52 protein-coding genes and 1 other RNA gene (1 of these 53 running past the window's edge) are annotated in these 57,671 nt (G+C 40.1%); 10 read left to right on the top strand and 43 right to left on the bottom strand.

Translation table 11 applies throughout. The features are described from left to right. Window positions 1–92, bottom strand: partial view of a DMT family transporter gene (locus CSV79_RS09610; protein WP_099688837.1) — the start only. It extends 844 nt beyond the left edge of the window; the window shows 92 of its 936 coding nt (coding positions 1–92); the start codon lies at window positions 90–92; its stop codon lies beyond the left edge, outside the window. Between the two features lie 404 nt (window positions 93–496). Here CSV79_RS09610 and CSV79_RS09605 point away from each other — a divergent pair, with 404 nt between their 5' ends. Continuing rightward, window positions 497–3,061 carry a CBS domain-containing protein gene (locus CSV79_RS09605; RefSeq protein ID WP_099688836.1) on the top strand — a complete coding sequence of 855 codons (2,565 nt, stop codon included), beginning with the start codon at window positions 497–499 and terminating at the stop codon, window positions 3,059–3,061. 120 nt (window positions 3,062–3,181) lie between these two features. Here the strand turns inward: CSV79_RS09605 and CSV79_RS09600 are convergent, their stop codons facing one another. Both CSV79_RS09600 and CSV79_RS09595 read right to left on the bottom strand, forming a co-directional pair. Then, window positions 3,182–3,793, bottom strand: a complete 612-nt coding sequence (locus CSV79_RS09600; protein WP_099688835.1) for a HutD/Ves family protein — start codon at window positions 3,791–3,793, stop codon at window positions 3,182–3,184. Window positions 3,794–3,840: 47 nt separating this feature from the next. Beyond that, on the bottom strand, window positions 3,841–4,092 hold the full coding sequence (locus CSV79_RS09595) for a hypothetical protein (RefSeq protein WP_099688834.1): 252 nt from the start codon (window positions 4,090–4,092) through the stop codon (window positions 3,841–3,843). Window positions 4,093–4,490: 398 nt separating this feature from the next. Here CSV79_RS09595 and CSV79_RS09590 point away from each other — a divergent pair, with 398 nt between their 5' ends. Then, on the top strand, window positions 4,491–5,012 hold the full coding sequence (locus CSV79_RS09590) for a hypothetical protein (protein ID WP_099688833.1): 522 nt from the start codon (window positions 4,491–4,493) through the stop codon (window positions 5,010–5,012). A 268-nt stretch (window positions 5,013–5,280) separates the two neighbouring features. Here the strand turns inward: CSV79_RS09590 and CSV79_RS09585 are convergent, their stop codons facing one another. The 3 genes from CSV79_RS09585 to CSV79_RS09575 all read right to left on the bottom strand — a co-directional run bounded on the left by CSV79_RS09585 (window position 5,281) and on the right by CSV79_RS09575 (window position 7,040). Further along, window positions 5,281–5,496, bottom strand: a complete 216-nt coding sequence (locus CSV79_RS09585; protein WP_099688832.1) for an Ltp family lipoprotein — start codon at window positions 5,494–5,496, stop codon at window positions 5,281–5,283. 137 nt (window positions 5,497–5,633) lie between these two features. After that, entirely contained in the window at window positions 5,634–5,783 is a 150-nt protein-coding gene (locus CSV79_RS17000; protein ID WP_099688831.1) for a hypothetical protein, read from the bottom strand. Between the two features lie 333 nt (window positions 5,784–6,116). Further along, window positions 6,117–7,040: a S66 peptidase family protein gene (locus CSV79_RS09575; RefSeq protein WP_099688830.1), complete on the bottom strand. Its 924-nt coding sequence runs from the start codon at window positions 7,038–7,040 to the stop codon at window positions 6,117–6,119. 500 nt (window positions 7,041–7,540) lie between these two features. Between CSV79_RS09575 and CSV79_RS09570 the strand changes: the two genes are divergently transcribed. Then, entirely contained in the window at window positions 7,541–7,999 is a 459-nt protein-coding gene (locus CSV79_RS09570; protein WP_158232506.1) for a YhcN/YlaJ family sporulation lipoprotein, read from the top strand. Window positions 8,000–8,287: 288 nt separating this feature from the next. Here CSV79_RS09570 and CSV79_RS09565 read toward each other — a convergent pair whose 3' ends face one another. After that, complete coding sequence (locus CSV79_RS09565) at window positions 8,288–8,551, bottom strand: hypothetical protein (protein WP_099688828.1); 264 nt, start codon at window positions 8,549–8,551, stop codon at window positions 8,288–8,290. Window positions 8,552–8,968: 417 nt separating this feature from the next. Here CSV79_RS09565 and CSV79_RS09560 point away from each other — a divergent pair, with 417 nt between their 5' ends. Next, window positions 8,969–9,820, top strand: coding sequence for a DegV family protein (locus tag CSV79_RS09560; RefSeq protein WP_099688827.1), 852 nt, complete (start codon window positions 8,969–8,971; stop codon window positions 9,818–9,820). 277 nt (window positions 9,821–10,097) lie between these two features. On the opposite strand, the gene CSV79_RS09555 is transcribed toward CSV79_RS09560, so the two are convergent. The 5 genes from CSV79_RS09555 to CSV79_RS09535 form a co-directional block, all read right to left on the bottom strand. After that, on the bottom strand, window positions 10,098–10,814 hold the full coding sequence (locus CSV79_RS09555; protein WP_099688826.1) for an FG-GAP repeat domain-containing protein: 717 nt from the start codon (window positions 10,812–10,814) through the stop codon (window positions 10,098–10,100). Between the two features lie 88 nt (window positions 10,815–10,902). After that, window positions 10,903–12,063, bottom strand: a complete 1,161-nt coding sequence (locus tag CSV79_RS09550; protein ID WP_158232505.1) for an S-layer homology domain-containing protein — start codon at window positions 12,061–12,063, stop codon at window positions 10,903–10,905. A 489-nt stretch (window positions 12,064–12,552) separates the two neighbouring features. After that, window positions 12,553–14,604 carry a transglycosylase domain-containing protein gene (locus tag CSV79_RS09545; protein WP_099688824.1) on the bottom strand — a complete coding sequence of 684 codons (2,052 nt, stop codon included), beginning with the start codon at window positions 14,602–14,604 and terminating at the stop codon, window positions 12,553–12,555. Between the two features lie 253 nt (window positions 14,605–14,857). Continuing rightward, entirely contained in the window at window positions 14,858–15,481 is a 624-nt protein-coding gene (locus CSV79_RS09540; RefSeq protein WP_233201410.1) for an AIM24 family protein, read from the bottom strand. A 483-nt stretch (window positions 15,482–15,964) separates the two neighbouring features. After that, on the bottom strand, window positions 15,965–17,122 hold the full coding sequence (locus CSV79_RS09535; protein ID WP_099688822.1) for a DUF3221 domain-containing protein: 1,158 nt from the start codon (window positions 17,120–17,122) through the stop codon (window positions 15,965–15,967). 144 nt (window positions 17,123–17,266) lie between these two features. Here CSV79_RS09535 and CSV79_RS09530 point away from each other — a divergent pair, with 144 nt between their 5' ends. Further along, window positions 17,267–17,731, top strand: coding sequence for a hypothetical protein (locus tag CSV79_RS09530; protein ID WP_099688821.1), 465 nt, complete (start codon window positions 17,267–17,269; stop codon window positions 17,729–17,731). Between the two features lie 111 nt (window positions 17,732–17,842). On the opposite strand, the gene ssrA is transcribed toward CSV79_RS09530, so the two are convergent. The 14 genes from ssrA to CSV79_RS09460 all read right to left on the bottom strand — a co-directional run bounded on the left by ssrA (window position 17,843) and on the right by CSV79_RS09460 (window position 31,569). Further along, window positions 17,843–18,203: a transfer-messenger RNA gene (gene ssrA, locus CSV79_RS09525) on the bottom strand. Window positions 18,204–18,293: 90 nt separating this feature from the next. Continuing rightward, window positions 18,294–18,761 carry an SsrA-binding protein SmpB gene (gene smpB, locus CSV79_RS09520; protein ID WP_099688820.1) on the bottom strand — a complete coding sequence of 156 codons (468 nt, stop codon included), beginning with the start codon at window positions 18,759–18,761 and terminating at the stop codon, window positions 18,294–18,296. A gap of 110 nt (window positions 18,762–18,871) precedes the next feature. After that, window positions 18,872–21,172 (bottom strand): ribonuclease R, encoded by a 2,301-nt coding sequence (gene rnr, locus CSV79_RS09515; RefSeq protein WP_233201411.1) that lies wholly within the window; start codon window positions 21,170–21,172, stop codon window positions 18,872–18,874. Between the two features lie 93 nt (window positions 21,173–21,265). Beyond that, window positions 21,266–22,012, bottom strand: a complete 747-nt coding sequence (locus tag CSV79_RS09510; protein ID WP_099688818.1) for an alpha/beta hydrolase — start codon at window positions 22,010–22,012, stop codon at window positions 21,266–21,268. A 62-nt stretch (window positions 22,013–22,074) separates the two neighbouring features. Next, window positions 22,075–22,302, bottom strand: a complete 228-nt coding sequence (gene secG / locus CSV79_RS09505) for a preprotein translocase subunit SecG (protein WP_099688817.1) — start codon at window positions 22,300–22,302, stop codon at window positions 22,075–22,077. 108 nt (window positions 22,303–22,410) lie between these two features. Continuing rightward, entirely contained in the window at window positions 22,411–23,706 is a 1,296-nt protein-coding gene (gene eno, locus CSV79_RS09500; protein WP_099688816.1) for a phosphopyruvate hydratase, read from the bottom strand. 12 nt (window positions 23,707–23,718) lie between these two features. Then, complete coding sequence (gpmI, locus tag CSV79_RS09495) at window positions 23,719–25,245, bottom strand: 2,3-bisphosphoglycerate-independent phosphoglycerate mutase (RefSeq protein ID WP_099688815.1); 1,527 nt, start codon at window positions 25,243–25,245, stop codon at window positions 23,719–23,721. Then, window positions 25,235–25,999 carry a triose-phosphate isomerase gene (tpiA, locus tag CSV79_RS09490; RefSeq protein WP_099688814.1) on the bottom strand — a complete coding sequence of 255 codons (765 nt, stop codon included), beginning with the start codon at window positions 25,997–25,999 and terminating at the stop codon, window positions 25,235–25,237. Before tpiA ends, gpmI begins: the two co-directional genes overlap by 11 nt. An 11-nt stretch (window positions 26,000–26,010) precedes the next feature. Next, window positions 26,011–27,198 (bottom strand): phosphoglycerate kinase, encoded by a 1,188-nt coding sequence (locus CSV79_RS09485; RefSeq protein WP_099688813.1) that lies wholly within the window; start codon window positions 27,196–27,198, stop codon window positions 26,011–26,013. 132 nt (window positions 27,199–27,330) lie between these two features. Continuing rightward, window positions 27,331–28,338: a type I glyceraldehyde-3-phosphate dehydrogenase gene (gene gap / locus CSV79_RS09480; RefSeq protein ID WP_099688812.1), complete on the bottom strand. Its 1,008-nt coding sequence runs from the start codon at window positions 28,336–28,338 to the stop codon at window positions 27,331–27,333. 64 nt (window positions 28,339–28,402) lie between these two features. Then, entirely contained in the window at window positions 28,403–29,428 is a 1,026-nt protein-coding gene (locus CSV79_RS09475) for a sugar-binding transcriptional regulator (RefSeq protein WP_099688811.1), read from the bottom strand. A 130-nt stretch (window positions 29,429–29,558) separates the two neighbouring features. Further along, window positions 29,559–29,789, bottom strand: coding sequence for a glutaredoxin family protein (locus CSV79_RS09470; protein WP_099688810.1), 231 nt, complete (start codon window positions 29,787–29,789; stop codon window positions 29,559–29,561). A 428-nt stretch (window positions 29,790–30,217) separates the two neighbouring features. Next, window positions 30,218–30,976, bottom strand: coding sequence for a TPM domain-containing protein (locus CSV79_RS09465; RefSeq protein ID WP_099688809.1), 759 nt, complete (start codon window positions 30,974–30,976; stop codon window positions 30,218–30,220). 14 nt (window positions 30,977–30,990) lie between these two features. Further along, on the bottom strand, window positions 30,991–31,569 hold the full coding sequence (locus CSV79_RS09460; protein WP_099688808.1) for a LemA family protein: 579 nt from the start codon (window positions 31,567–31,569) through the stop codon (window positions 30,991–30,993). A gap of 418 nt (window positions 31,570–31,987) precedes the next feature. Here CSV79_RS09460 and CSV79_RS09455 point away from each other — a divergent pair, with 418 nt between their 5' ends. From CSV79_RS09455 to CSV79_RS09445, 3 genes are all read left to right on the top strand, one after another. Beyond that, the gene (locus CSV79_RS09455) at window positions 31,988–32,728 is read left to right on the top strand and encodes a metal ABC transporter ATP-binding protein (protein WP_099688807.1); all 741 of its coding nucleotides are present in this window, start codon (window positions 31,988–31,990) and stop codon (window positions 32,726–32,728) included. Continuing rightward, window positions 32,728–33,588, top strand: a complete 861-nt coding sequence (locus tag CSV79_RS09450; RefSeq protein WP_099688806.1) for a metal ABC transporter permease — start codon at window positions 32,728–32,730, stop codon at window positions 33,586–33,588. The genes CSV79_RS09455 and CSV79_RS09450 overlap by 1 nt, the downstream gene beginning before the upstream one ends. 66 nt (window positions 33,589–33,654) lie before the next feature. Beyond that, on the top strand, window positions 33,655–34,617 hold the full coding sequence (locus CSV79_RS09445; protein ID WP_199171899.1) for a metal ABC transporter solute-binding protein, Zn/Mn family: 963 nt from the start codon (window positions 33,655–33,657) through the stop codon (window positions 34,615–34,617). Between the two features lie 213 nt (window positions 34,618–34,830). On the opposite strand, the gene CSV79_RS09440 is transcribed toward CSV79_RS09445, so the two are convergent. The 14 genes from CSV79_RS09440 to CSV79_RS09375 all read right to left on the bottom strand — a co-directional run bounded on the left by CSV79_RS09440 (window position 34,831) and on the right by CSV79_RS09375 (window position 51,704). Then, window positions 34,831–35,223 (bottom strand): hypothetical protein, encoded by a 393-nt coding sequence (locus CSV79_RS09440; protein WP_099688804.1) that lies wholly within the window; start codon window positions 35,221–35,223, stop codon window positions 34,831–34,833. Between the two features lie 133 nt (window positions 35,224–35,356). Further along, entirely contained in the window at window positions 35,357–36,775 is a 1,419-nt protein-coding gene (locus CSV79_RS09435; RefSeq protein ID WP_099688803.1) for an amidase, read from the bottom strand. Continuing rightward, a complete protein-coding gene (locus CSV79_RS09430; RefSeq protein ID WP_099688802.1) occupies window positions 36,768–36,950 on the bottom strand; it encodes a hypothetical protein in 183 nt (60 codons plus the stop codon). Before CSV79_RS09430 ends, CSV79_RS09435 begins: the two co-directional genes overlap by 8 nt. Window positions 36,951–37,190: 240 nt before the next feature. Continuing rightward, window positions 37,191–38,756, bottom strand: a complete 1,566-nt coding sequence (locus CSV79_RS09425) for an ABC transporter substrate-binding protein (protein ID WP_099688801.1) — start codon at window positions 38,754–38,756, stop codon at window positions 37,191–37,193. A gap of 177 nt (window positions 38,757–38,933) precedes the next feature. Further along, window positions 38,934–40,160: a cytochrome P450 gene (locus CSV79_RS09420; RefSeq protein ID WP_099688800.1), complete on the bottom strand. Its 1,227-nt coding sequence runs from the start codon at window positions 40,158–40,160 to the stop codon at window positions 38,934–38,936. A 193-nt stretch (window positions 40,161–40,353) separates the two neighbouring features. Further along, entirely contained in the window at window positions 40,354–41,841 is a 1,488-nt protein-coding gene (locus CSV79_RS09415; RefSeq protein ID WP_099688799.1) for a carotenoid oxygenase family protein, read from the bottom strand. Window positions 41,842–42,058: 217 nt separating this feature from the next. Continuing rightward, window positions 42,059–43,024: an ABC transporter ATP-binding protein gene (locus tag CSV79_RS09410; protein ID WP_099688798.1), complete on the bottom strand. Its 966-nt coding sequence runs from the start codon at window positions 43,022–43,024 to the stop codon at window positions 42,059–42,061. Further along, window positions 42,999–44,039, bottom strand: a complete 1,041-nt coding sequence (locus CSV79_RS09405; RefSeq protein ID WP_099688797.1) for an ABC transporter ATP-binding protein — start codon at window positions 44,037–44,039, stop codon at window positions 42,999–43,001. Before CSV79_RS09405 ends, CSV79_RS09410 begins: the two co-directional genes overlap by 26 nt. Window positions 44,040–44,092: 53 nt before the next feature. Next, window positions 44,093–44,995 carry an ABC transporter permease gene (locus CSV79_RS09400; RefSeq protein ID WP_099688796.1) on the bottom strand — a complete coding sequence of 301 codons (903 nt, stop codon included), beginning with the start codon at window positions 44,993–44,995 and terminating at the stop codon, window positions 44,093–44,095. A gap of 16 nt (window positions 44,996–45,011) precedes the next feature. Beyond that, window positions 45,012–45,926: an ABC transporter permease gene (locus tag CSV79_RS09395; RefSeq protein WP_099688795.1), complete on the bottom strand. Its 915-nt coding sequence runs from the start codon at window positions 45,924–45,926 to the stop codon at window positions 45,012–45,014. A gap of 140 nt (window positions 45,927–46,066) precedes the next feature. Beyond that, window positions 46,067–47,506 (bottom strand): aldehyde dehydrogenase family protein, encoded by a 1,440-nt coding sequence (locus CSV79_RS09390; protein ID WP_099688794.1) that lies wholly within the window; start codon window positions 47,504–47,506, stop codon window positions 46,067–46,069. 674 nt (window positions 47,507–48,180) lie between these two features. Further along, the gene (locus CSV79_RS09385) at window positions 48,181–49,734 is read right to left on the bottom strand and encodes an ABC transporter substrate-binding protein (protein ID WP_099688793.1); all 1,554 of its coding nucleotides are present in this window, start codon (window positions 49,732–49,734) and stop codon (window positions 48,181–48,183) included. 30 nt (window positions 49,735–49,764) lie between these two features. Next, window positions 49,765–50,517, bottom strand: a complete 753-nt coding sequence (locus CSV79_RS09380) for an SDR family NAD(P)-dependent oxidoreductase (protein ID WP_099688792.1) — start codon at window positions 50,515–50,517, stop codon at window positions 49,765–49,767. Between the two features lie 404 nt (window positions 50,518–50,921). Further along, on the bottom strand, window positions 50,922–51,704 hold the full coding sequence (locus CSV79_RS09375; protein WP_158232504.1) for an IclR family transcriptional regulator: 783 nt from the start codon (window positions 51,702–51,704) through the stop codon (window positions 50,922–50,924). Window positions 51,705–52,294: 590 nt separating this feature from the next. Here CSV79_RS09375 and CSV79_RS09370 point away from each other — a divergent pair. Continuing rightward, entirely contained in the window at window positions 52,295–53,479 is a 1,185-nt protein-coding gene (locus tag CSV79_RS09370; RefSeq protein WP_099688790.1) for an acetyl-CoA C-acetyltransferase, read from the top strand. A 326-nt stretch (window positions 53,480–53,805) separates the two neighbouring features. Here CSV79_RS09370 and CSV79_RS09365 read toward each other — a convergent pair whose 3' ends face one another. Further along, window positions 53,806–54,438: an HD domain-containing protein gene (locus CSV79_RS09365; RefSeq protein ID WP_099688789.1), complete on the bottom strand. Its 633-nt coding sequence runs from the start codon at window positions 54,436–54,438 to the stop codon at window positions 53,806–53,808. A 213-nt stretch (window positions 54,439–54,651) separates the two neighbouring features. On the opposite strand from CSV79_RS09365, the gene sspO reads away from it, so the two are divergent. After that, complete coding sequence (sspO, locus tag CSV79_RS09360) at window positions 54,652–54,807, top strand: small acid-soluble spore protein O (protein WP_099688788.1); 156 nt, start codon at window positions 54,652–54,654, stop codon at window positions 54,805–54,807. 651 nt (window positions 54,808–55,458) lie between these two features. Here sspO and CSV79_RS09355 read toward each other — a convergent pair. Together CSV79_RS09355 and CSV79_RS09350 are read right to left on the bottom strand one after the other, a co-directional pair. Beyond that, window positions 55,459–56,667 (bottom strand): DUF6575 domain-containing protein, encoded by a 1,209-nt coding sequence (locus tag CSV79_RS09355; RefSeq protein ID WP_099688787.1) that lies wholly within the window; start codon window positions 56,665–56,667, stop codon window positions 55,459–55,461. Then, entirely contained in the window at window positions 56,654–57,040 is a 387-nt protein-coding gene (locus CSV79_RS09350) for a hypothetical protein (protein WP_099688786.1), read from the bottom strand. Before CSV79_RS09350 ends, CSV79_RS09355 begins: the two co-directional genes overlap by 14 nt. Window positions 57,041–57,671: the final 631 nt, after the last annotated feature.

Here is a 57,671-nt window from a genome sequence, read left to right as displayed (position 1 = left end):
AACTGATTGACGAGCACTTTAATCGCCGATACATTGACGCCCCAAAGGAACATAATTCCAATTAACACGACATAAATTTGATTATTCTTCAAAGACAACAGCCTTCCCTAGCCGAAAATTTTACATTTCACTGTCTATTGTACTCTTACTTTGTAGATAGCGGCTATTTTTCTGTTCATATTTTGCACCCTTATCTTAGCCCATACCATTCATCTATCAAAAGACGCATTCGCTCTGTTCCATATACAATCTTATCGAATGTATTATATAACCATATAAGTTGTTATCACTAGTTAATTTGAAAATCAGTTATTACGCACGATCTTCTATACCTATTTATAGGAAACCAAGCTGTTAGTACTTCTCATCACGAATTGAAAAAAATGTATGCCGGTGATACACTAGACCTATAAAAATAAGCGTTTTTACACTTTACTTATACAAACATAGTAAAATTTCTTTAGTACAAGCACCTATCAAACAGGAGGTACCATACGTGCAAATTATTATATCTCACGTCAACACAGATTTTGACGCGCTTGCTTCTATGATCGCAGCAAAAAAACTCTATCCAGACGCACAGCTAGTCATTTCGGATAAGCAAGAAAGCCGTGTACAGCGCTTTTTAAATATTTACCGCGACCTGTTCGACTTCATCCCAACTGCTCGCGTGGACTGGGAACAAGTGACAGAAATGATCATCGTAGACGTCGCTTCCTTATCGAGAATTGGCACGCTACCAAAAGAGTTCGATGCATCCAAGCGACATATAATCGTCTATGATCACCATCAAAAAAGCGAAAAAGACGTGCAGTATAATGAAGGTATAGTTGAATTAACGGGTGCCGCAGTGACGTTGCTTTTGGAGGAAATTCAACGACGGAATCTACCTCTCACAACATTCGAAGCTTCGTTATTCGGACTTGGCCTTTATACAGATACAGGGAATTTTACATATGCCAATACGACAGTGCGCGACTTGCAGATGGCAGGCTATTTGCTTGAGCAAGGAATGAGTCTTGAAATGGTTCAGCGTTACTCCGAGCAAACACTTACTACGGAGCAACAAGAATTATTGAACGAGCTTCTTGCACATACAGAGATTTATGAAGTAGACGGACTTGATATTGCCGTGAGCACGCATGAACTGGATAGTTTTATAAATGGCCTTGCCCTCGTAACTACTAAAGTGCTAGGAGTCAAAGGAACGGATGCAGCCATCACTATCGTCAAAATGAAAAACACCGTATGTGTCGTGGGTCGTGCCAATTCAGAACGGTTTACACTGTTGCCACTCTTGAAAAAACTAGGTGGTGGCGGTCATAAACATGCAGGTTCAGCTACAGTAAAAAAGGGTGACAAAGAATCCATTCTTGAGGATATCGTCAAGAATCTCGACACATTGTTACGTCCTGCTCTTATCGCTAGGGAACTGATGACAAGCCCAGTCAAAACGCTTACACCAGACACAACGATTGAAGAAGCAGGCCGTCGCATGTATCGCTACGGACATTCTGGTTATCCCATTGTTGAAAATGGAAAACTAGTTGGACTCATTACACGACGTGATCTTGATAAAGCGAACCATCACGGACTCGGCCATGCGCCTGTCAAAGCGTATATGACTACGAACGTCGTGACGATTGATCCGTCTACTTCATTGGAAGTAATCCAAGAACTCGTCATCAAGCATAATATCGGACGATTGCCTGTCATTGCGGACGATGAAATCATTGGAATCGTCACGCGATCAAATATTATTGAAGTATTGTATAGCGACGTTGCGAAAGAGAAAAAATCACAAGAACACCTGACCCCAAATAAACTAGCGGAAAAAATGGAGGAGCAACTACCTGAAGACATTTGCAAACTGCTAAAAGTAATTGGAAAAACTGCTAGCGAGATGAAGACTCCTGTTTATTTAATCGGTGGTATTGTCCGGGATATTTTACTTGGCAAGCCGAATCATGACATCGACATCGTAGCAGAAGGTAATGGCATTCAGCTGGCCAAACGTATGCAGGAACTATATGGCGGAGACGTACACGAACATGAGAGCTTCGGCACAGCGACATGGACTCTTCCGTCTGGCCTATCGATCGACATGACGTCATCAAGACTTGAATACTATGAGCAACCCGCTACCTTACCACAAGTCGAAACATCCAAATTAAGCGACGATTTACTACGACGTGATTTTACAATCAACGCAATGGCTATCCGATTGAACGAAGAAGCATTCGGGGAATTAATCGACCCATTTGGCGGACAACAAGATCTAGAAGAACGGAAGATCAAAATCCTCCACAATATTAGTTTCATCGAAGACCCTACCCGCATTTTCCGTGCGGTTCGTTTTGAAGAACGTTTCGGATTTACAATGGACGAACAAACAGAAAAGCTTGCTTTGGAGTCTATCGATAAAATGATTCATTTAACACCGCATCGCATCAACGAAGAAATGAAGCGCCTATTCAATGAAGGAACTCCACAAAAAGTACTGCGCCGCCTATTCAAACTGCGTGTCTGGCAACAGTTCGGTATCCATGAAATACAGTTAGAGGCGACAGTTGAAGCTGCGGATCGTTTGCAAACGCTCCATAACGAACAAGCACATGATAAGCCCGACTGGTTTACGTACTTTTTATTGCCGTTCTACTATAACCGTAGCCTATACGCAGCAGAGAAGTTTACACTGACGAAAAGCAGACGCAAACTGCTAGAAGAAATACTGGAGTTAGATCAGCATGAACAATGGGAAGAAGCTAAAACTCTTGAGGACTTCCATAGATTCTTAAGCGATTATTCCGATCAAGCCATTTTATTTATGGTAGCAGTCGATTCAGATTCTTCTACTTCATCCGTTCTTAATTACTTGCAACAGCGCCGCCACATACAACCCTTGTTAACAGGTGCTGATTTAGTAAGATCCGGATTGAAGCCCGGCCCTGCTTTTTCAGATATTTTACTTCAACTGGAATATGAGCAGTTGGACGGAAAGATTATATCTAAAGAAGATGCAGATCTATGGCTTCAAGCGTATTTGTATAACCAGTCTTAAATAGATAATAAATAAAACCCGTCAGCGATTTTAAACTGTACCCTATAATATGGACACTTTGAAAAAGTCCGTCTTATAGGGTACAGTTTATTTTTCTGCTGGCGGGTTTATTTTCTTATCTTAAACGTCAAAAATCACACTAACTCGTATTACGTTCACTACGATTTCTGCTGGATTGACAAGTGAAATAGAAAGGCTCGTTTCTACCCCTTCCCTATGGATAAGCAACAAATCACCCTGCGCTAAATCGACTGCTTCAGTAGTATTTATTTTTATAGAAACCGGACCGTCTATGCAGTAAAATCCCTCAACGTTTCGGATTTCTTTACCGTCTATTTCATAAGGATGGTCTTTCCCAACCGTAATCGCCTCAAGTGCCCCGCTACAGCCATCTGCCAACATTAGATTAAAATCTCTAACCTTGCCATAACTTCGCGTCGTCCATCCCCCACTGAATCGATCTTGTTCATATGGAGTCAAATGAATCTGATGATGTCCCTCATGTTTCAACGTCATTTCCCCGTCAATCACCATAATGATTCGGTCAATAGTTGGGAGGGTGGTAAAAATAGACTCTTCTGCTTCAACAACAGCTGAACTAATTCTCCATTGGAAATTTCGCTTCGCATAGTCTGCTTCTCCAGGATAAATGGCTAGCTCCGTCGTGTCACCGCCAGACCACTTTTTTGTTATTTGCTCATGTTTTCGGATTAACTTTGTGGAATAGGACATCGTTACAAGTCTCCTTATTAATTAATGAAAGTGCATATAAATAGCACTCAAGGCTTTTCAGCCGCCTTTTTCTCATGTTCCAACATGTAATGCACAGCGACAGCTATAATAACTGCAACGAGTGCAATCCTCACCGAGTACAGCGCTAACATAAAGAAAAATTCAGAATAAGGAATGATTTCATATGAAGACATCCCATCAAAGTCAGTTATCACTTTCTCTCTAGGCATCACTGCAAACAGCACTAAAAAAGAACCGACTACCGTATAAATCGCCGTCTTCACTAATTTTTTCTCCATTAAATTCCTCCTGCCACATATAATAAAATGGTACCAGCGCAATACCCTATTCTAAGTATCACACAGCTAATCTAGTAATCACACTTCTTCTTTCCATTCATTCAACTTTTCCATCACCAGTTCGTACGTTTTTTCGTAATTTCCGGCAATGTTCCACCTAGCGCACCCTTCCTAAACCAATCATGCCTTGTGTCACGGACATATAAACGGCCACATTCTCTCGTTAATAATTTTAAGTACTAGATTCCTATACAATTAACATTCATGTTTGTTTCTCGGTCTGGCACTTTTCACTAGAATACCAAAATCCACATTTCCATTATGTTCATTGCTTATACGACTAGTATTTTTCGGCATAGGATGTATAAACTTCTCGTATAAAAGGAGGTGAAAAATGTATGCAAAAAAAGCCATGTAAACCACAAAATCCGGGTGATCCACCATTAGTCGCACATCAAGGAGAACCAAATACGCCCGCTAACGCTTGGCCAGTAAAAGTAACAGATGGTTCCTCAAATGTTTTAGGTGGTTCAGATCAACCATTCCCCGTGTCTGTTGGTAATCGAGTGAGCACCAGTTCATCTTTACAGGTTCAACCTGTAATTGGGACTCCCTTGAACGAAATTAATCCAGGCGATACTGCCGTTTTAGAGTTTGATACCTCTGACTTCCATGAAGCCTATGTTTGGGTTCAACTTCTTTCCGCAGGTACAGTAGATGTTGAAATATACAGCCAGATCCCCCCGCAACCAAATCTTGATTTTGTTATGAACAATACAGAGGAATCCTTCACTTTAACCAATAGCAAAGTATCTGTAAAGGTTGTCAATGCAAGTGGGACAATCACAGGTGTGTTATTAACAAACCCTTCTTCAACGAGCAAAGTAAATGTGCTTGTCGCACTAAAAGGAATCGGTTAAATATAACTAGATTTAGCAAAAGTCTCCCACCTTTATTGGTGGGAAGATGAATACAAGTCTTAGTTTCAATTCAGTTGTGTTTAAACACCGATTGAACTGCGGAACATTTATTAAGTAACAGGTCCTTTACTTTAGACAAATTCAACATTTTGCGTACTAAAAAACCCACCAACAATTATTACATGCTAGCGGGTTATCTACGTACAGAAATATAAATGTTACTTTAATACGCACTTCAAAATAGGTTAAGGAAGTGGCTAGTGCTCGATTAATCTAAATTTTTACTTACATAATCGACTTCTGCTTGTGTAAATCTCTTACCATGTGTAGAAGTCAGTTGTTCTCTTATCGCTTCTGGTGACATACTCGTAGTTTCCTGATAACTTTTTGCTTTCACTAAGGCATTTTTGTTTAAATCGGCTTTCAAATTGGCGATTGCATACTGTGCTTCATCGGTAGTAAACTTTTCACCATGTTCAGAAATATTGACACTTACACTTCTACGCTATCAACTGTTGATATATCTAGATTTTACTGGCTAGGAAGAATTATATAGTCACTGATTCTGAAATAACCATTTGCCACTGAACTATTTTGATATTTTGAAGATATAACTTCATTTTATTGATCTGTTTGTTTTTGCTTTTTTTCCAAATATGCTGTACGTATTTTTTCAAGTTGCTGCTTTTTATCAAATTGGGCAGGCTTGTTTTTTTCATGATATTTTGCCACAGCCGCCTTACCTTTGCTATCCAATTGATACTTCCCCATTTTATTCACCCACTATTCTTGTCGTCTAAAGATAATCGATTCAACAAATTTACTATACCTTATATTATTGAAGTAGATATTCTTACCTTATAAGTATACTCCCAAACCTTGCATATATCAGTAAAAATTAATTATTGCATAGGAAGGAGTTGTATGTGGACTTGGTGCCTGTTATTACAGAAAGAATTTAGAATCGATTCCAAGTCGTTCAGTGTAACGGCATAGATCATTTATCATGGTAAGTAAATAACCGATTACGTACTTATACGTAGTCGGCTAGTTCTGTTCTTTTAATTTGTATGCCTAGCTGGTTCGAATCCCCTTTGAGCCCGACTATATCCTAACCACCGGCTCCATCACCGTCAACGTTCGATTCACCGTATCCATATGAACACTGGCTCCAATAGGTATTGTGGCTTTATAGTGGCCATGTGCGGTCGCTAGGTTGGTCAATAAAGGTTTTCCAAGTGGAACTAGAAATTCATTGATCAAATCCACGTAGCTCTTCCCGTACGCTGGTTCACAGTTCGTACATTGTCCCATAATAATTCCTACGCAATCTTCAAATTTCCCTGCCATCGCTAAGTGGTTTAAGTATCGAAACACCGTATTAATCGGTTCATGTGTTTCTTCCAAAAGAAGAATTCTGCCTTCCGTATTGATTTCATAGGATGTGCCTAAAGTGCCCACGAATGACGTGAGATTTCCACCTACAACTGGTCCTGTGACATTTCCAGGAACCACTCCAAGAAGTGGAACTCCAGGTGGGTTGATAATTTGCCAAGGCGCAGTGACTGTCGATGTCGCCGCAAAGAATTGATTGAAATTATATTGAGGAGTTGCTGGATTAAAGTCTAACAATAATAAACTTTGAAAACTGATGAGGTCCCCATATTCAAACAACACATTTAATAAAATCGTAATGTCGCTATATCCCGAAACAATTTTAGGATTTTTTTTAATAATGTTGAAATCAAGAAATGGTAAAATACTCGCCACCCCGACTCCACCTCGAGCAGGTAAAATCCATTTCACTTCCGGATTTTTAAACATCTTCATTAAATCCGAAGCCATTTGCCGAGGAGTTGCTGCAAGAAAGCCATTAGAGGAATACACATAGTCCCCCACAACAACTTTAAACCCCATCCTTTGCAACATCCGAATTCCTTCAGTGATGCGATTGGCTGCCAACGGACTTCCAAGCGTTACAATCCCTACCGTGTCGCCTCTTTTTAATTGCTGCGGTTTCGTAGCCATTAATCAATAGCTCCCTTCCCCTTGTAAATTACACAAACAATTTACTCTCATGTATTAGCATATGTTTGCGAATCTTTTTTGGGGACTAAGGGGATTCCAGTTCACCTAATTAAACGTTGTGAGAGGACTTGGTACCCGAGTTTGGCGCGGTTTGATCTGGCTTTCGCGAGGTGCTGGGAGGGATTGGCGCGGGTCAACTTGACTTTCGCGCGGTACGCCAGGTTTTTGGCGCGGTTTGATCCGGCTTTCGCGCGGTGCTGGGAGGGATTGGCGCGGGTCAACTTGACTTTCGCGCGGTACGCCAGGTTTTTGGCGCGGATTTATTAGAAGGTATCAGGTACTCACACAATGAATGGGATGAAGAATCCATTCAAGCATCCGTTCGGTGATTTCCTGCCTATAATTGCATGGTCATGTTTTTTATTTCGTTAGAATTGGACACATGAAAATTCCTCTTTATGGACACACTAGATGTGAATACGCCAAAAGGAGGAAGGCAAATGAAAAAAACAAGTTTTTTAATGATTGTTCTTTTGGTTACATTGGTTGTGATGGGTTGCGGAACAAAAAAGGATAACACAACTCCCGTTGACGAAAATACTCCCACTCCTAGTACTAATGAGACCAAGGTAGAGACTGCTGATGAAGCTGCAGACAAAATCACTGAACTGACAGAGGTGGATAGTGCCACGGTACTGGTTACTGATCATAATGCTTATGTTGCTGTTGTCTTAAAGGATACGGCAGTGAAAGAAGCGACGAAAGAGCTGGAGAATAAAGTTGCAGAAAAAGTCCGATCCTCTAATTCCGCTATTGAAAATGTCTACGTATCCCTTAATCCAGATTTCGTAGAAAGAATGACCGGTTATAGGGAAAAAGTCAGCGCAGGAGAGCCAGTAGAAGGATTCTTTGATGAGTTTTCGGAAGCCATGAAGCGTGTATTCCCTGATGCACGTTAACATCTCACAAAAGATACTAGGTCCCCACACAAATCTAGATCAATTTTGAATTGTTTCTGATTTGTGTGGGGACCTGGTTACTTTATCTAAACAATAAAAAACATTAAAACCTAAATGCATCTAGGTTTTAACGTTCAATGAAAATGTATGAGAAACCATTTTTCACACAGGTACTTTCAACTCACCCTATTAATAATGCAAAAACTCCGCAAGTTTGCGTAATAAACCTGCGGAGTCTTTTATTTTAAGTATATGAATGAGTGGTTTTTCACATAAGTATCTGTAAAATCAGTTACCCGCAATATTTAGACACCATGTGAAGTTTTCCCAGGCCGTATACCAGCCGGTGAAAAGCTCATGTGAATCATCCCAACGAACCTCAAACTTCTTATGACCGTCCACCTCTACCAAATACAGCGCCAGCGTAGCGTCTTCCTTTGCTATCGCTAACATCATACCGTTTTGAAGTTCTTCTTCAGTAAACGGCACATCTGAAACCGAACGCAGCTGTGCTTGTTCGAATACTTGCTTGTTACTGATTCTATAATTCATAAAGACCCTCCAATAAAACATTTATTCTTTATGTTCATTCGTACTTCTTCAGTAATTTATATAAGTACAGAAGATATTCTATACGTATTTACCTGCGAAATCAACGAAGAAGTATATTGGCTTAATTCAATTAACTTTATATATTCGTCTGTATGCCTTAATCTAGCTAAATTGATCGCGGAACATGGTAGCTGATATTTTCCTCTATGTAGATAGAATATGCAACAGATCCTTCTGTCACGATCTTCTCCAGTACCGCATGATGTTCCCAACCGAATTGTCAGTCCTTAAGACTTGTAAAACTGCTCCTTTACATATTTCAAAAACTTAAACATCTATCGCCTGTTTATCATGTATAGTTAAAGTGAATTTAATAACCTACAGACCTAATAAAATGTAAGTTGGAGGCGTTGTAAAGTGAAAAGAATCATTTTATCGACTGAGAGCGGTGCCGATTTACCGGACTTCTTGGTGAAAAGACATGATGTACAAGTAGTACCCATGCACGTAGTCATGGATGGTCAGGACTATTTAGATGGTCATCTGCCCGTAGAAGAAATATTTGATTTTTATGATCGTACAAAAAAGATACCTTCTACCGCCGCAACGAATACCTACGAGTACCAAGCGTTTTTCAAAAGAATTAGAACGGAATTTCCTAATAGTGTCATTTTTCATATAGGGTATACATCAAAGGCTTCTGTTTCCTTTCAAAATGCGTTAACAGCAGCGGAAGATGTAGAGAATATTTATTTAATCGATGCATTAAACGTTACAGGCGGATTAACTGCGGTTATTATGTATGCGGTTACTCTACTAGAGGAAGAACCTGAAATGGATCCTATCCGCTTGCTAGAAAAAATTGAAGCAATGGTTCCAAAAGTAAGACTCGCCTTCCTTCCTGGCAGCTTAGATTTTTTAAGGGCTGGCGGACGAGTCAGCAATATGGCTTATCTTGGCGGGGCTTTGTTAAAAATCAAACCATGTATTGAATTAGTGGAAGGTAAGCTTGTTTCGACTAAAAAGTATCGTGGAAAAATGAGCAAAGCCGCTGAAAGTTTACTGCTTGACTATTTACAGCAATACGACATTGATAGACAACAAATTTATTTTATATACTCTATCGGACTTAGTGAAACTATCAAAGAACGAATCACAGAAATTGCATTAGAAAAAGGATTTGAAAATAGTATGTGGATTGAAGCTGGCGCTATGATCTCAACACATTCTGGTCCTGGAGGATTTGGGATTGCGGGGATTGAAGTATAATGTGAAAAGGTACCTGTCTAACGCAAATACCTTTAATTAGATAAAGTTATCTGGTCGCAGTAAACTTGTAGGCAGTTTCAGAGTAGTGCTGCGACCCTTGTTTGTTCTTTAGTAATCGGTTGCTGTAGATCAAGGTTCCGCTTCATCGATAAGGGTCTATCCATTTTTTTATTCATAATCAAAGGTACCTACGCAAGAAACTTTCATGATTATTAAAACATTCACGTTTGTTTTTCACAGAGGTACCTTATTTTATTTCAAAATACGTTTTCTTCTGTCATTTACTTTCCACACCAAATACAGACACAGTCAGCTGGTTTGAAATAAATTCGATGTCCTGCCACGACAATAGATTTTCAACATATCCTAATGTATCTGAATTGGTTGGTCCAATAATACGCTGCATAGCTAATAAATCAAAATAATTGTTTCTGTTTGTTGTATTAATTGGAAATAGTGCTCCGATACCAAGAACCCCTCCTTGTACCGGATTTTTCAATACCCCGCTACTGTTATAAAACTGCGATAAATAATCAAAGCCTCTGTTGCCAATGTCTATGATGAATACCATGTTAAGCTGAGAACTTTCTACACGCACTTTATAGAAATTTTCATAATGTGCTTCAAATTCATACTTTTCATCGTAGTGATCACTGTTGAACAATTCGTGTAACCTGTTATGTCTAAAGGAATAAATATAAAAAATTCGATATCCCCCACTACCGCCCGTATCCATACTCACCATAATATCCGGGACACCATCTTTGTTAAAATCGCCAAGAAACAAGCGCGGATTATAGCCCGCGTTATTTTTCAGATGAACGGTTGTACTTTTAGATGACCGTCCATCATGAATCACAAGCGTAATGTTCTCGGCATAGATACCTGGCGGCCCATCGAATTGACCATACAAATAAACGGTGTCCAATATACCATCCCCGTTTACATCCCCCATATTCATATCCAACAATGTACGTTTCCCGTTAACCTCCATCCCTCCTGTTCAAATGTAATCGTTGTTCATTGTATGCTATGCCGATAGCGTCTAGTTGATTTTCTTCAAAAAAGGGCACCTCATAGACCTAGTTGAAATTATCAGCTGGTCCTATTTCCGTAGCATATCCACCATATAAAAAGCTATCTTCACTTTCAAAAACTATTACACTGTACCGCGTTTCTTCTCCATTTTCAAAGCGCACGTTCGCGATATAGTCACCGGGCTTTTCGACTTTAATATTCGTAAAATTGTATACGATCCTATCAATCTTTACGTTGTCAGAGATAATCTTTCCGTCCGTCGTTGCGAGAGATATATGTTCCACAAATTTATACTTTGTATTAAGCGAGACCTCTGCCGGCAACGTATCAATCGTCTTCTCTAACGTCAAACCGAGTTCTCCGCCCACTTTTTTCACATGAAGATAATACTTTTGATATTTCATAGTAAGGTCCGCGTCTCTTCCCCAAATGACGACGCCACCTGTCCCTTCCTTGACTGGCAGTAATTGCACCTGACTTAGCGTATCTTTTTTCCCTGCCACTTTGACTGCACGGAATACGCTCGGATTCACTTGATCATCGATAACCGCTGTAATCGCATCCCAGCCTAAATCGCCTGCTTTCAACGTCACACCATTTTCCACCCGTGCTTTCTCCGTCGCCACTAACATTTTCGCAGCTTGCCCTCTTGTAATCGGTGCGTTTGGACTAAATGTGGTAGGAGTTGTACCTGAAGTAATACCAAGCTTATAAATGATCAGTACATCCTGTGTAATACCAACTTCTCCTTTGAACGGATTGTTCACTTTCCCATCACGTGGTAAATCAAATGCTTTCACAAGAATCGAAGCCATATTTTTACGCTTGATCGGCTCATCCGGTTTGAAGCTACCGTCCGGATACCCGCCAATAATGCCTTCCTCCGCCATTTTCGCAATCGCCTTATAAAAACCATACGATGTCGGTACATCCTTAAATTTCTGGCCTTTGACATTCGAAGTATCTAGACCAATCATCTTCGCAATAATTGCGGCAGCTTGTCCTCGCGTAATCGAATTCCCCGGTTTGAACGTACCGTCCGGATAGCCTCCTATAATAGTACGTACTGCCAGATCATTCACCGCTTCCGCAAAGTGCTTTGACGGCGGCACATCAGAGAACACTTGTTTCCCAGCCGCAATCCCTGACAACGGTAAACTACATGCCAGTAAGAATGCACCCACTACTGCAAATAACTTCTTCATTTCTTTCATCCTTTCTAAACAATCCTATTTTCTAAGCAGCGTATAGACGGGGAATTACTAAAATAGTTTCAACATAAGAGGGTATATTTTAGTAAATGAAAAATACCTGTGTGAGAAACTTTTATGAATGTTTTAACATTCATGATTGTTTCTCACACAGGTATCTTATTTAAAATGCAGACGGATCCTCCAGTGGAATCGTCTACGGAAACTTCTCACAAGCTAGCAAATAATTTAAACAGTACTCGCAGTCACAATCTTGCGAGAGGTGATGATGGTTGTCGTAAAATTTTTTTGTCCGCTGGGAATCTACATGAATTGTCCATAGCCCAACTATTTCTGTAGTCATCTGATCATTTCCGTGAACTACGCCTGTAAACACGGACAGTAAACCTGCGCGTGAACTTTCACGAGTGTTTACACATTCACATTTGTTTCTAGCATAGATATCTTACTTCTAGCTGACAGTTTCCGCTGCCTTTGGTCCTCTTACTCTTCAAACAAGCTCCGTCCCCACTTTTCAATGCCTTCCCAAAACTCTTTCACCTTCTTGTCTTTCTCTTTTTTCTTCTCTTTCTTTTCTCTTTCTTCCTTTGTCTTTTTCTTCTGCTTCTTCAGCTCTTTTATTTCTTCATCAATTAACGATAAATCAAATTCCTTTGTAGTTAATTCGCTGGCTGATTTTGAAACGACTTGCGCGAAAATGGGCGGTGCAGTAAAGCTGCTGGTAGATGTTAAATAATGGTCGGCGTCTGTTTGATCATATCCGAGCCAGACCGCACCCGCAATATCCGGTGTATAGCCAACGAACCAATGATCTTTTGAACCGTTCACGCCTTCAAACGGTAGCTGTGTAGTGCCCGTCTTCCCCGCCACATCCATACCGGAAACTTGTGCTTTTTTCGCAGTGCCTTCTTTTACAGCCCCTTGCAACATATACGTCATTTGCTGGGCAACTTCCGCATCTGTCACGCGCACAGACTCTCCCCGCCACTTCCCGAGCACTTTTCCTTCCGAATCTTTAATTTCTGTGATCGCATGGGCTTCTTCCATCACTCCATCATTCGCAAACGCAGAAAACGCTTGAGCCATCCGTAACGGAGAGGTTCCTTTATCCAGTCCTCCAAGCGCCAATCCAAGCGCACGGTCATTCTTTTCCAATGAAATTCCAAACCGTTCAACAGCATGCACTCCATTTTTGATACTGATCTGATCCAACAGCCAAACAGGAGGAATATTATACGATTGTGTGAGCGCATCGTACATCGTCACTTCCCCTCTATATTGCTGATCAAAGTTTTTCGGAGAGTACCCGTCCATATCGATCGGTTCATCCACAAGTAAATCTGACATATGATACCCTTCCTCAAGTGCCGGAGTATAGACGGCAAGCGGCTTTAACGCAGATCCAGGCTGTCGGATAAGGTCCGTCGCATTATTGAAGCGTCCATGCGTATATTCTCCTCTCCCACCGACTAACGCCAGAATCCCGCCCGTTTTAGGATTTAGGAAAACAGACGCACTCTGCAGAAGCTGGTCTGGAGCGCTCTTCGGAAAATAGCGATCATCCGCATACACTTTTTCGAGCGCCTCTTGGACCACCGGATTGATTTCTGTCGTAATATGCAACCCGCCGGACAGCACTTCATTTCTCGTCAAATGGTACGTATTGACCGCCTCGTCCACTACACGGTCGATATAATACGGATAGTTCCCTTTGTAATCTGGCACTGTCGATTTTGCCAATGCCAGTTTCTGTCCAATCGCTTCATCGTATTCTTGCTGGCTGCTATACTGTTCACGCAGCATCAACGCCAACACCAGATTGCGCCGTTCCACCGACTTTTCCATATTTTTCGTAGGCGATAAATGCGACGGTGCTTTAATGATGCCTGCAATTGTCGCTGATTCGCTTAACGTCAATTCACTGACATCCTTACCAAAATAGGTCTGCGCCGCACGTTGAATACCCCACGCCCCATCACCAAAATAAATTTGGTTAAGGTAACGTTCCATGATCTCATCTTTCGAATACACCCGTTCAATCTTTTTTGCGAGAATCAGTTCTTTAAATTTACGAGAGTACGTACGCTCCTGCGTCAAAAACGCATTTTTCGCAAGTTGCTGCGTAATCGTACTGCCCCCTGCCACGATTTTGCCTTTGAATGCGTTCTGAAGTAAGGCACGTCCCATTGTTATATAATTGACGCCATGATGTGTGTAAAACCGTTGATCTTCCACGGAAATGACTGCTTCGATCAGCGTCTTCGGAATCTGGTCGATCGTTACCCCTTCAATATTCGAATTCGACACCTTACTGATGACTTCACCGCTCGGATCGTAAATAACCGTCGACCGTGGTGCAGGTTCTTCGAGTGCACTTACATCGCTGAATGTGATGAAGATATTCAGTACGAGTAGTGCGCAAAAGACGACAAGTAGACTACTGATGAATACGAAACGAGTAATCTTTTTCCTCAGGCTTCTTTGCTTTTTCGGTCTTTTTTTATGTTGTTGTTCTTTATATTCTGACCTTTTCATATAAGTTTCACCTGCTTTATTGCTGTGGATTTGTTGGTTGAGTACAGCATAGTATTGACGATTGGGGTGTTTGAAGGTTGCGGATTTTGTCTTTTGGGGGATTTTGGTACGAATATATGTAAAAAAGATATTACCTGGAAGTTGGGCTTCTTGGTAATATCTTAATAAAAGTACCTGTACTTGAAATCTTCATGATCGTTTACACATTCACGCTTTTTCGAATACAGATAGGTAATTTACAGTAGATACCCAATTATTGAAGGAACGGCGCCATTAATACTTTTCCTGTTCCGCGGTAGACATTTACCAATCCTTCGCCTGAAGCCGCCGAACCCATAAGTGTTTTTCCAGAGCGTTCGACAGTAAATTCTAAACCGCCTGACCAGGCAATCGCCATATTCCCATCGATTTTCAACTCATCATTTTCTAACTCGATTTCTATAAGTTCCTCTCTCGACACGGAAGATTCCAGTGCAATCACTCCTTGCCCGGTAAGTCCCAGGTTGAAAAGACCTTCCCCGCCAAGTGCAGCAGAAGAAAGATTTGAGCGCATCACGGCCTTATGTTTTAATCCTGAATCACAAGCTAAAAAGAGTCCGTCTTCAATGACGAGTGACTGATCCCACTCGTCTACATCCAGTAGCAAAATATGCTTATACGTCGGTTCTAAAACAAGTGTACCGGTGCCCGTGTACTCCGGTTTGATGCTCGATTCTTTGGTCATTTTGCCCCTAATCGTTTTTCCGATGAAGTCTCCTACTCCCTTAAGCCCAGTCGTCGCTTTCACATCTCCGACCATCCATTGCATGGCCCCTGCCTGGATCGTAATGTTTGACTGACCGACATCGCAAACTAGCTGTCTTCTTCTTACATTCATTTCAGAAGCATAATATGCCGATTGGGCTGTAGCATGATCGACACTTAACTCTCTTTGAAACTCCGCTACTTTAAAAGGGCCAAGCTCCTCCCTGACTTTTACATTTTCATTATCTACAAAATTTTTAATCGTAAACAGAATAATCGCCCGCTTTCTGATTTTTTATTTTGGTTGCAAGGTTATGGTAATTATAACATGAGATTTTACTTACCTGATTTTTATAAAGAAAAAACCTGTACAGCATATAACATCAACACGAAAAGTCGCATGGAAGTTCTATCTGTACAGGCTAGCCTTTCACTTATTGAATCGTAATCACAATTTTACCTTTTGAATGATTAAAGGTACCTGTGCATGAAACTTTCATGATTGTTTAAACATTCACGTTTGTTTCTCACACAGGTACCTTATTTTAACTGACTGATTGCTTGAAAAACCACCCGATATACCAACGATTCTTGTACGTTTCTATTTCACTTTCGTTTACTCTTCCACTTTCACTTCACTACCGTCGCTCACCTTGACTATCCATGCTTTTCGTTTTTTGTCATAACGTACTTCTTTGATTTCATTAAAATTAAAGTATTCCTTCCCCTTCCCTTTGACCGCCTTCGCCACAGCTTGCGATTCAGAAAGTACTGCTTCTCCTGGTTTATAATCAGGCAAGATTTCCACAAACTTAGCCTCCCCCTGCGCCGGATACGATTCCAAAATAGCGCCCGAAGCTTCCACCTTCACGCGTTGGCCAACTGTAAGTAAATGCGCTTCATCAAATGAATAGTAAGTAGCTCCTTCCGTTCCCCCAGAGACGAAAATGCTACCGTCCGACACGTCCATAATAAACCCACCATCTGTAACAGGTGTATCGGTCATATCCTTCTCGGGATGAATAATAGCGGACATCCCTGGCTCAGCAACCATATTGCCTTCTTGCTCGAAGTGGAACGTATAGTTAGGAAACTTCTTTTCTAGCTCTTTTTGCTGTGACGCCTTCAGGAAATCATGTCCTATTTCCACGCGGCCTGTAATCGTATCGACTGCTAATGAAAATGAACCGCGCTCTTGGTTCATGCCCTTTAATACGTTCGTCACTTCATCTTGGATCGTATTCAGTTCCTGATGTGTATGGGGACTGCGGAAAATATAAATTGGCTCCGCCAGAATGTCCCCCTCATCCACTTTTGGCTGCAACCAGTCAATCACTTCCTGCACTTTTTCGTCAGGATTCTTCACACCAATCCATACTCCCGATTGCGTAGCCCCAAGCATCTGGTTTTCTAAGAAAAGAACCCCTTCCTTTTCAAACGCTTCATTGCCACCATACACTTCTTCAACTGCTTGGATAGCAATCGGACCTTCTATCGCCTGTACCGCCATATCCTCTTCCAATGCCAGTGACGGCTCGCCGTAGAAACCTCCAATATAATCTGGACTTTCTAATTGCTCTTGAGCTACCTGATCACGTCCTGGTGACCCTTCAACAGTCTGCTTCAGTTCAGCAATAATTTCACGACCATCCACTTTTTTTATCGTCTGCCAGGCATCTTGCTTAACTGATCCGTTTTGCGTCTCATTCCCCATTCCACATCCGCCTAACAATAATGTAACGCAAAGTACAAATGCATACGTAGTCTTTCTCACATTTCCGCCCCCTATCTACTGCAGTAGACGGAGGAGATGTTGAAATGTTACTAAAATGAGAAAACAGTTATAATATTAATTGGGTTGGTGTACATTGGCGCGGTTTGCACAAGGCATTGCGCGGTGATGGAAGGGGTTGGCTCGGTGCAACTTGACTTTCGCGCGGTTTGCACAAGTCATTGCGCGGTACTGGAAGGGGTTGGCTCGGTGCAACTTGACTTTCGCGCGGTCTGCCATGTTATTGGCGCGGTTTGCACAAGTCATCGCGCGGTACTGGAAGGGGTTGGCTCGGTGCAACTTGACTTTCGCGCGGTCTGTCATGTTATTGGCGCGGTTTGCACAAGTCATCGCGCGGTACTGGAAGGGGTTGGCTCGGTGCAACTTGGCTTTCGCGCGGTCTGTCATGTTATTGGCGCGGTTTGCACAAGTCATCGCGCGGTACTGGAAGGGGTTGGCTCGGTGCAACTTGACTTTCGCGCGGTCTGCCATGTTATTGGCGCGGTTTGCTCCGGCTTTTGCGCGGTACACCAAACTTTTGGCGCGGTTTCTAACCTGGTTCGCGCGGTAAGCCTAAATTTTGGCGCGGTCCAGACCTCTTTCGCGCGATAACCATACGAACTGTTTCCCCCGCTTCATTCTGAACCACCACCAATACATCACAATCCACAACAAAAAAACCCACCAGCACGTTCATGCTGGTGGGTTCATCCATATACATCAATATGGAGACGGTGGGAGTCGAACCCACGTCCAAAGGCTCTGCTACTTCAGCGTCTACGCGTGTAGATTGATAACTTGGTTTCGCGCAAGCATTATGCCATCAATCAGGGCGTCCTGTGCGCTATTCCGGGAATCTCTTCTGACATCCTCGGAATGCAGATGTCAGCGTAGCTCACTTATAAGTGAACCTTACGCCTCCACATGAGCGATGGAAACGAAAGGTAGATTCAACAGCTTACGCTGCGAATGCTAGGTTGTTGTTTGTTTTGCCAGTTATTATTAACTGTCGTTTCTGACGGAGACGATCCCTCCGACGCGCAGCTCAAGCCCAGACCACCCCTGTCGAATCCGTAACGTCCCCGAAGGAAAGTTCGGAACCCAAGTCCGTTTCACTTAGAACGGCGGGTCGTACTTGAAACTTCTTATAGTATATAATAAATCGGGCTGTTAATCAATCTTGTTGTTTCGCTTTGAACGCTCGCTGCATATCCCGCTTATGTTCTTTCTCTTTCAAGTCTTGTCGCTTATCGTAAAGCTTCTTCCCTTTACCGACGCCAATCAGCACTTTTGCGAAGCCATCTTTAATATACATTTTCAACGGAATAATCGAATAGCCTTGTTGTTTCGTCTCACCTATTAATGAACTGATTTGTTTCTTGTGCAGTAATAGTTTGCGAGAACGAATCGGGTCATGGTTGTGGATGTTCCCTTGTTCGTATGGACTAATATGCATATTGGAAATCCATGCTTCATTGTTACGGATCAAGATAAATGCGTCACGTAACTGGACTTTCCCTTTACGAATCGATTTTATTTCAGTACCTTTTAAGACGATTCCCGCTTCAATAGTTTCTTCGATCGCGTAATCGTGATTTGCTTTTTTGTTGACGGCTAGTACTTTACCGGATCCTTTGGCCATGCTTCATTCCTCCCCCTATTTATCAATCTCGCCTAGGCGTGATTGCATCTACACTCAGCATGTAACTTCTGCTAAATGTAGATGAAGACTGGAGCAGTTGATCTCCAGCCTTATTTTTTCTTTGATCTTCTTTTAGAGTTCTTTGCTACACTTTCGTAAAACTTACGCTTAGGTTTTTCATACTTCTTATTGCGTTTGTCGCTTTGTTGACCTCCGCCTTGCTTCTTACCTTGTCCACGACTTCCTGAACCATTGTCTTTACTTCTCCCCGCCTGAATCACTTTAGGCGATTCTTTACGGGAGCCTCTGAAGTTTTGAACCATGCCAACGATTTCGAAATCGACTGCTTGTTCTTCTGGCTTAACCGAAATGACGCGCACCTTCACTTCGTCTCCGATACGGAATTGCTTGCCAGAACGTTCGCCAATCATCATCATTTGACGGTCATCAAAACGGTAGTAGTCATCATTCATGTTTTGTACATGGACGAGTCCTTCAATTGTATTCTCTAGCTCAACAAATATACCGAAGTTTGTGACAGAGGATACCACACCTTCAAATTCTTCCCCAATTTTATCCACCATAAACTGTGCTTTCTTAAGTGCATTTGTATCACGTTCTGCATCGACGGCACGGCGTTCACGTTCAGACGTGTGTTGAGCGATTTCTGGTAAACGTGCAGACCAGTGAGCGATGGTTTGTGTTGTTAGATCTTTTTCGAATAAATACGTCCGAATCAAACGGTGAACGATTAAGTCTGGATATCTACGGATCGGTGCGGTGAAATGCGTGTAAAATTCCGTCGATAGTCCGAAGTGTCCGATACTTTCCTGGAAGTATTTCGCTTGTTGCATCGAGCGTAATAACATCGTAGAAATAACAGATTCCTCTGGAAGTCCTTCGATCGATTCAACGATTTCTTGCAGCGCCCGCGGATGGACTTGATTGCCCGTTCCTTTAACGACGATTCCGAAGTTTGTTAGGAATTCGAAGAAGCGTTGGAGTTTCTCTTCTTTCGGATCTTCGTGAATACGGTATAAGAATGGAACTTGTAGCCAGTGGAAGTGCTCCGCCACAGTTTCGTTCGCTACCAACATGAATTCCTCGATTAATTTCTCTGAAACGGTACGTTCTATGATGATGACATCTGTTGGATTTCCTTCTTCATCGACAAGAATTTTAGATTCTTTAAAATCGAAGTCGATTGCACCGCGGTCTTGTCGTTTTTGACGGAAGATCGCTGCAAGTTTCGCCATATCATTCAACATCGGTACGATTTCTTCATATGTCTTCGATAGTTCTTCATCTTTATTCTCAATGATTTCATAGACATCGCTATACGTCATACGATAATTCGAATTGATGACACTTGGGTAAATCTCATGCTCCACGACTTTACCGTTAAGATCCACTTTCATTTCACATGTCAGTGTTAAGCGATCTTCTCCAGGGTTCAATGAACAGATCCCGTTCGATAAACGGTGTGGCAACATCGGAATGACACGATCCGTCAAGTATACACTCGTTCCGCGGTCCGCTGCTTCTACGTCCATTGGAGAGTTTTCTGTCACATAATAGCTGACGTCAGAAATATGGACGAATAAACGATACGTTCCATCGTTTTCTTTAAAGACAGAAATTGCATCATCCAAGTCTTTTGCATCCGCGCCATCAATTGTCATCGTCAAATCGTTTCGAAGATCTTTACGATTTAATAAATCATTTTCTTGGACGGTTGTCGGTACGCTATTCGCATGGTCCATTACTTCTTGCGGGAACTCGATTGCAATGCCGTGTTTATGGATGATCGACAAAATATCTACGCCAGGGTCATTTTTATGGCCAAGAATCTGCGTGATCATACCTGTTGCGGACTTTTCGTCATCCGGCCAACTCTTAATTTCAACAATGACTTTTTGTCCGTCGACTGCGTCAAGAGAATGCCCTTTTTCAATATAAATGTCCATTGGTAGTTTTTTATCGTCGGCTAATACGAAACCATAGCTACTGTGATCTTGATACGTACCGACTATTTTTGTCGTCTTACGCTCGACAATTTTCGTAATGGCACCTTCACGACGGTCTCCAAATGAACTTTCTGATACGCGTACAAATACGATATCACCGTTCATTGCCCCGTTTAATTCATGTGGCGGAATGAATACGTCATCGCCTTCCACGTTTTCCGGTACGACAAAACCAAAGCCTTTTGCATGACCGATAAATTTTCCGCGGAGTAAATTCATCATCTCAGGTAAGCCGTAACGGTTTGCGCGTGAGCGGACTATTTTGCCGGTCTGCTCTAGCTGTACGAGCATTTTGACGAGTTCTTTAAATTCTGCCGCCTGTTCCATACCGAGTATTTCTTGAATCTCGTGAACAGTTTTTGGTTGATAGGATGCTTCTTCCATTAAAGAAAGAATCTGTTCTTGTAATTCTTTTTCAAATGCGTCCAAACAATCATCTCCTCCTTATATAGTTTCTAATAGTACCTTCCCCTTTTTTCACTCTTGCCAATCAAGGGTTTCAAGAAATTCCAGCACATTTTCGTGAAGTTGTGCTTTTTCCGGCCCCAATGTAATGACATGTCCGGATTGTTCATACCATTGTAGTTCTTTTTCTGTGGATTCGGCTTCGTCATAAATGATTTGTGCGGAATTCGCATCAATCACTTCATCGTGTCTTGATTGAATAACGAGTAATGGTGTATAAATGCAGTTAACTTTCTCTCGCACACCTTCGACCAACGACCGTAAATCGTTTAATCCAGGCATCGACTTTGTTTTCAGCTCTGTCATTTCTTGTTGGATCAGCTCGTCAGGGTCACCTGCGAACTTTTTGTAGTCACGTGCATATTTCAACACGCCTTGCCACATAAGATCGGTCGTTTTCATCGTCATTGGTGCACACATCGTGACGACACCTTTTAACGGAAAATCCGCTGCGAGCTTCAATGAAAATACGCCACCAAGGGATAATCCCACCACAGCAATCTCTTCATAGCCTGTGTCTTTCAACTGATTATATGCAGCCAATACATCTTCCCACCACTGCGCAGGATTCGTTTCAATCAATTCCTCTGGTGGTACACCATGTCCTCGATAATGTGGTGCCATAGAAGTATAATTATGTTTTTCCAGAAACCGGCCGAGCATCCGAACGTCTGCGGATGTACCAGTGAAACCGTGTAATAGTAATACCGCACGTTTGCCATGTTCAAAGAAAAATGGTTTGGGCTGAGCGATTCGCATGTCTTTCGATCCTTTCTAAGAAAAGCGCCTGACCGTTCAATCTTGGTCAGGCGCTTACATGTTTATATTTTCATAATCGCAATTGTTAAGACAAAAAATAAGACGGATAGAACGATCGTAGCTCTTTGAAGTACTAGGTCTAATCCACGGGCTTTTTGTTTTCCGAAAAGTTGTTCAGCACCTCCGGAGATGGCTCCTGACAGTCCTGCACTTTTACCGGATTGCAATAATACGACAACGATTAATGCTATAGCTACAACTACAAGCGATGCTGTTAAAACGGCATGCATGTTTTCCACCTCCAAAATAGCAAATCATAACATTTCTATTTTAACAAAGCTATGTCATTGGCACAACCTTTAGTTGCAAATTGTGCCAACTAACAAGCGGAGGATGTCTTATTTATTTAGATTATAAAATGTATCTTTGCCCAAGTATTGAGCTGTTTCAAACAATTGATCTTCGATACGAAGCAATTGGTTGTATTTCGCTACGCGGTCCGTACGTGACGGTGCACCTGTTTTGATCTGACCTGCGTTTGTAGCGACTGCGATATCCGCAATTGTTACGTCTTCTGACTCACCCGAACGGTGAGAGATGACTGCTGTGTAACCAGCGCGTTTCGCCATTTCGATCGCGTCAAATGTTTCTGTCAACGTTCCGATTTGGTTCACTTTGATGAGGATCGAGTTGCCGATTCCTTCTTCAATTCCGCGTGCTAATTTTTCCGTGTTTGTTACGAATAGATCGTCCCCTACTAATTGCACTTTGTTACCAATGCGCTCCGTCAATAGTTTGTGGCCCACCCAGTCGTTTTCATCCAAACCGTCTTCGATTGAAACAATTGGGTACTTTTCGCAAAGTTCTTCATACCAAGCAACCATTTCTTCAGATGTTTTACGAACATCTTCTCCTGCTAAGTAATAGTTGTTTTGCTCTTTATCGTAGAATTCAGAAGAAGCAACGTCCATTGCAAGCAAGATATCTTCGCCTGCTTTATAGCCTGCTTTTTCAATTGCTTCGATGATTGTAGTGATTGCTTCTTCGTTCGAGCTAAGGTTTGGAGCGAATCCACCTTCGTCACCAACAGCTGTATTCAAGCCTTTGTCGTGTAGTACAGACTTTAGGCTGTGGAAGATTTCAGCACCCATACGTAATGCGTGGCGGAATGATTCCGCGCCTACAGGCATTACCATGAATTCTTGAATATCTACGTTGTTGTCTGCGTGCTCGCCACCGTTTAGGATATTCATCATCGGCACTGGCAATTGCTTCGCGTTGAAGCCGCCCAGATGCTGATACAAAGGAATGTCTAAATAATCAGCTGCCGCATGTGCAACCGCCATAGATACGCCTAGGATTGCGTTTGCACCTAGTTTACCTTTGTTAGAAGTGCCGTCTAGTTCGATTAACGCTTTATCGATTACAACTTGATCAAGAACTGAATAATTTTCTTCTAGTTCTTCAGCAATCACTTCATTGACGTGATCTACAGCCTTTAACACACCTTTACCGTTGTAGCGATTGCTGTCGCCGTCGCGTAGTTCTACCGCTTCATATTCTCCAGTAGATGCACCGGAAGGCACGATTGCGCGTCCAAACGCACCGCTATCTGTGAATACTTCTACTTCTACTGTTGGATTGCCTCGTGAATCCAGTACTTCTCTTGCTTGAATATGTGTAATGATTGGCATGAAGATCTCTCCTTAGAATAATGGTTTTCCGGTCATTTCAACCGGTTGTGGAATTCCTAACATTTTCAACATCGTTGGTGCTAAATCGGCAAGTATGCCATCTGTTCGCATCGTAATATCTGGTTGTGTAATGATCACAGGCACAGGATTCGTCGTATGTGCCGTCATTGGTTGTCCTCCAATGGTAATTACTTCATCGGCATTGCCGTGATCCGCTGTTACGATAGCTGAACCGCCTTTAGCGAATATTGCATCGATAATTCTTCCTAGACACTCGTCTACCGTTTCAATCGCTTTGACAGTTGGCTCTAGCATACCGCTATGTCCGACCATGTCTGGGTTGGCAAAGTTCAAAATGATCGCATCTTGACGTTCTGCTTCGATTTCCGCGATTAACGCATCCGTCACTTCATACGCACTCATTTCAGGTTGTAAATCATAGGTCGCGACTTTCGGCGAATTAATCAAAATCCGAGTTTCCCCTTCAAATGTCTCTTCGCGTCCACCACTCATGAAAAACGTGACATGCGGATACTTTTCCGTCTCCGCAATACGCAATTGACGTTTCCCATGATCTTCCAACACTTCACCAACAGTTTTCGTCAAATTGACATTGTGGAAGACAATATCTGCTACTACATCATCATTATAATGCGTAAAGCCGACAAAATGTAAGTCTGTAAATTTCTTGACTCCTCTATCGAAACCATCAAAATCAGGTTGTGTGAACGCGCGAGACAATTGAATCGCACGATCGGGACGGAAATTAAAGAAAATGACCGCATCCCCGTTTTCGACAGACGCTACTGGCTTACCGTCTTGTTGTACCACAAACGGCTCAATAAATTCATCATGTATCTCTTCGGTATAAGAAGCCCGAACTCCTTCTTCTGCTGATTTATATTGTGTACCGATGCCATAAACCATTGCGTCATAGGTCTTCTGCACACGATCCCAACGCTTATCACGGTCCATCGCAAAATACCGTCCAGACACGCTCGCAATTTGTCCCACGCCTACTTCGTTCATGGCATCTTCTGTACGCTTAATATAAGGCAAAGCAGTCGTCGGTCCGACATCACGTCCGTCAAGGAACGCATGTAAATAGACTTTCTCCACACCTGTTTCTTTCGCTAGTTTCAATAAAGCGAATAAATGCTCATAGTGACTGTGAACACCACCGTCAGACAACAAGCCCATCACATGCAGTGCAGACTGTTTCGTTTTCACATGTTCCATCGTCTCTAAAAGAGTCTCATTTTCAAAAAATTCACCTTCACGAATGGACTTATTGATACGTGTCAGACTTTGATACACGATGCGCCCGGCACCGATATTCAAATGTCCCACTTCAGAATTCCCCATTTGTCCTTCAGGTAAACCGACATCTTCACCACATGCGCTTAACGTGGCATGAGGAAAGTTTTTCATCAATAAATCAATGTTCGGAATCTTTGCGTGCGCTACAGCATTTCCGTAAGTTTCCTCTCGCAAACCGAAACCGTCGAGAATAATGAGCGCGACTGGTTTATTCGCCATGAGTCCCAGCCTCCACCAATTGAACAAACGCTTCAGGATCCAAACTTGCTCCACCAACTAGTGCACCATCAATATGTTCTTTACTCAGTAATTCTGCAATATTTTCAGGTTTCACACTGCCTCCGTATTGAATGCGAATCGCGTCTGCCACTTCTTTTGAGTAAATCGTTTCTACTTTATGACGAATTGCCGCACACACTTCATTGGCATCGTCTGCCGTTGCTGTTTTTCCAGTACCGATTGCCCAAATAGGTTCGTAAGCAATGACAGATTGCTTCGCTTGTTCAGCCGTTACGTTAGCAAAAGCTGCCTCTACTTGCGCAGAAACGATCGAAACCGTTTCATGCGTTTCACGTTGCTCCAATGTTTCGCCTACGCAGACGATTGGTGTCAAGTGGTGATTGAATGCAGCATGTACTTTCTTGTTGACTGTTTCGTCTGTTTCATTGAAGTACTGACGACGTTCCGAGTGTCCAAGAATAACGTAGTGTACGCCTAAGCTTTCAAGCATTGCCGGGCTAACTTCTCCCGTAAAAGCGCCTTCTATTGTGTCATGCATCGTTTGTGCACCAACTTTTACAGCACTTGTTTCAAACCGTTGCAGTAAGTCCCCTATATAAAGTGCAGGTGGACAGATGACTGCCTCCACTTGATCTGATGCTGTGAGTCGTTCTTTGATTTGTTCCGCAAAATCCGCAGCTTCATTGGGTAGTTTGTACATTTTCCAATTGCCCGCAATAATTCGTTTTCGCAAAAGAATCTCTCCTATTCTCGATCTTGTAATACAGCTACTCCTGGTAGTTCCTTGCCTTCCATGAACTCAAGTGAAGCACCGCCACCAGTCGATACGTGGTCCATGTTTTCTGCAACTGCAAACTTCTCAACTGCTGCTGCGGAGTCTCCCCCACCAATTACAGTATAAGCATTTGTTTCTGCCATCGCATCTGCTACAGTTTTTGTACCATTCGCAAAAGGTTCCATTTCGAAGACACCCATCGGCCCGTTCCAAATAACGAACTTTGAGTCTTTGATCACTTGCTTATAACGTTCGGCTGTTTCAGGTCCGATATCAAGACCCATCCAACCTTCTGTAATTGCATCTACTGCCACCGTTTTCGTCTCTGCATCTACTGAAAACGCATTCGCAACGACTGCATCTGTCGGCAAGTACAGATTCACTGCTTTTTGTTTTGCTTTTTCAATGAACGACTTCGCCAATTCTACTTTATCTTCTTCTACTAAAGAATCGCCTGTTTGATGACCTTGAGCACGCGTGAATGTATAAGACAGTCCGCCGCCGATCAATAGGTTGTCTACTTTATCTAACAAGTTATCAATTACACCGATTTTATCTTTTACTTTAGCTCCACCGATAATCGCAGTGAAAGGTCGTTCAGGATCTGACAATGCTTTACCAAGAACGTCTAGTTCCTTTTCAAGCAAGAACCCAAGAACACCAGGTATGTATTGTGCAATACCGGCAGTTGACGCGTGTGCACGGTGCGCAGTTCCGAATGCATCATTGACGAATACATCTGCAAGATCCGCAAATTTCTTCGATAGTTCTGCATCATTTTTTTCTTCTCCTGGATTAAAGCGAACATTTTCAAGCAAAATTACTTCGCCGTCTTTCATCCGAGCAATCGCTTGTTGTACATCTTCCCCAATCGAAGCGTCTAATTTACGTACTGGTTTACCAAGAAGTTCGGACAATTTATCCCCAGCCGGTGTCAAACGCATATCTTCTTTGACTTCGCCTTTTGGACGACCTAAGTGACTAGCTAAAATAACTTTTGCCCCTTCACCTGTCATATACTCAATTGTCGGCAATGCTGCACGGATCCGTGTGTCATCCGTTACTTTACCGTCTTCCATTGGTACGTTAAAATCCACACGACAAAATACGCGCTTACCGTTTAATTCGATATCTCTAATCGTTTTTTTCAACTTCATGGATAAATCCTCCTCCGAGATAATATAAAAAGAGGAACGGGTTTCTCCGTTCCTCTCACCCATATTTATTCATTATAATGGGTTACCAGTAGATTGGCTATGATTAATGATAGATTCGTATGAATTGTCGATTTAAAGACCTTGTTTATGCATGTAACGAGCTAAATCGATACAACGTGCAGAGTAACCTGATTCGTTATCATACCAAGAAATGACTTTCACCATGTTGCCTTCCATGATCATTGTAGAGAGCCCGTCAACTGTTGATGACGCGGTATTGCCGTTGTAATCAATAGAAACTAAAGGCAATTCGCTGAAGTATAAATAGCCTGCCAACTCGTTTTCAGAAGCTTTTTTCAACACTTCATTGACTTGCTCTACTGTGACATCTGTATTTAATTCTGTCACAAAGTCTACAAGTGAAACGTTCGGAGTCGGCACACGCACAGCCATTCCATCTAGTTTCCCTTTAAGTTCAGGAATGACTTTCGTTACAGCAGATGCCGCACCAGTGGTCGTTGGAATCATGGACTCGCCAGCCGCACGTGCACGTCTGTAGTCTTCGTGAGGTAGATCTAAGATGCGCTGATCATTCGTGTAGGAGTGAATCGTCGTCATCATGCCGCGTTTAATACCGAATTCATCATTCAATACTTTTACGATCGGCGCTAGACAGTTTGTTGTACACGATGCATTGGAGACAATATGGTCGTTTGCTGCATCGTATGTTCCTTCATTGACACCCATAACAAGCGTCGTCATATCACCTTTAGCCGGAGCCGATAGAATGACTTTTTTAGCGCCTGCATCGATATGTTTTTGTAGTGATTTTGTATCGCGGAATACGCCTGTACAGTCGATTACGATATCTACGCCTAATTCTTTCCACGGCAAATTCGCAGGGTCTTTTTCTGCAAATACTTTCACTTTCTTATCGTTAACAAGTAATGCAGATTCGTCTGATTGTACGTCTGCATCTAAAATACCGTGGACGGAGTCATATTTCAGTAAGTGAGCAAGCATCGCTGCGTCTGTCAAGTCGTTGATTGCTACGACTTCCACATCTTTTGTTTTCAACGCTTCACGTAAAACCACTCGTCCAATTCGTCCAAACCCGTTAATCGCTAATTTTACTGTCATAATCAATCGCCTCCGTGTAAGTTGTTGTTATATGTTTGCCCATCGCGGGCGATTAAATCCTTAGTTACATTAGTGCCAACATTTCTTCAGCTGCAGCTTCATCTGTTATTAAAATCGTTTGAGGTGGCGCACTCGCTAAGTAAGATAGAATTGCTTGTGCTTTACTCGCCCCCCCTGCTACAGCAAATAGCAAAGGAACTTGTTGCAGCTGCTCAATCTGTATACCGACTGTGCGAATTCGATGAACAATTTCCCCTTGTTGATTGAAATAAAAGCCGAATGCCTCGCCCTTCGCTTGACGTTCTACAAGAATTTGCTGTTCTTTGTCGGATGAATTTCGCAACAGCGCCATTCTAGAAGCATCGCCAATACCATGTATGACACATTCTGTCTTGCTATATAATTCCAACATCTCTTTAGCAGCCGGCTCATGCTGGAATACCGCATGTGCCTCTTCACTTAGAGTGTCGGGGTAATAAAACGCTTTGTAAGATGCATCGCAAGCTTCAGCGAAGGAAGCTGCAATTATATTCGCCTGTAAACCTAGTTCTTCTCCTACTCCACCTCTTGCTGCGACGAATAATACATCGGATAATTCATCGTTCTGCATGAAAGGTGGAATGCCCGCTACTGAACTACCACCTGTGACCGCTACGATTTTACGATTTTGAATATGCGTACGGAATTGCTTCGCTGTCTGCATGCCGAGAAGTTGCTTTGTTAACTCTGAATGATCCGAATCACCTTCTACTACATGGACTTTTTGGATAGCTAATCGCCGCGTTAGTTCATTTGCCAATTGATGCCTACCTGATCTTTCTTCAATCGTATCATGTAAGACAAAGAGTACTTCTATACCTTTTTCTGTAACGGATACGCCTTCTTTTGCAATATTCACTAGTTCTTGTTCTTTTAATAATTCGAGCATCGTTCGCGTTTCACGTTCAGAATAGCCGGACATGGAACTAAGTGTTCGTCTGCCAACCGGACCTGATATCTTAATCAATTTCAGCATATGATAACGTTGTTCGATTAATGTAGGAAGTTCAGGTACAAGTGCATGTTGTGCATCGATAAATGATAAGTTCAATTACATCACTCTTTTCAGGTGGGTTATTTTTGATCCCTTACTAACTATTATGTCCCACCTATAATAAAAAAATACTATACCGTGATTATAGCATTCATTGAATTGAAACACAATAAGGAAAGCGCCTTCATTATTCAATTATTTCCAAAATATCGATATAGCCGATATTCCCATACAATACAACGTCTCCATTTTGTTCAAGAACCGGAATCATCAGCATGTATTTTTCATGGATTTCATCATCTTCTTCTATATTATATGTCTCCCATTCGATGTTGTGATCTTCTGCGACCAAACGTAGCATGTGCTCCGCTTCTACGCAAAGTGGACAATTGGGTCTCGTGTAAAATTTGTATTTCATTTGAATCACCTCGTGAATTAGTGTGTTGTTATTTATAGTATAGAAGGTAATGCAGACAATCAATAAAAAGGATGCCTGGAGTGTGGGGATCATAGAAACACATCGCACGCTCATAGAACTCCGCAAGTGATCATTGAAACACTCCACACGCTCATAGAACCCCGCAAGCGATCATTGGAACCACTCACGCGCTCATAGAACCCCGCAAGTGATCATTGAAACACTCCACACGCTCATAGAACCCCGCAAGCGATCATTGAAACCACTCACGCGCTCATAGAACTCCGCAAGTGATCATTGAAACACTCCACACGCTCATAGAACTCCGCAAGTGATCATAGAACTCAGAAAAAAACCACAAACTCCAATCAAAAAAACAAGTACTAAGAGCATAACGACTCTCAATACTTGTCACAAATTCAAACACGTCACCAACTTCGTCCAGCACCGCCTCCGCCTCCGGAACCGCCGCCTCCAAAGCCACCTCCGCCACCTCTGAAACCACCGCCACTACCTCCACCCATTGAACCTGGGAAAAATATAGGGCCGCTACGGGATCTGCCGCCAGGGCCACCACCTCGTCCGCCTCCACCCTTAAACATACGATAAAGAAGAAATATCACAATAATGACTACTACGAATGACGGAACACCCGGCTCTCCCTGTGATTCAGCATAGGCAACCGGTAACTCATCGCCTTCTAATCCATATTCTGCAGCGATTTCATTGAAGAAAGCTTTATAGGCTTCCATAATAGCCATATCAGGTTGTTCGTTTTCTAAATAAGGCATAGCTACTTCGTCGATAATGCGTCCAATTTTACCGTCTGGAAGCGCACCTTCTAATCCGTAACCTGTTGTTAGGTAGAATTCGCGTTTGATTCCCATTTCCTCATCTTTTTTAGTAGAAACGATTAGTAGCGCACCGTTATTCATCTCGGCATCGCCTAATTTTAACTCTCGAAGTTTTCGAACAGCATACTCTTCAACCGGCACGCCTTCAAGTGAATACACTGTACGAACAGCAAATTCCACTTTTGTCGCCTGTTGTAAACGGAGACCATAATCCCGCAGTTCTGCTTCTTGCTGTGGCGATAGAATCTCCGCGTCATCCACTACGACTTCAGAAACCGCATGTGCAGGTGTTGCAGTGCTGATCAGGGCGACTAGCAGCACTGCAACGAACATGCAGAAGCGATTCCTCACTTCGTGTTATCCCCGAAATCGACTGCTGGCGGTTGTTGCGCCCCTTCGACCGCTTTAAAGTATTCTTTTTCATCAAAACCAAACATGGATGCGATGATTTTCCCCGGAAAACGTTTAACTCTACGATTAAATTCAGACACTACATCGTTATAATCTTTACGCGCCACCGCGATTCGGTTCTCTGTACCCGCCAATTCATCCATTAATGCTTGGAAGTTTTGGTTCGCTTTCAAATCGGGGTAGTTTTCGACTACGACCAATAATCTACTTAACGCACTCGAAAGCTCTGAATCAGCAGCTGCTTGCTCTTCTGGCCCTTGTGCACCCGCCATTTTACTACGCGCGTTCGCTATGTTGTCAATGACTTCCTTTTCATGTGCCGCATACCCCTTTACTGTACTAACCAAATTCGGAATTAAATCCACTCTTCGTTGTAACTGGGTTTCGATTTGCGCATATGATTGATTCACATCTTCTTCTAAATTCACTAGTTTATTATAGCTTGGAACAATCATGATTGCGGCAATAACTGCTAAAATAATGACAACTATCAGTGGACCAGCGATCTTCTTCATCCACAACTACTCCTTTCAACCATCTATTTAGTATGTCCTTACCCATAATCTTTATCCTGCCAAACTTCTTGTTTTTCAAGTGAATAAAAAACACGGCGGCATCTGCTAGGTAATTATCTTGTACGTATTTTTTCCAGCTGAATATGCTAAGTACTATATGATAGTTTCGCAACGAAAATCCCTACTTTTTAACATGTGAGAATATTTTTCATTTTATTCTTTACAGTTTATTTTGAGTACGCTATACTATTAAAAGTTGCATGAAGGAAACAATATAGTCCGAATCACGCATAAGAGTTGCACAAAGGAAACTAGTACATGTATATTCTTTATAAACTACCTATCTAACCGAAGAATAAATCTAACCGGTTTTTATTTATCTAAATGTTGCACGAGGGAAAGAAAAGGAGGAGACAGAATGATTGATCCGATAACAGTTGAACACATCAGTGTGTCGTATGACGGAGATGAAGTAGTAAAAGATGTATCATTTTCATTTGAGCCTTCCAGTTTAATTGGGGTTCTCGGTCCAAACGGTGCCGGTAAATCAACACTAATGAAGGCCATGCTTGGCTTAATCCATAAAGATCACGGCTCTGTGAAAATCGGAAGTAAGACAGTGGATGAAATGCGTAAGCAAATTGCGTATGTTCCTCAACGCTCGAACATTGACTGGAACTTTCCGATTGTTGTAAAGGATACGGTTCTATTAGGCACCTATCCGAAAGTTGGTATATTGCGCCGCCCAAGAAAAGCAGATAAAGAATGGGCGATGGAATGTTTGAAACAAGTAGGCATGGAGGAATTCGCTAATCGTCAAATCGGCGAATTATCTGGAGGACAACAGCAACGTGTATTTTTAGCACGTGCCCTCGCACAAAAAGCCGACTACTTCTTCTTGGATGAACCGTTTGTTGGGATTGACGTTACCAGTGAAGAAATCATCATCAACATCTTGCGCGATCTGCGAGAAGCTGGAAAAGTTATTTTCGTCGTACACCATGACTTATCAAAAGTGAAGAATTATTTCGATAAGTTAGTGTTAATTAATAAAGAATTGATCGATGCAGGCCCTGTGAACCAAGTGTTTCAGTCTGGCAATATGACGAAAGCATATAATCGACAGTTCATGCTTGACGGCTTGGAGGTTCCAATGTAATGGAGTTTATTCAGGATTTAATGACCTATAGCTTTTTACAAAAAGCATTTATCACGTCCATCATGGTTGGAATTATCTGTGGAGTCATTGGATGCTTTATCGTGCTTCGCGGAATGGCGTTGATGGGAGACGCTATTTCTCATGCAGTTCTTCCAGGTGTCGCGATTTCTTATATGCTCGGCATCAACTATTTCTACGGTGCTGTGTTGACCGGTGTCTTAACGGCATTTAGTATTGGCGCAATTTCACAAAACAGCCGAATCAAGAACGACTCTTCAATCGGTATCGTCTTTTCCGCATTTTTCGCACTCGGTATCATCTTGATCACACAAGCGAGAAGTGCAACCGATCTAACGCAAATTCTTTTCGGAAACGTCCTATCCGTTCGAGCTTCGGATATGTGGCTGACACTGATTATCGGAACAGTAGTCATTGTAGTCGTTATTTTATTTTTCAAGGAACTTCTCGTTTCTAGTTTTGATGAAACGATGGCTGCTGCATACGGATTAAAGACACGAATGATTCATTACAGCATCATGTTTTTACTAACACTAGTTACTGTCGCTTCATTACAGACAGTTGGCGTTATTTTGGTCGTATCGTTATTGATCACACCTGCATCTACAGCGTACCTCTTAACGAACCGCCTATCCGTCATGGTCATACTTGCTGCGTTTTTTGGCGCATTGTCATCCATCGTCGGTTTATATTTCAGTTTCTTATACAACATGCCATCAGGTCCCGTCATTGCACTTGCAACGACTGCCCTATTCATCTTGGCATTCCTGTTCTCGCCCAAACAAGGTGTCGTCATTACCAAAATTCGGACGATGTCTAAACGCAAAGCGATTGCTGAATGATATTAAACTAGGAATCAACCGCTTCAGCGGAAAAAAGTATACCCACAAAGGAGTAGAATGAATTATATGAAGAACTTAGTAAAATGGCTAGGCCTTTCACTACTTGCTGTATTTATGTTAGCAGCATGCGGAAATGACGATAGCAAAGGCAACAAAGACGCTAATGACAAGACGTCTGACGAAAAACTAAAGGTCGTTACATCCTTTACAATTATTGCTGATATGGCACGTGAAATCGGTGGAGACTATGTAGAAGTTTACAACTTAGTACCATCTGGCACAGATCCACACGAATACGAGCCACTACCAAATGATATTAAAGCAGCTACTGACGCAGATATATTGTTCTATAATGGTTTAAACCTTGAAGGCGGAAAAAAAGGTTGGTTCTTCAAGATGATGGACTCTGTTAATCAGAAAGACGAAAACATCTATAGTTTGACCGAGCAAGTAGAGCCTAAGTATATCGGTGGTGAAGATGGTACAGAGGAAGAAATCAACCCACACGCATTTATAGATCCAGCTGTCGGGGTCAAAATGGCAGAAGCTATGCGCGACGCATTGATTGAAAAGCATCCAACAAATGGCGACAAGATTAAAGAGCAAGGCGATGAGTATGTCAATCGTCTAAAAGAATTGGATACGAAGTTTGCTGAGCGCCTTTCTACAATTCCTGAAGAAAACCGTGTACTTGTAACGAGCGAGCGCGCATTCCAATACTTGAACGATCACTACGGATTGAAAGAAGCATTCATCTGGGAGATTGATACAGAAGAGAATGGTTCCCCGAAGCAGATCAAAGAGCTTATTCACTTTATCCAAGAACACAATGTTCCCGTGTTGTTTGTAGAATCGAACGTAGATACACGTCCGATGGAGACAGTTTCTAAAGAGACTGGCGTTCCAATCGCAGAGAAGAAAATCTATTCGGATGAAATCGGTAATCCTGGTGATGAGATTGACACGTATGTGAAGTATTTGAACTACAACATGGATTTGATTCATGATGAGTTAAGTAAAGAGCGTTAAGCTGTCTGCTGGTCAACCAACTATTTAATAGAAGAAAGTCACTTTTATTAGTGGCTTTCTTTTTTGAATCTTTCAGTTAGAAAGAATTCGGGGAAAGTGGTTCGGGATATTAACGTCGGTCTGTGGCGATAGTTAACACTTGTATAATACAAAATAAAAGACTATAGACACTCTCGCTCACTGAGTGTGTCTATAGTCTTTTCACTAGTTATATTATTTATCAAACATACTTTGAATTAAGTCTTCTATTTCTTCTGCCGTTTCGACTTCAACTTCTTGAATTGCATCCAGTTCTCCACTTTCCATAGTTTCGATACTGAATTTATGCGTCTTCTCTTCTACACAACTAACAAATCGCCCATAAGCAATTTTAAGCTCTTCGCCTTCTGTTGCAAAAGCATTTGGAACTTCCAGTGCGTTCATATCGGCAAGGATCTGCTTGAATTCTTCCACTTTTACAAGCCATTGTTCTTTCATAGCTTCAATATCTAGTTCTTGCTTAAGGATGAATTCTTCGGATATACCTTCATATTCCTCTGACGCAATAATTAACCGTTCGTGTACTTTAATAATCTGTTGTAAGTAATCTTTTCTGCTAATTGTCATTCTATCATCTCCTAATGGAATTATACGTCAAAATGTTTACTAGTAGCTAATAAAAAAATCAGCGACTACCGTATTCAGATACTTAAAAACAAACCGGCTGCTTTAAATAGCTTTACATATATAGCCAATGCAATTATACGATTTGTCGGGTTATCGGAGGCACCTTTTTAAATTCCGGATGAAGTTGCTCAAGCGTATGAGCTACATTTAGAATTCTTCCTTCTTTGAATGCCGGGCCAATAATTTGCATACCGACAGGCAAACCATCTACAAAACCGCATGGCACACTAACAGCTGGTAAACCCGTTAAATTAAAAGGTATTGCAAACCGACTAATGTGCTCAAAAATACTTACTTCAGTTTTATTTATTAAAGGTTTCTCACCTATTATAGGTGGTAAAAATGGATTGGTCGGTGATATTAAAACATCTACTTTTTCAAATGTTCTATTGAAATCTTGATTCACTTGATGACGTATTTGTTGTGCCTGCAAGTAATCGACTGCAGATGGAAGTTCGCCAAGTTTTAATATCTGCCGAATATTATTGCCAAAATCCTGTTCTCTAGAAATTAGATTATTATGGTGAACCGTACTTGCTTCGGTTATCATTGTAATTTTTTGCGCGTAATCAACAAGAGATAGCGACGGCATTTTTATAATTTCAACGGTAGCCCCTGCCCTCTCCAAAGAAGAAATTGACTTTTTCACAGCTTCTTCAATGCCAATTTCGACCTGATTAAAAAAGTAGTCTTCATTAATACCAATTCTTAATCCTCTAACAGAGCCTGTTAATTGATCACTATAATTAGTCGTTGTAGTGAATACAGAAGACGGGTCCTTTACATCATAACCTGCAATTGCTTCCAATACATACGCGGCATCTTTTGCAGTTTTAGTTAATGGCCCTACATGATCCAATGACCAAGCTAAAGGAAATGCACCATATTTACTTACCAATCCATGAGTTGGCTTTAATCCCGTTATGCCACAAAAAGAGGCAGGTAACCTAATAGAGCACCCCGTATCTGTGCCTAATGTTGCAATCGCCATATTCGTTGCAGTAGAAACAGCTGATCCACCACTTGACCCTCCAGGTGTCCGTTCTACGTCCCACGGATTTCTACACGTACCGTAATGAGGATTCTCATTCGTAGTGCCTGCAGCATATTCATCTAAATTAAGCTTCCCAGTAAAGATAACACCATTTTCTTTTAGTTTTTCAACAACAGTAGCACTTTCTTTAGGAATAAATTTTCCATGTATTTTAGATCCCATAGTCGTAACTTCATTTGCTATATAAATATTATCTTTAATCGCCATCGGTATTCCATGTAGCGGACCACGATAATTCCCGGCAAACACCTCAGCCTCTGCTTCTTTTGCTTGTTTTATTGCTTTTTTTGCAGTGATTTCAATAAATGCATTCAATTGGTTATCGAGAATTCCAATTTGATCTAGTACCGCCAATGTAACCTCTTTTGGTGAAACTTGTTTATTTTTTATAAGCGGGGCCAGTTCAGAAATGGTCTTTTCATTTAGCTTTTCACTCACGACAATCACTTCCTAGATTATGAGTTAGCGCAATATCAGACTCATCCAAATTTGCTATATCAAAACCACTTTTTAATTTTTGAAAACTCTCCCATTGTGCTGTTATTGCAGCTACTTCTGATTGGGTAACCTTAATGTTTTTCCCTTTTAATGTTTTTTCAATTATCTCCTTCATTGCGTTCCTCTCCTTTCTAATTGGCTTTATGGATTATGAAACTTTAGGAACCAAGATGTCTGCGCTAAATTCTCATTTTTACTTGTTTATTTATTGTAACCCTATATCATTCTTATCAATAAAATACTCCTTTTAATTAGGGACTTGGACGGAATTACCAAACCTAATTATAAGGAGTATTTTGCTTATTCAAAGATGAAAAAATGTCATTAAGTCTGTCTCGACTTTAAAGAGAAAGTATTATTCACCCCGTTTTATATCATTAATTTCTAATATCTCATCAAATCGTGGTTTGAATTCGATATCTTTACGTCCACCCCAGATATCATTTGTAGTCCATAACGGAATGCTAACTGCTTCATCATGTAAGCGGTGTTGGATCTCGCTAAAATTCTTTTGACGTTTTTCCGGGTCAAGTTCGTTGAAAGTGGCTCCTATTTCTTTTGATAATTCTGGATCATTATGCCAACGATAAGTCCCCGTTGGTGCAAATAAGAACGACAAATAACTTTCAGCATCAGTGGACGCTGCAAATGTCATAAAGGCCATGTCATCTATTTTCTGGCTTCCCAATCTTTCCATAAATACGCCAGCCTCTACTTGCTGGATAGTAATATCTAGTCCCAGTTTTTCAAGTTCTCCGGCAATCGCTTGCGTAACTTGGCTATCCATTGGAGAAAAACCATTTGTTGTATTAAACGTTAACTTGATATCTTCCGGTTTATAACCAGCCTCTGCAATTAATTCTAATGCTTTTTCTGGGTCATAACCATAGCCTTCTACTTCCGTATAATTTAAGTTTATCGGTGTCAACGTACCGAGTTGTTTCTTGCCTTGTCCATTCATCACATTTTCGAGTAACATATCCACATCAATTGCATAATTTAATGCTTGTCGAACTTTTACGTCCTGGAGTGGTCCCTCTTTAAACGTATTTAAAAGAATTTGCGAAGGTCTGCCTGTTAAACCAGAAATAATTTTCGAATCGGAATCCGACTCGATACGCTCCATCGAATCAACGGGAACACTTGCAATCAGATCAACATCACCGCTTAATAATGCCGATAAGCGTGAGCTGAATTCAGGGATAAACCGAACCTTTGCCTCTTTAATTTCTGGTGCACCATTCCAATAATCTTCATTTGCCTCAAATACCAAATACTCACTTTTTTTCCATTCCTTTAATTTATAAGGACCTGTACCTATTGGTTTATTCGAGGCTTCCTCAACCCCAACTTCTTCAACATAACCAGGCTCTATAAATTGAAAATCAGTAACCGCCCGACTCAAAAACCCAGCCATCGGTGTTTTTGTAATAAATTGAACAGTATAATCATCAATAACTTTTAATTCTTCAAGGTTTGTTTTCCAACGACTACCGTACACTGATTTGTTTGCTGGATCCAACATGTAATCAATAGTATATTTAATGGATTCAGCATTAAAAGGTGCGCCATTATGGAATTTAACGTCCTCTCTTAATTTAAATTCCCACGTAAGCTCATCAACACTTTTCCACTCCGTGGCTAATTTCGGTGTAAAGTTTCCTTTCCCATCATAATCAATTAGCCGATCATAGATATTTTTATTGATTGAATAAACGGAAAAGTCTGGTGTCATACTTCCCATTAATGTTGTCGGTTCCGCCGTTACAGCAATTACTATGTCCGTCTTTTTCTCTGAATTTGAATTTGAATTTGCATCGGAATCTTTTGGCGATTCATCTGCAGTGTTAGCTGTGCAGGCTACTAACAACATGCTAATAGCAATAAATAAAACTAAAGTAAATTTTCTTGTATTTTTCAAATATATCTCTCCCTTAGTATGTTAGTAATCCAATCCTTCTTACTTCGCTTGGTTTTGTCCTGTTTCAAGTACTTTGGAAAATTAATACCTACACAAGACGGTATAAATACCGAAAATTAATATTTAAAGACTCATGTATAATAGCTGCCATATTTGATAGCTAATTTGCTTATACTATTAACTCTTTTTGTTTAGGCAAATCCATAACTCTTCCAAACCATTTGCAATATGACTCTTGATTGGTTTAAACACTTGATCTCTAAACTCAACGTTAGTTGTATTCTCAAACAACGTTTCCAATGCAATCTTAACTTCTAAACGAGCTAATGATGCACCAAGACAAAAATGAACACCTTTTCCAAATGCAATATGGTGATTAGGACCTCGTTCCATGTTATACACATCCGGGTTCTCATACTGGAGTTCGTCCCGATTAGCTGAAGCAATCCATAATGATAATTCTTCGCCTGCTTTAATCTGCTGCCCTTGAATTACCATATCTACTTTCGCATATCTAATCGTTTGATAAATTGATGAGTAAAGTCTCATTATTTCCTCAATTGCTGCCGGAAGTAATGAAGGATCATTCCTAAGTTGCTGTTGAAGACCAGGTGTTTCAATAATACATCGTACAGCATTTGAAATTAACCGAGCCGTCGTACCAAATCCAGCTTGCAACAACAAAGCACTAAACTCTAGTATCTCCTGATCCGATAATAGTTCGCCATCAATCTCAGATATAATTAGATTAGAAATCAGGTCTTCTTGAGGGTCTTTACGTCTCTCTGCAATAACTCCAAGTAAATATTCATCCACTTTAACCAACATCTCTGTTATCTTGTCAGTAGTTTTCTTATAAGCTTCTTCCGAGTCATCTTTAGGTGAAGCAATCGTACTATCAGCCCAAACCTTAAATATTTCTTTGTCTTTTGCTGGTACACCAAGTAATTCCGTAAGCATCGTTATCGTAAGTGGATACGCGTAATCATTCATAATATCTACTTCTTCAAAAGAAGCAAATTCTTTTACGAGTCGATTTGATACCTTTTTTATTTTTGGCTCAAGCGCTTCAATCACCCTGGGCGAAAATGGTTTACTAACTAATCTACGCATTTTTGTATGGTCGGGCGGATCCATATTAAGAAGACTCCTAAAAGGGGTTCTAGCTTCATAACTTTTTACCATTGAATAATTTTTATGATCCTTTAAAATTGCTTCGACGTCTCGATATTGAAATACATTCCAAACGTTGCGAATTGAATCAAATTGAACTGGATTATCTCCCCTATTTCTTGCAAACCAAGAATGGATATTGTTAAATTCCTCATCAGTAGAAAGACCATCAATTGGCAGTAGATAAGATACTTTTTTACCGGGATTTCCGATAATTGGGCATTTGGTCAATTACATAACACATCCTTCATAAATGTTTGCTGGAACCGGTGAATCCCCATCATTTAAATTCACCGCGGGATCATATTCAGATAGTAAAATTTCCTTCACTGAATTCCTTTCCCGACCTAACGCTTGTTTCCGAAGTTCTTTTACTTCTTCATCTACTCGCTTTACTATTGTCTTTTATTGAATAGATATTATATTAAACTAATTCACCTTTGATGCGGTCACCCTCAACCCAAGCCGCATGAGCACCGGTCGGTATACGGTGAGGAAGGATAATTCGTGCTATCGGTCCCATCGTAAGATCTTTCGCATCAAGAATTAAACATTCAGAGCGATTCTCGTTCATATCTGTAACCAATGTAATTAAATATCCATCGTCTTCTTCAACTGCGTTTTTACGACGAGCAATATGTGGCTCACTTCCTAAACGACCTTCCCCATAATCATAATTTTGACTTGTGCCTTCCTTCAGATCATACTTTTTAATACCACTTAACCACCAAGGCTTATCAAGGCTAAGGATGGAATTGTAACTATAACGATACTCTTTCCCTACATAATCATTACTTACTACTGGAAACTCCGTTACTTCATCATCTAGGAATCCTTCTTTCGTCTCCCCAGTTTTCAGATTAAATGTCCAACGGTACATTCTGTATTGAATGATTGATGCATCAAAATTCTTTTGTACGTTAGCAATTGCATCCTCCCCTTGCTTTCCTACCACTGGCTTTTTGGGATTAAATGTAATACAACCTTCCATTACAACATTATCTCCACTTTCATAGCAATTGGATAAATGATAAATGAAGCATGGTTTCGCTTCAAACCATCTAATATCTTTATTTGTTCCTAAACGAGGAATAATTCCAAATCGAGCAGGCATGTCATCATAAAATGTTACTTTTCGTTCGCCTTTTTCAAGCAATTCTGGATCAAATATAAATGGTAAGTCGTGGAGAATAGAATAATTCTTAGTAACCCCGAGATCGTGTGGCCAACGAATTCCAGGTAGGTCGATTGGGACATAATGCTTCAGATTACTATCTGGTCCGACAACGCCGTAATGCATGTATGGGTATGTTTCACTGAAGTTGAAGAACATCATTTCTCCCGTGTCATTATCCACTTTAAAGTGGGAACAAATTCCACTAGGTGCGATTGTCGTATTCCATGAATCTGGCTCGACCATTTCTAGCGTAATTGGATCGATACGATTCGCTTCACTACACTGCGACATCGTTGCAAGCAATTTTCCTGCATGCGCGATAACATCTGTTCCCGCATTGTCTTTCATTGAACGCATGCTTCCCCAACCTTGACGCGTATTCAAATGGGGTTCGAGTATTCCCGCCCATAATGATTTTCCCGCAGCCTCTTCTGCCAAAAAACCAGTCGTACGTACAAATCGGTTACGATAAGTCGCTTTCCCTTCTTCAAAGTGGACTGCGTGAAGCATACCATCACCGTCAAATGGGTGATAAACCCCCATCGGTGCATGCACTTGGTTATGTCCATTACGGACATAAATTCCGTTTAAATCCTTTGGAATTTCACCGATTACTTCTAAACTTTCTGATGTTGCTGTGTATTCTTTTCCTACCGGGGTAAAGTGGTCTAACAAAAGTGGATTCGTTTCATCTTCTGCAATCGTCAATTTCACTTCATTTTCAATTTTAATCATCGCTATCTTCCTCTCTTTTTTATAAACACATTCTTTCATGTAGAGCTGACTTTCCCACCGACACAAGAAAAACTATGTTAACAATCTCATAAAGTAGGTATCTCGTCAGCGCCATATAAGGAATTAAATTCCTTCGGTGGTATTTTAAGTGTATAATAGTCATACTCTTTAGTTAATATGAACTATTCAGATAATCGGATCGGTAGCACTCTTCCATTTAATTATATAGATGACAGGCTACAGAACGCCCATCTTCCATAATGGCAAGGGATGGAGTTTGCGTTTTACAAATCTCCATACAACTTACACAACGCGTGTGGAATGTACAACCGCTAGGCGGATTGACGGGGCTCGGTACATCGCCCTTCAATATAACACGCTCTCTTTTTTCATCCGGATGTCTAATCGGCTCTGCAGAAAGTAAGGCTTGTGTATAAGGATGCATAGGTTTATCATATAAATCTTCTGTTTTCGCCAGTTCAACTATCCGTCCTAAATACATAACGGCAACCCGGTCTGTAATATGTTTGACGACACCTAAATCATGGGATATAAAAATGTACGTTAAGTTGAATTCTTTCTGAAGCTTTAAAAGCAAATTAATGACTTGCGATTGAATAGATACATCCAACGCAGAGACAGGTTCGTCAGCAATAATTAAATCCGGTTGTAAAATAACCGCTTTTGCGATGCCGATTCTCTGTCGTTGTCCTCCTGAAAACTCATGTGGGTACCGATCTAAATGTGAGACATGCAGTCCTACTATTTCAATAATTTCAGTTGCTTTTTCTTCCCGCTCTTGTTTCGTAAATAAACCATGTACGCGTAATGGCTCGGTTAAAATTTGTCGGATCGTCTTCTTTGGATTTAAAGAAGCATACGGATCTTGAAAAACCATTTGCAACTTACGCCTAGCTTTTCTCATATCTTCATAAGAAAGTTTGCTTAGGTCTTCGCCATCAAATATGACTTGTCCGGAGGTTATGTCATTCAAACGTAAAATTGTCCGACCTGTCGTGGACTTCCCGCATCCGGACTCTCCCACGATACCGAATGTTTCTCCTCTAATCACTGAAAAAGAAACATCATCAACCGCCTTTACATAGGCCTTAGGTTTAAATAATCCTTTGTTAATCGCAAAGTGCTTTTTTAACTCTTTAACTTGTAATAGCGTGTCGGACATTATTTTCCTCCTCCATTTCCAACGGTTCTTCTTTTTGTTCGATAGCATGTAACCAGCAACTTACCGTGTGGTTATTTCCGCTTGAAATCGTTGGCGGTGCCTCTTTATGACAACGGTCCATAGCAAAAGTACAACGTGTTGAAAAGTGGCAACCTGTCGGCAATTCAGTAGGTCTGGGAACGTTACCTGGAATTGAATGTAACTCACCTTTACGTTCATTCATATTTGGCATTGAAGCAATAAGACCCTGCGTGTATGGATGAAGTGGTTTATCGAATAACGTACGTACATCTGTATATTCCACGATTTCTCCCGCATACATAACAGCTACTTTATCGCATATTTCTGCTACAACTCCAAGATCATGCGTAATTAGCATCACGGATGTATTCTTCTTTTTATTAATTCTACGGATTAAATCTAGTATTTGTGCTTGAATCGTTACATCCAAAGCAGTTGTCGGTTCATCGGCAATTAATAGTTTCGGTTCCGCTAGCATCGCAAGACTAATCATGATCCGCTGACGCATTCCACCTGATAACTGATGTGGGTACTCATGGATAATTTGTTCAGGACGTGGAATCCCGACGGTTTTTAAAATTTCAATAATCCGAGCTTTTCTTTCTTTTTTGCTTAATTTTGTATGTTGTTTAAGCGGTTCACTTAACTGATCACCAATTGTAAAGACTGGATTCAAGGAAGTCATCGGTTCTTGAAAAATCATTGAAATTTCATTCCCTCTCAATTTCCTCATCTCTTTTTCTTTCAAACCTGAAATTTTCCGACCATCTAAAAGGATTTCACCATTGCTAATAAAACCTGTTGGTTGAGGTAATAAGCCCATGACAGCAAGCGACGTTACACTTTTCCCACTTCCAGATTCGCCTACAATTCCAATTGTCTCGCCTTGTTCTAAAGTAAGACTTAACCCATGTACGATTCGCAAAGGATCATTTTGAGTTCGAAAAGAAACATCTAAATTTCGTATTTCTAATAAAGGCTGTTTAGTGCTCAAAAGAATCCACCTCTTTCATTTTTGACTACTTATTAAAATAAATGCTATTCGACTTAACGATTTTGGTTCATTTCTGGATCTAATTCATCCCTCAACCAGTCACCAAATAAGTTTATTCCTAGTGTAGTAATAACCAATGCCAGTCCTGGGAATGTGATTAGCCACCATGAACTTAAGATGAAGTTTTTCCCCTCATTAAGCATATTTCCCCAAGCCGGTGTAGGCGGTTGTACGCCAAAACCGAGGAAACTTACAGATGCTTCTGCAATAATGAACGTCGAAACTTGCAACGAAGCAAGTACAATTAATGGAGTAAACAAATTCGGCACGATATGTTTAACGATAATCTCCCAACGGGGAACGCCTGTCGCGAAACAAGAGTGAATAAACTCTTTTTCTCTAATAGCAAGTACTTCACTTCGAATAACCCTTGCATAAGAGACCCATCCAACTACAATTAGCGAAATCATAATATTTTTCAATCCTGTTCCTAGAACAGCGTTAATGATTAAAACTAACAAGATAAATGGAAAACTTAATTGCACATCAACGATTCTCATAAGCACAACGTCCAGCCATCCTCTAAAATAACCCGCCAAAACTCCGACAGTCGTACCAACGAGACCCGCAAAGAAAACAGTTGTAATTCCAATAATTAGTGAAATACGTGTCCCATAAATAATACGTGACAAAATGTCTCTTCCAAGTTGATCAGTACCAAGTAAGTGCCCCCCTGTCATAGGAGCGAGTAACTTTTTAGTTAAATCCGTTTCAACTGGATTGAAAGGCGCAATAACAGGCGCGAATATACCAACAATACAAACACCTAAAATAACGAGAAATCCCATTAAACCAAAGGGACTTTTAACTAATCTCTTAGTTAACGAAACAATTTTTCGCTCTTTCTTTTTAACTTTTGCAACATAAACTTTATCCCCAACCGATACTTGACTCATTAGAATTTCCTCCTTTCTATAAACGTATTTGCGGGTTAACGACCGCGTAAAGCATATCCGTAACAAAGTTAATGAAAGTATAAATTAGTGCAATAAAGAACACCCCTGCTAATACGACCGGGAAATCTCTATTTAATAGTGAATCCATGAGCAATCTACCTAAGCCTGGCCAAGAGAAGACAACTTCAACTATAACTGCACCACCAAGCAGTGTTCCTAGCTCTAAAGAAATTAGAGTTAGAAGAGGAATCAAAGCATTTTTAAGCGCATATTTCATCAAGATTTTATTCGTAGGCGTACCAGACGCTTTCGCTGTTCTAATATAGTCTTTTCGTAAAACATCCAACATAGTGGATCTTGTAAATCGAGCAAATTTAGCTACACTATGCATAGCCAAAGTAACGGTAGGGAGAATCAGATGAATCATGGATCCACCGCCACCTGCTGGCAACATTTTAAACGATACACTGAAAACATAAATCAACATGAGTCCCAGCCAAAAGTTCGGAATGGCCTGACCCAAAATAGTGAAACCGACACCTAGACGATCGGTAAGGCTGTTCCGTTTGTATGCACTAATTACGCCGATTGGAATCGCTATGACAACCGATAACGTTAAGGCAGTTAGCGCTAGTTGGAATGTTGCAGGAATCCTTTCAACCACAAGCCCTAATGCACTTGTCCCCATTCGAATTGAATCTCCAAAGTCACCTTTAACTGAGTTTTTAATGAAATCTACATATTGTATATGTAATGGCTGATCAAACCCATGTTGTTTGCGGAACTCCTCATACTGTTCTGGTGGAGCGTCTGGAGGCAACATTAATACAGTGGGGTCACCCGAAAGTCGAATAAGAAAGAAAACGACTGTGAGTGCCAAAAATATAACAATTACGGTCTGTATAACCCGTTTAATAATAAAATCTAACATGATATCCCTCCATTACAAGCAGTATTCTTACTCTATTCCTATGTTTAAAATAATACTCGTTAAATTGTAAGTATTTACCGGATTAGTCTTTCCATAACGCACGATCGGATGTTGTTAGGTATCCGCGCCACCCGTACCTATCACTCTTCATACCACCAAGGTGATCGATTTGACGTCGTATTAGATAGTAGAGCTCTTTTGCGTACAAAACGTTTTATAGAAGCCGATCCCAAACGAGAGCCACCTAAACCGGATCCTTTAAATGAAGTTTTTTCTACTTTGCCTTCACTTCCAATAAACATTGCGGCAAGCCCGGTATCATTAATACTAACTCCACCTGCATCGATTCGGCGTGCAATCGCTTTCGCCTCGTCAACTGTTCCTGCAAAGACGGCAGCACTTAACCCAAAATCCGTATCATTCGCCAGACGAATAGCTTCCTCAACATCTTTAAACGGCATCACTGACATGATCGGACCGAATGTCTCTTCCTTCATCAACTTCATATCATGGTTGACTCCAGTAACAACTGTTGGACGACACCATAGCCCCCCGTCAATTTCCTCGACGATCCCTCCGCAATGAATATGTGCACCCTTTTCAACTGCATCACGCAAGTGCTCCGAAATAATGTCACCCTGTGGTGCAAATATTAAAGGACCAATTTCCCCACTATCGGGTGTTGGGTGGGCTAGCTTTAAATTATTCGCCTTCTTAGTCAGACAACTCACAAATTCATCAAAAATTGTATCTTGCACATAGATCCGTTCAAGTGAAAAACATTGATGACCTGCACCTAAGACTGAACCTACTAGTACTGATGAAGCCGTTCTATCGATATCTACAGATTCCGTGACAATCGCTGGATCTTTTCCGCCTAATTCAAGGAATGCAGGAATAAATCGTTGCGCTGCCGCGACTGCTACTTTCCTACCTGTTGCTACGCTACCAGTGAAGCAAACCATATCAACATGTTCGAGTAGTTGAGCCCCCGTCTCCCCAGCACCTACTATATAAGTTAGAACTTTTGCAAGTTGTGGCACTTGTTCAATTGTTTGCATTAGTGGCTCTACGAAACGTGGCGTTACTTCACTTGGTTTAATAATGACTGCACACCCAGCTAATAGTGCAGGGATCGCATCCATCAATGAAAGTGCCATTGGAAAGTTCCATGGACTTATAATTCCTACGAGCGGATAAGCTGAGTAATCACTTTCCATTTCCACAAAATCAAGAGTAGTTGGTTGCGTAATGGGCATTAACTCTTTTTCCGCGATATTGCTCCAACTGTCAATCCATCTAATCATTCCATCTACTTCTATAATACTTTCTCGATTTCGACCTGTATCTATAGTTACTGCGGCAAGTAGTTTTTCTCTAGACCCCTGTATAACTTCCCGCCATTCTTTCATTATTTTAACTCTTCCTTCTACCCCAAGTTTCTGCCAATCGACTTGTGCTGCGCGCAAATCAGCACAGCGAGTTTTTAGCTCTTCCTGATTGATCGGTACAATCTGGTAATCAAATTGTCCTGTCCTTGGATTTCGTACATCAATCACGTTTTGTTCAACAATATTCATATAAAGTTCCTCCATCCGATTTTATTTAATACACACACCCCGTTAAAGCGCTTACAATCTAGTCCTTCTAGTCCTTCTAGTCCTTCTAGTCCTTCTAGGATTCAAACTATATATAACCTTTTGAATTCCGATAAGTTTGGCAATGATAGATTTACATGTAATATGCCGAAAATTTCACCGTGTGGAAATGTGTTCCACCCATAGTATAACTATAATTCATAACTTTCAGAAGTCAATGAAAATTAATAGATTATTCAACCAACCTTTTTATTCATAATACTTCCTTCTGTCAACAATGTTCCTAGAAAGCCTCATGCCTTTTTCACATTAGATATTCAAGGAAATGTAATACCTATATCTACGCGTAGTATCGTTTAACGAGTAACTTAGTTTTAGGCGAGAAACGAATATAGAAATTTCTCACAAGATTAGTAAGTACATATTATTCCGACAAACAAAATAAAGGTAGATAAGAAATACACCTCCACGTTGACTAATTAAGGTATCTATACCTATTCCCCAACGAGAGGTGTATTAAATTACCTTACTTATCAGGTTAATTCCAGTTTTCCTATCTTAAGTCACAAGCGTTTCTTCAATCTTAACAAGCATATCTACTAACATGTTAAGCCTAGGAATCTGTATATTTACTTTTCTATTATTACTGCGGCATTTTATTGCCCTCTTTTAATATCCTTAAAATCTAATTGTTCATTATACTTCGGTTCAAATATGACATCATTTGCTGCACCCCATGCGTCCTCACTAATCCACAATGGAATGCTAACTGCTTCATCTCGTAGCTTTTGTTGGATATTATTCATTGCTTCCTGTCGTTCTTTTTCTTCAAAAATTGGGAATGCTGCTCCAATTTCTTCTAACAACTTTTGATCGTCAATATATGTGTAAACACCTGTTGGCGAGTAGAAGAATGAATAGAATGACTCACCTTCAGTTGCTGCAGCAGAAGTGAAGAAATACATATCTCCCATACCTTTACTTGTCGCTTTCTGAATATAGACACCTGTTTCATTTTGAACGACATTAATTTTCATTCCCAGCTTCTCAAGTTCTCCCGCAATCGCTTGCACAATTTGACTATCCATTGGAAAATATCCGTTTGTCGTGTCAAATGTTAAATTTATATCTTCCGGCTCGTATCCAGCTTCCGCCAGTAATTCAATTGCTTTTTCAGGATTATATTCATATTCATCCACTTCAAAATGACTAGCATTAAATGGTGTCAATGTGCTCGTTAATTTCTTTGCATGTCCATTCATAACATTTGCGATCAATAAATCAGTATCAACGGCATAATTCAATGCTTGCCTTACTCTCACATCTTGCAATGGGCCTTCTTTAGATGTATTCAATGCAATAAAAGTATTTCTACCTGTATATGCAGAAATAATTTTTGTATTAGCATCCGCCTCAACCCGTTCAGTAGAATCGAATGGAACACTTTTAATCAAATCAACATCCCCGCTTAATAGTGCAGAAAGACGTGAACTAAATTCAGGAATGAATTTAATCGTTGCTTTTTTAATCTCTGGTTCTCCATCCCAATAGTCTTCGTTCACTACGAATGAGATAGATTCGCCTCTTTTCCATTCTGTAACTTTATAAGGACCTGTACCAATAGGGTTTGACGCAGCCTTTTCCCACCCAACTTCCTCTATATAACCAGGTTCTAAAGGATGTATATCGTTAATAATAAAATTGTGCAAGAAGCTCACTTTCGGCTCATGAGTAATAAACTGTATCGTATATTCATCCACAATCTTTACTTCTTTCAAATCCTTTACCCATTTACCACTAAATGCCGATTTACTTTCAGGGTTCGTTAAGTAATCAACTGTGTATTTAACTGATTCCGCATTAAATGGTGCGCCATTATGGAACTTGACTCCTTCACGCAGCTTAAATTCCCACGTCAATTCATCGATATTTTTCCATTCAGTTGCTAGCTCAGGCACGAAATTCCCTTCACCATCATATGACATTAAATTGTTATAAATATTGCGTAGGATTAAATGTGTTGCAGCTGCCGGATCTGTACTTCCTAGTAAAGTTGATGGCTCTGCAGGTAACGCCACAGTAATTTCCGAGCTATCTGACCCAGCATCGGTATTACTTCCATTTTCTTTTTCATCACTAGCAGTGCAAGCAGAAAGGATTAAACTACAAAAAATTAATAGAAAGAATAAAAGGCTTCCTTTATTTTTCATCTACAATTCCCCCTATTTAATAAACTAATTTTAAGACATTCTCGAACCGCCACTTACTTCGATAACTTCTCCAGTGATATAATCCGCATAATCCGATGCTAAGAATAGAAACGCTCCTGCAAGGTCTTTAGGAGTTCCAACTCGCTTAAGAGGGATTTTATCGATTATTTGCGGGTATTTCTCACCCACGTTCACGTCATGAAACGGTGTATCTACTAAACCAGGAGATACGCCGTTAACTCGTACTCCAACACCTGCCAATTCTTTTGCCAGTGCACGGGTAAGTGCTTCGACTCCACCCTTCGCAGCTGTATAAGGACTACCGCCTATAATTCCCCCAGACCATACAACAGCTGAACAAGTATTAACGATTGTCCCTTTTTGTTCTTTAATTAATGGCAAAGCGGCACGTGTGACAAAATATGTAGATTTAAGATTTAAATCAATCATCTTATCCCAGTGCTCCTCCTCTATATCCTCGAAAGGGAATTTGAATGGAGATCCGCCCACGTTATTGATTAAAATATCGAGTTTACCAAAATGCTCTTTGATTTGTTCAACATTTTTTTCAACATCTTGTTTATTCGTCACATTGCCTTCAACTAAAAGCGCATTCGTGCCCTGCTCTTTAAGATTTGCAACAATTTTTTCTGCTTCTTCTCTATTATCGTAATTATGTACGACAACATCTGCCCCATGCTTTGCAAATTGCATTGCGATTTCTTTTCCAATCCCTGTGACGCTTCCAGTCACCCAAACTACTTTCCCTTTAAATGTAAACATTCTCTTCACTCCTAATTTTTTAATAATTTCATAACGCCCATGTGAGCGCTTTCAATTAAACTTTATTAATTTTATACAACACCTTACTACATAACTATTGAACACACTCTATTCACACATGTAATAAGTAGATTAGTTACACCCCTTCCTATTTCCACTAACAGAATTTGGTTTTACCTATAAAACGACTATATACTATTTACGGAATTCGGTCAATATAGAATATTCAATAAATACTATTCTTAAATAAAGAAAACTGCTATCTTTAATCTTTATAGTGATGAAGCAGCAAATGGGTTTGAAATTATGATTAAAGGAAGCATTCTGAACACCAATGCAAATATAAAAATACCCCGCATGAAATGATATCCATTTCATCTGGGGTATTTTTATACGTTTCGCTATTAAACTAACATTGAAATTGCTTCCGTAATTTCTTTTGCCGTCGATTTCATAACCGATTTTAATTCATCTTCATCTATTTGCCCTAGTGATGATTTCGGCATATACGAACCTAACGCCAAAATGATATTCCCGCAATTATCAAATATTGGAACAGCATATGCCGAAATATCAAGTGAATATTCTTCATGACTCTCCGCGATACCTTCTTCACGAATTTTAGGAACTTGTTCTTTCAAACATTCTAATGAAGTCTCCGGGCTTACCGTGTTTGTCAGGAGTTGATTATTAGCAAGTAGGCTTTTATTGATACTATCGGCTTCTTCGTCCGATAAAAAAGCGTAAAAACATTTCCCTAACGCCCCGTGTGGAATTGAAAAAGCTTCTCCTGTGGATACAGTTAAACGAACTTTCAATGGCGGTTCTTCTTTCGCCATATACATTAGGTTCGTCTTCCTTACACGTTTGACTAGCACGAATGTAAATCCGGTTTTTATGAGTCTTTTTAAATAGGAGCTCGCAACCTCAATATAGTCATTTACTTCCCTCGCATGATTTCCTAAAGAAATTAAGGAAGCTCCAAGAGAATACACTTTCAAATCCTCATCCAAAGTCACAAAACCATTCGATTCAAGTGTCCTTAAAATCCGTAAACATGTACTTTTGTTAATTGACAGTGCCGTTGATATTTCAGTCAAGTTCGCTGATTTAAACCCTTCTTTAGCTAGCAATTCTAATATCCCGATTGAAGAATCTAAGGCGGGTACTAAACTTCGATCAGTCACATAGCTCACCCATCCCATCTTAATATATCGTAGGTCTATTATTACCATAATACCTAAAGCTTATCAATAAACTTAAACAATACAAGACTGTGAATAATTCAAGTTCTTATTTCTGCAGCTGACCCAATGTCATTGCTTCTAGACAAATAGGAGTCATTTTCACACTAGTGTTTCCAAATGACCCCGATGATGAATCCATTATTCATCCAACAGGATTGTAAGTTCATTTGCGGCCCTAAATATTTTATTCACTTGATTATAAACACTTTCCCCTTCATCAGTCAAAATTAATTTCCGAGTTGAGCGTGCGAACGAGACTATTGTAAATTCACTCCAACTTCATGATTGATTCACTTAATTCCGGCTGTGAAATATATATTTTTTTGCTATTTTTGTAAAGTCTTCGTAATTCACAACAGCAATAAAACACCGTAAACTCCTTCATTTCCAAAGCATCAACCTCGTTATTCTAATTACTTATAAGTTTCATTCCTTTTATTCATTTTACTCATAAGTAATGATAGTGTAAAATTTGAATGAGAAGGTTATTGAAGTCTTAGAAAACTCATTTTAGAAAAGGGGATATACAGATGTCTGACAACGAAATAGTAATTGTAAGTGCTGCAAGGACACCGATAGGTAATTTTGGAGGTAGTTTGAAAAATATTAGTGCAGTTCAATTAGGTTCGATTGTTATTAAAGCCGTGTTGGACCGAGCGGGCATTAATGAAAATCAGGTTGATGAAGTGATTATGGGCAATGTCCTTCAAGCAGGTAATGGACAAAATCCAGCCAGGCAAGCAGCGCTTCATGCAGGATTGCCTAACAATATTCCAGCATTAACAATTAATAAAGTTTGCGGTTCGGGTTTAAAGGCTGTTCATCTAGCATCACAAGCAATTTTAACAGGCGATGCAGAAATCATCATTGCTGGCGGTATGGAAAATATGAGTCAGGCACCTTACCTCTCCATGGGAGCTAGAGAAGGTTTGCGTATGGGTGACCAAAAACTAGTTGATAGTATGATTCATGATGGTTTATGGTGTGCTACAAACGATTACCATATGGGAATTACAGCAGAAAACATTTGTGAACAAGAGCAACTCACACGTGAGGAGCAAGATGCTTTTGCGGCTTGGAGTCAGGAAAAAGCAACAAATGCAATAGCTGAAGGGAAATTCAAGAGCGAGATTGTTCCTGTGGAAATACCACAACGCAAAGGAGACGCTATCATTTTTGATACCGATGAATATGTGAAATCAGGTACGACTCAAGAAAAACTGGAAAAGTTAAGACCTGCCTTTAAAAAAGGTGGCAGCGTAACGGCTGGAAATGCATCTGGCATAAATGATGGAGCGGCAGCTGTTCTCGTAATGAGTCGCCGGAAAGCTGAAGAACTTGGTGTCACACCTTTAGCTACTATTTGCTCAAATGCGAGTGCAGCGATTGATCCAAGTGTTATGGGATTAGGTCCAGTACCAGCAACAGAAAAAGCGCTAGCAAAGGCTGGTATTTCAATTGATGATTTAAGTCTAATTGAAGCAAATGAAGCATTTGCGGCTCAAGCCTTAGCGGTTGGTAAGAAACTGCAATTTCCAAATGAAATCTTAAATGTTAACGGTGGAGCAATTGCATTAGGACACCCTGTTGGGGCTAGTGGAGCAAGAATTCTTGTAACTTTAGTACACGAACTGAAGCGTCAAAATGGAACATATGGTTTAGCTACCTTATGTATTGGTGGCGGACAAGGCGTCGCTACCATTATCAAAAAGTAATAATAGGAAAAGGATTTACACTTAAGACATCATAACTTCTACAAAGACCGAGTTAACCGTTACAGATCAGATTACATTTGATGCCTATTAATTAATTATGTCCAAAGCCTTATGTAAATGTAAATTTTATTTAAAAATGACAAGAGAAGACCTCTGCGCATTCCTACAATTGGAATGGAGTGTCTTCTCTTTTTTTGGTCAATCCGCTATACGTACGCTAAATTATACGTCAAACGAAGTAACATTAGCCACACATATCTACAATCCTATGTAAAGGTCTTGCCGCTAAAAAATATAATGACTTTTCCGTTCTATTGTTAGTATTACTACTCTTGAAGAATCCGTTTGGCAATACCTGCTAATTCATCATGTTCGGTAAAGCGTTCATTGAGCATATCCGTCAGAATATGTTTTAAGAAATATTTCACACAGTTCATATCCTGAAATAGCAAAATTGTTCGTAACGCTTCTTCGAAAATTTCTAAAAACAAAGGTTCTGGATTATCCTTTTGAATTTCACCAAAGGATTCATAAAGCAAATCAATTTTATCAGCAACAGATAAAATACGTCCTTCCAACGTCTCGTCTTTGCCTTCTTTCAATCTCTCCAAATAAATGGCTTGGAACTCAGATGGGAATTCTTTTTCTACAAACTTTCTAGTCATTTCCTCTTCTACATCACTGAATAGCTTCTTCAATTCTTTTGATGCATATTTAACAGGTGTTTTTATATCTCCTGTGAAAAGTTCTGGATAATCATGATTTAATGCTTTTTCATAAAGAATTCTCCAATTTACTCTCTTCCCACATTCCTCTTCGACCGTTCCAAGAAATTGAGCAATCTTTGTTACCTTAAATGAATGACTCGCGACTGAATGCTCTTGAAATTTAAATTTTCCTGGACAACGAATAATTTGTTCTAAATCAGATAAGCTTTTAAAATATTGATGTATCCCCATACTATTCATCCCCTTTCCATACTATTTGCGTTATTGCCACATCAATTATTACTTTCTCCTTATCTTACTAAAGTATGCCACTAAGTAAAGAATACAACTTAACCTATAACATTTAAAATAAGTACCAGTAGCTCAAAACAATTACCGTAAGTTTTAACAAAAATGCATATTAAGGACACTATGTGGCAAACTAAAATCATGGAGGTGTATATAATGAGCAACAGCCCAAAGGACAATTTAAGTGGTAACGCTAGTGATGAGCAAGCAGTTAGAAAAAATTTATCAAGAGAATTTGATCATGAACTTGCAAACAAACCTTTGACACCCGAAGAGAGATATAATAATAAGAAAACGAAGAAGCGCCAATGAGCAATTGATCTCTATAATAAGTTATCAAAATGACAAAACAAGCCCCCATCAAAAGTAAGGTGGGGGCTATTTGACGCTTACATTTATAACACAATCACACAAGCCCTATTCCGATGACATCTTATTATTATTTACACGAGAGGGGTAAATATACTTGTTATATAAATCTTGATCTCCTTGTAAATTATTTACGTAGATGTCTGTAACCCGTGCGTTTTACATTCGTGGTATTCGGGCGTGGTAATTGGAGATAGAAAATACCCGCCATTGAATGAACAATGACGGGTAAAATCGTTGTAACTGTATGCCCTCGGCGGGAGTCGAACCCACATTTCAAGCTTCGGAGGCTTGCGTGCTATCCATTGCACCACTTTCCGCTCCAAGGGTCTATAAACTTTATTATATCAATGGTTTAAGTTGTTTGAGTACTTTTCTATGCGTGTTATACCTGTAAATGATGATACTAAAACAGGCAGGGAATTGCAAACACTCTTAACCATTTCTTTTGACAAAGCTTCAATTGCAACGATTAGTTGATGAATAACTCATAAACAACCATTTTAGTAATGCTGTTAATAACAGCATTCAAGTTTCAAGAACAAGTGATTTTTGTGGTAACTGATGAATCAGTCTGAACAATATATCCCATTCTTACTCGGGTTGTTCAAAATCTATTAGAATAAACCTTTCAGAATATTTATCCTCTACATAGTCTTTAACAACTTCTTTTTCAACTAATGCTTTAATTTGACTCGGAACTTTAAATTTAATATTTGTGTCGTTCTTGAACCTATTAAATAATTCTTTTGACATTTTTCCACCTATATCGCCATCTGTGGTTGAAATCCTAAAATTATTGTTAGTAGTATTAACAGAAGTTAATAAACCATCTAACTCAATTTTTTCAGTGAATTTTTCGTTCTTTTTACGAAGGATATTCGTTAAAATGTCTAGCTTACTATATGAGTCTTTATCAAATTTAACCTGTTTATTAATTTTATCCAATTTTGTAGTCGCTTCCAACTTGAGAGAAAACTCATTTTCTTTTATATCATTAAGTAATTTTTTCACACTTTTAATTGTTTCCAATGAGTATTCCTCATCAATATCAATTTGTTCTTCAATTTCAGATAGACTTTTATGTTCAATATCAGCAATCAATCCAAAAAGGTTATTCAATGATTTTTCTGGTACTTCAAACAAATCGGCTTCTAAAGGTTCAGTTCGTAACCACACACCAAAAGAGGAAGGCTGTAAAGAGTCCACTCTTAGATTAATCGGAGAACTGGATTTCCCTCCAATTAGCCTACCACCAATATCGTTCGCAATATCATTAATTGAGTTTTTAAGATTGCTCAAGACTTCAATAAATAAATCTAATCCTATATCATGACTATTACTAGGGTCATTTAATACAATTTTAAACTTAGAACTATCAATGAGATCATGTTCTATTCTAACTAAGTTTCTTTTTGTAAAATAATCATATTCCACAAAGAAATCTTCTTCTGGAAAACTCTCTGAATCAAAATTACTTGAATTAACCATTTCAATTTTCGCCGTTTCACTGGTTTGTTCTGATTTTGAATCAATATAGAGATGATGAAGACGTTGCTTCTGTAACAGGCGATTAAGTAAATTTAACACAGAAATTCTCTGTTCAATTAAATCAACTCGTTCTTTATTTGAAATTCTGCTATAAAGCCATTTATCTACACTTTCTTCAAGTTCTTCTATATAATAATTAAGAAACAACTCATTATTAGGAGATTTAGAAATGAAAAATAAAGGGAAATCATAATACTCGAAGGTATGAATAACTTCCGACAATTTCAAGTCAGAGTATTTAATTGTTTCCACCGCTATCCTCCCCTCTAAGAAAAACTTTTAGCATATCTGCATCTTTATAGAGCCATAAATTTAGATGATTGTTTACTGTATGATGTGTGCCACATTTAGATGTTATTTTACCAGCCACAAATTTTTTGTTTCTTAAACTTTTAATTCTTTTTCCTGCATTTTTTGTAGCTTCAAGTGTTGTAAAAAATGAAATAGCCAATGCTTCACAGGTTTTATGTGGTGGGTACGGTTTATTTCTCTCTTTATGATTTAGAAAATCAATTTCAAGAGCATTATCATTATCGATAAATCTGTAAACAGGTTCAACATCATTTTCTTTCGCATCTGCTGGCGGACATTGCGCAGGCATGTCAGCTTGACTTTTAAAAACCATTATTATATCCTTTCCCCTCTTTTTATTTTTATACACTTTTTCAAATTTGTTAGTCTTTTCACACTTTTATAATTCAAATATACCAGTCTAACAGGATTTAGTAATGAATTCGACAGGAATAGACATAAAGATTTTCGATAAATATAAATTCTAAGAAATAGCTCCCCTAAACTCAAGCAAATCAGAACGCACTCGACAACTCTAGATTTCTTGGCACGTGTAAGTTAGTCAACTTACACCTTCCTATACACATAGCCCCAGTAAATATGTAGAAATATCCCCCCATATCTCAAACATAAAAAATAGAGACCCCTTGGGAGTCCCTAGTTAACTTATTTGTTCATGCCCTTTAATTAGCTTATCTATTGTTGGTCTCGATATCCCTAGTTCCTTTGCTAACTGTGAGTTTGATACTTCACATTTCATATGTCGGTTATGATGTTTCTCAAAGTCTGGAATGACACCTTTTTTCGTCCTTTGTACTTGCCTTGTCCTTTTGTAATCATAATACCTTCTCACTATTATTAAGTAAGCGTCAAATAGTGAACACATTCTAATAGAAGATAATTCGTGAGATACTCCTCCCATAGAACATATTTTGGGAGGTATTTATTTGAAAAGAAAAGAAAAA

Origin of the sequence: Sporosarcina sp. P13 (assembly GCF_002743055.1) — a bacterium.
Classification (GTDB): Bacteria; Bacillota; Bacilli; order Bacillales_A; family Planococcaceae; genus Sporosarcina.
The sequence above is the reverse complement of the archived record's forward strand: the minus strand, read 5'-3'. Positions and strand labels throughout refer to the sequence as shown.

Bases quoted from the DNA above. Each gene is read 5' to 3' on its own strand.
- CSV79_RS09440 (WP_099688804.1), bottom strand. From the start codon at position 35,223: ATGACAATTAGCAGAAAAGATTACTTACAACAGATTATTAAAGTACAC.
- CSV79_RS09550 (WP_158232505.1), bottom strand. From the start codon at position 12,063: ATGAAGAAGTTATTTGCAGTAGTGGGTGCATTCTTACTGGCATGTAGT.
- CSV79_RS09455 (WP_099688807.1), top strand. From the start codon at position 31,988: ATGATTGATCCGATAACAGTTGAACACATCAGTGTGTCGTATGACGGA.
- CSV79_RS09445 (WP_199171899.1), top strand. From the start codon at position 33,655: ATGAAGAACTTAGTAAAATGGCTAGGCCTTTCACTACTTGCTGTATTT.
- CSV79_RS17000 (WP_099688831.1), bottom strand. From the start codon at position 5,783: ATGGGGAAGTATCAATTGGATAGCAAAGGTAAGGCGGCTGTGGCAAAA.
- CSV79_RS09555 (WP_099688826.1), bottom strand. From the start codon at position 10,814: ATGGAGGTTAACGGGAAACGTACATTGTTGGATATGAATATGGGGGAT.
- gpmI (WP_099688815.1), bottom strand. From the start codon at position 25,245: ATGGCGAATAAACCAGTCGCGCTCATTATTCTCGACGGTTTCGGTTTG.
- CSV79_RS09465 (WP_099688809.1), bottom strand. From the start codon at position 30,976: ATGTTCGTTGCAGTGCTGCTAGTCGCCCTGATCAGCACTGCAACACCT.
- CSV79_RS09595 (WP_099688834.1), bottom strand. From the start codon at position 4,092: ATGGAGAAAAAATTAGTGAAGACGGCGATTTATACGGTAGTCGGTTCT.
- smpB (WP_099688820.1), bottom strand. From the start codon at position 18,761: ATGGCCAAAGGATCCGGTAAAGTACTAGCCGTCAACAAAAAAGCAAAT.
- CSV79_RS09545 (WP_099688824.1), bottom strand. From the start codon at position 14,604: ATGAAAAGGTCAGAATATAAAGAACAACAACATAAAAAAAGACCGAAA.
- CSV79_RS09575 (WP_099688830.1), bottom strand. From the start codon at position 7,040: ATGGCTACGAAACCGCAGCAATTAAAAAGAGGCGACACGGTAGGGATT.
- CSV79_RS09470 (WP_099688810.1), bottom strand. From the start codon at position 29,789: ATGAAATACAAATTTTACACGAGACCCAATTGTCCACTTTGCGTAGAA.
- CSV79_RS09385 (WP_099688793.1), bottom strand. From the start codon at position 49,734: ATGAAAAATAAAGGAAGCCTTTTATTCTTTCTATTAATTTTTTGTAGT.
- CSV79_RS09395 (WP_099688795.1), bottom strand. From the start codon at position 45,926: ATGTTAGATTTTATTATTAAACGGGTTATACAGACCGTAATTGTTATA.
- CSV79_RS09430 (WP_099688802.1), bottom strand. From the start codon at position 36,950: ATGAAGGAGATAATTGAAAAAACATTAAAAGGGAAAAACATTAAGGTT.
- rnr (WP_233201411.1), bottom strand. From the start codon at position 21,172: ATGGAAGAAGCATCCTATCAACCAAAAACTGTTCACGAGATTCAAGAA.
- CSV79_RS09450 (WP_099688806.1), top strand. From the start codon at position 32,728: ATGGAGTTTATTCAGGATTTAATGACCTATAGCTTTTTACAAAAAGCA.
- CSV79_RS09590 (WP_099688833.1), top strand. From the start codon at position 4,491: ATGCAAAAAAAGCCATGTAAACCACAAAATCCGGGTGATCCACCATTA.
- CSV79_RS09570 (WP_158232506.1), top strand. From the start codon at position 7,541: ATGAAAAAAACAAGTTTTTTAATGATTGTTCTTTTGGTTACATTGGTT.
- CSV79_RS09365 (WP_099688789.1), bottom strand. From the start codon at position 54,438: ATGGGGATACATCAATATTTTAAAAGCTTATCTGATTTAGAACAAATT.
- CSV79_RS09600 (WP_099688835.1), bottom strand. From the start codon at position 3,793: ATGTCCTATTCCACAAAGTTAATCCGAAAACATGAGCAAATAACAAAA.
- sspO (WP_099688788.1), top strand. From the start codon at position 54,652: ATGAGCAACAGCCCAAAGGACAATTTAAGTGGTAACGCTAGTGATGAG.
- CSV79_RS09510 (WP_099688818.1), bottom strand. From the start codon at position 22,012: ATGCGAATCGCTCAGCCCAAACCATTTTTCTTTGAACATGGCAAACGT.
- CSV79_RS09390 (WP_099688794.1), bottom strand. From the start codon at position 47,506: ATGAATATTGTTGAACAAAACGTGATTGATGTACGAAATCCAAGGACA.
- CSV79_RS09460 (WP_099688808.1), bottom strand. From the start codon at position 31,569: ATGAAGAAGATCGCTGGTCCACTGATAGTTGTCATTATTTTAGCAGTT.
- CSV79_RS09370 (WP_099688790.1), top strand. From the start codon at position 52,295: ATGTCTGACAACGAAATAGTAATTGTAAGTGCTGCAAGGACACCGATA.
- eno (WP_099688816.1), bottom strand. From the start codon at position 23,706: ATGCCAATCATTACACATATTCAAGCAAGAGAAGTACTGGATTCACGA.
- gap (WP_099688812.1), bottom strand. From the start codon at position 28,338: ATGACAGTAAAATTAGCGATTAACGGGTTTGGACGAATTGGACGAGTG.
- CSV79_RS09485 (WP_099688813.1), bottom strand. From the start codon at position 27,198: ATGAAGTTGAAAAAAACGATTAGAGATATCGAATTAAACGGTAAGCGC.
- CSV79_RS09415 (WP_099688799.1), bottom strand. From the start codon at position 41,841: ATGATTAAAATTGAAAATGAAGTGAAATTGACGATTGCAGAAGATGAA.
- CSV79_RS09350 (WP_099688786.1), bottom strand. From the start codon at position 57,040: ATGGTTTTTAAAAGTCAAGCTGACATGCCTGCGCAATGTCCGCCAGCA.
- CSV79_RS09565 (WP_099688828.1), bottom strand. From the start codon at position 8,551: ATGAATTATAGAATCAGTAACAAGCAAGTATTCGAACAAGCACAGCTG.
- secG (WP_099688817.1), bottom strand. From the start codon at position 22,302: ATGCATGCCGTTTTAACAGCATCGCTTGTAGTTGTAGCTATAGCATTA.
- CSV79_RS09380 (WP_099688792.1), bottom strand. From the start codon at position 50,517: ATGTTTACATTTAAAGGGAAAGTAGTTTGGGTGACTGGAAGCGTCACA.
- CSV79_RS09400 (WP_099688796.1), bottom strand. From the start codon at position 44,995: ATGAGTCAAGTATCGGTTGGGGATAAAGTTTATGTTGCAAAAGTTAAA.
- CSV79_RS09540 (WP_233201410.1), bottom strand. From the start codon at position 15,481: ATGAATGTAAGAAGAAGACAGCTAGTTTGCGATGTCGGTCAGTCAAAC.
- CSV79_RS09410 (WP_099688798.1), bottom strand. From the start codon at position 43,024: ATGTCCGACACGCTATTACAAGTTAAAGAGTTAAAAAAGCACTTTGCG.